The sequence below is a fragment of the Desertivirga xinjiangensis genome, assembly GCF_024436435.1.
In the GTDB taxonomy this organism is placed as follows: domain Bacteria; phylum Bacteroidota; class Bacteroidia; order Sphingobacteriales; family Sphingobacteriaceae; genus Desertivirga; species Desertivirga xinjiangensis.
On record NZ_JAFMZP010000003.1, the window covers coordinates 634,386 to 692,056 of the forward strand.

General features: G+C 40.2%; 46 protein-coding genes (2 of these 46 cut by a window edge). 41 read left to right on the top strand and 5 right to left on the bottom strand.

Going from position 1 to position 57,671, the window contains the following annotated elements:
- The 12 genes from J3P37_RS10910 to J3P37_RS10965 all read left to right on the top strand — a co-directional run.
- A protein-coding gene (locus J3P37_RS10910; protein ID WP_256011145.1) for a M20 metallopeptidase family protein crosses the window boundary here: on the top strand, positions 1-939 show its 3' portion. 246 nt of this gene lie to the left of the window's left edge; only the last 939 of its 1,185 coding nucleotides appear in the window; its start codon lies beyond the left edge, outside the window; its stop codon occupies positions 937-939.
- A gap of 24 nt (positions 940-963) precedes the next feature.
- The gene (locus tag J3P37_RS10915) at positions 964-1,926 is read left to right on the top strand and encodes a hypothetical protein (RefSeq protein WP_256011146.1); all 963 of its coding nucleotides are present in this window, start codon (positions 964-966) and stop codon (positions 1,924-1,926) included.
- A 49-nt stretch (positions 1,927-1,975) separates the two neighbouring features.
- Positions 1,976-3,916: a DNA primase gene (dnaG, locus tag J3P37_RS10920; protein WP_256011147.1), complete on the top strand. Its 1,941-nt coding sequence runs from the start codon at positions 1,976-1,978 to the stop codon at positions 3,914-3,916.
- Positions 3,916-4,272: a YraN family protein gene (locus J3P37_RS10925; protein ID WP_256011148.1), complete on the top strand. Its 357-nt coding sequence runs from the start codon at positions 3,916-3,918 to the stop codon at positions 4,270-4,272. Before dnaG ends, J3P37_RS10925 begins: the two co-directional genes overlap by 1 nt.
- A gap of 102 nt (positions 4,273-4,374) precedes the next feature.
- A complete protein-coding gene (locus J3P37_RS10930) occupies positions 4,375-5,406 on the top strand; it encodes a glutaminyl-peptide cyclotransferase (RefSeq protein WP_256011149.1) in 1,032 nt (343 codons plus the stop codon).
- 316 nt (positions 5,407-5,722) lie between these two features.
- Positions 5,723-7,405 carry a sodium/sugar symporter gene (locus J3P37_RS10935; RefSeq protein ID WP_256011150.1) on the top strand — a complete coding sequence of 561 codons (1,683 nt, stop codon included), beginning with the start codon at positions 5,723-5,725 and terminating at the stop codon, positions 7,403-7,405.
- A 160-nt stretch (positions 7,406-7,565) separates the two neighbouring features.
- Positions 7,566-9,836 carry an NADP-dependent malic enzyme gene (locus J3P37_RS10940; protein ID WP_256011151.1) on the top strand — a complete coding sequence of 757 codons (2,271 nt, stop codon included), beginning with the start codon at positions 7,566-7,568 and terminating at the stop codon, positions 9,834-9,836.
- Between the two features lie 192 nt (positions 9,837-10,028).
- Positions 10,029-10,613: a Holliday junction branch migration protein RuvA gene (ruvA, locus tag J3P37_RS10945; protein ID WP_256011152.1), complete on the top strand. Its 585-nt coding sequence runs from the start codon at positions 10,029-10,031 to the stop codon at positions 10,611-10,613.
- 98 nt (positions 10,614-10,711) lie between these two features.
- Positions 10,712-17,722 (top strand): T9SS outer membrane translocon Sov/SprA, encoded by a 7,011-nt coding sequence (gene sov, locus J3P37_RS10950; protein WP_256011282.1) that lies wholly within the window; start codon positions 10,712-10,714, stop codon positions 17,720-17,722.
- 383 nt (positions 17,723-18,105) lie between these two features.
- Positions 18,106-18,486, top strand: a complete 381-nt coding sequence (gene gcvH / locus J3P37_RS10955; protein ID WP_256011153.1) for a glycine cleavage system protein GcvH — start codon at positions 18,106-18,108, stop codon at positions 18,484-18,486.
- On the top strand, positions 18,486-18,881 hold the full coding sequence (locus J3P37_RS10960) for a VanZ family protein (RefSeq protein ID WP_256011154.1): 396 nt from the start codon (positions 18,486-18,488) through the stop codon (positions 18,879-18,881). Before gcvH ends, J3P37_RS10960 begins: the two co-directional genes overlap by 1 nt.
- Before the next feature lie 537 nt (positions 18,882-19,418).
- Positions 19,419-20,795, top strand: coding sequence for a LutB/LldF family L-lactate oxidation iron-sulfur protein (locus J3P37_RS10965; protein WP_256011155.1), 1,377 nt, complete (start codon positions 19,419-19,421; stop codon positions 20,793-20,795).
- Between the two features lie 143 nt (positions 20,796-20,938).
- Here J3P37_RS10965 and J3P37_RS10970 read toward each other — a convergent pair whose 3' ends face one another.
- On the bottom strand, positions 20,939-22,147 hold the full coding sequence (locus tag J3P37_RS10970; RefSeq protein WP_256011156.1) for a DUF6600 domain-containing protein: 1,209 nt from the start codon (positions 22,145-22,147) through the stop codon (positions 20,939-20,941).
- Positions 22,148-22,441: 294 nt separating this feature from the next.
- On the opposite strand from J3P37_RS10970, the gene rfbD reads away from it, so the two are divergent.
- The 3 genes from rfbD to gmd all read left to right on the top strand — a co-directional run bounded on the left by rfbD (position 22,442) and on the right by gmd (position 25,447).
- The gene (rfbD, locus tag J3P37_RS10975; RefSeq protein WP_256011157.1) at positions 22,442-23,296 is read left to right on the top strand and encodes a dTDP-4-dehydrorhamnose reductase; all 855 of its coding nucleotides are present in this window, start codon (positions 22,442-22,444) and stop codon (positions 23,294-23,296) included.
- A gap of 16 nt (positions 23,297-23,312) precedes the next feature.
- Entirely contained in the window at positions 23,313-24,173 is an 861-nt protein-coding gene (rfbA, locus tag J3P37_RS10980) for a glucose-1-phosphate thymidylyltransferase RfbA (RefSeq protein WP_256011158.1), read from the top strand.
- 137 nt (positions 24,174-24,310) lie between these two features.
- A complete protein-coding gene (gene gmd / locus J3P37_RS10985) occupies positions 24,311-25,447 on the top strand; it encodes a GDP-mannose 4,6-dehydratase (RefSeq protein ID WP_256011159.1) in 1,137 nt (378 codons plus the stop codon).
- A 99-nt stretch (positions 25,448-25,546) separates the two neighbouring features.
- On the opposite strand, the gene J3P37_RS10990 is transcribed toward gmd, so the two are convergent.
- From J3P37_RS10990 to J3P37_RS11005, 4 genes are all read right to left on the bottom strand, one after another.
- Positions 25,547-25,846, bottom strand: a complete 300-nt coding sequence (locus tag J3P37_RS10990; RefSeq protein WP_256011160.1) for a hypothetical protein — start codon at positions 25,844-25,846, stop codon at positions 25,547-25,549.
- An 11-nt stretch (positions 25,847-25,857) separates the two neighbouring features.
- Complete coding sequence (locus J3P37_RS10995) at positions 25,858-26,337, bottom strand: DUF6932 family protein (protein WP_256011161.1); 480 nt, start codon at positions 26,335-26,337, stop codon at positions 25,858-25,860.
- 194 nt (positions 26,338-26,531) lie between these two features.
- On the bottom strand, positions 26,532-27,056 hold the full coding sequence (locus J3P37_RS11000; RefSeq protein WP_256011162.1) for a DinB family protein: 525 nt from the start codon (positions 27,054-27,056) through the stop codon (positions 26,532-26,534).
- A 16-nt stretch (positions 27,057-27,072) separates the two neighbouring features.
- Positions 27,073-27,522, bottom strand: coding sequence for an SRPBCC family protein (locus tag J3P37_RS11005; protein WP_256011163.1), 450 nt, complete (start codon positions 27,520-27,522; stop codon positions 27,073-27,075).
- Positions 27,523-27,840: 318 nt separating this feature from the next.
- Between J3P37_RS11005 and J3P37_RS11010 the strand changes: the two genes are divergently transcribed.
- From J3P37_RS11010 to J3P37_RS11135, 26 genes are all read left to right on the top strand, one after another.
- On the top strand, positions 27,841-31,350 hold the full coding sequence (locus J3P37_RS11010; RefSeq protein WP_256011164.1) for an SNF2-related protein: 3,510 nt from the start codon (positions 27,841-27,843) through the stop codon (positions 31,348-31,350).
- Between the two features lie 300 nt (positions 31,351-31,650).
- Positions 31,651-32,379: a DUF6266 family protein gene (locus J3P37_RS11015; RefSeq protein ID WP_256011165.1), complete on the top strand. Its 729-nt coding sequence runs from the start codon at positions 31,651-31,653 to the stop codon at positions 32,377-32,379.
- Positions 32,380-32,556: 177 nt separating this feature from the next.
- On the top strand, positions 32,557-35,103 hold the full coding sequence (locus J3P37_RS11020) for an SLBB domain-containing protein (protein ID WP_256011166.1): 2,547 nt from the start codon (positions 32,557-32,559) through the stop codon (positions 35,101-35,103).
- Positions 35,103-36,179: a GumC domain-containing protein gene (locus J3P37_RS11025; RefSeq protein ID WP_256011167.1), complete on the top strand. Its 1,077-nt coding sequence runs from the start codon at positions 35,103-35,105 to the stop codon at positions 36,177-36,179. The genes J3P37_RS11020 and J3P37_RS11025 overlap by 1 nt, the downstream gene beginning before the upstream one ends.
- Positions 36,176-36,811 (top strand): PI-PLC domain-containing protein, encoded by a 636-nt coding sequence (locus J3P37_RS11030; RefSeq protein ID WP_256011169.1) that lies wholly within the window; start codon positions 36,176-36,178, stop codon positions 36,809-36,811. The genes J3P37_RS11025 and J3P37_RS11030 overlap by 4 nt, the downstream gene beginning before the upstream one ends.
- Positions 36,808-37,440, top strand: coding sequence for an HAD family hydrolase (locus J3P37_RS11035; RefSeq protein ID WP_256011170.1), 633 nt, complete (start codon positions 36,808-36,810; stop codon positions 37,438-37,440). Before J3P37_RS11030 ends, J3P37_RS11035 begins: the two co-directional genes overlap by 4 nt.
- Positions 37,433-38,176, top strand: coding sequence for a glycosyltransferase family 2 protein (locus J3P37_RS11040; protein WP_256011171.1), 744 nt, complete (start codon positions 37,433-37,435; stop codon positions 38,174-38,176). Before J3P37_RS11035 ends, J3P37_RS11040 begins: the two co-directional genes overlap by 8 nt.
- The gene (locus tag J3P37_RS11045) at positions 38,163-38,486 is read left to right on the top strand and encodes a hypothetical protein (RefSeq protein ID WP_256011173.1); all 324 of its coding nucleotides are present in this window, start codon (positions 38,163-38,165) and stop codon (positions 38,484-38,486) included. Before J3P37_RS11040 ends, J3P37_RS11045 begins: the two co-directional genes overlap by 14 nt.
- 62 nt (positions 38,487-38,548) lie before the next feature.
- On the top strand, positions 38,549-39,256 hold the full coding sequence (locus J3P37_RS11050) for an SGNH/GDSL hydrolase family protein (RefSeq protein WP_256011174.1): 708 nt from the start codon (positions 38,549-38,551) through the stop codon (positions 39,254-39,256).
- Positions 39,257-39,297: 41 nt separating this feature from the next.
- Positions 39,298-40,035 carry a glycosyltransferase family 2 protein gene (locus J3P37_RS11055; protein WP_256011175.1) on the top strand — a complete coding sequence of 246 codons (738 nt, stop codon included), beginning with the start codon at positions 39,298-39,300 and terminating at the stop codon, positions 40,033-40,035.
- A 2-nt stretch (positions 40,036-40,037) separates the two neighbouring features.
- Positions 40,038-41,561 carry an oligosaccharide flippase family protein gene (locus tag J3P37_RS11060; protein WP_256011176.1) on the top strand — a complete coding sequence of 508 codons (1,524 nt, stop codon included), beginning with the start codon at positions 40,038-40,040 and terminating at the stop codon, positions 41,559-41,561.
- 7 nt (positions 41,562-41,568) lie between these two features.
- Entirely contained in the window at positions 41,569-42,537 is a 969-nt protein-coding gene (locus J3P37_RS11065; RefSeq protein WP_256011178.1) for a WavE lipopolysaccharide synthesis family protein, read from the top strand.
- Positions 42,537-43,385: an alpha-1,2-fucosyltransferase gene (locus J3P37_RS11070; protein WP_256011179.1), complete on the top strand. Its 849-nt coding sequence runs from the start codon at positions 42,537-42,539 to the stop codon at positions 43,383-43,385. The genes J3P37_RS11065 and J3P37_RS11070 overlap by 1 nt, the downstream gene beginning before the upstream one ends.
- 3 nt (positions 43,386-43,388) lie before the next feature.
- Positions 43,389-44,345, top strand: a complete 957-nt coding sequence (locus J3P37_RS11075; RefSeq protein WP_256011180.1) for a hypothetical protein — start codon at positions 43,389-43,391, stop codon at positions 44,343-44,345.
- Positions 44,346-44,645: 300 nt separating this feature from the next.
- Positions 44,646-45,938: a hypothetical protein gene (locus J3P37_RS11080; RefSeq protein ID WP_256011182.1), complete on the top strand. Its 1,293-nt coding sequence runs from the start codon at positions 44,646-44,648 to the stop codon at positions 45,936-45,938.
- Between the two features lie 12 nt (positions 45,939-45,950).
- Entirely contained in the window at positions 45,951-47,105 is a 1,155-nt protein-coding gene (locus J3P37_RS11085) for a glycosyltransferase family 4 protein (protein ID WP_256011183.1), read from the top strand.
- 7 nt (positions 47,106-47,112) lie between these two features.
- The gene (locus J3P37_RS11090) at positions 47,113-48,138 is read left to right on the top strand and encodes a glycosyltransferase (protein ID WP_256011185.1); all 1,026 of its coding nucleotides are present in this window, start codon (positions 47,113-47,115) and stop codon (positions 48,136-48,138) included.
- 5 nt (positions 48,139-48,143) lie between these two features.
- The gene (locus J3P37_RS11095) at positions 48,144-49,184 is read left to right on the top strand and encodes a polysaccharide biosynthesis protein (RefSeq protein WP_256011186.1); all 1,041 of its coding nucleotides are present in this window, start codon (positions 48,144-48,146) and stop codon (positions 49,182-49,184) included.
- 10 nt (positions 49,185-49,194) lie between these two features.
- Positions 49,195-49,629 carry a cupin domain-containing protein gene (locus J3P37_RS11100; protein WP_256011187.1) on the top strand — a complete coding sequence of 145 codons (435 nt, stop codon included), beginning with the start codon at positions 49,195-49,197 and terminating at the stop codon, positions 49,627-49,629.
- A gap of 25 nt (positions 49,630-49,654) precedes the next feature.
- A complete protein-coding gene (wecB, locus tag J3P37_RS11105; RefSeq protein WP_256011188.1) occupies positions 49,655-50,767 on the top strand; it encodes a non-hydrolyzing UDP-N-acetylglucosamine 2-epimerase in 1,113 nt (370 codons plus the stop codon).
- Positions 50,768-50,804: 37 nt separating this feature from the next.
- A complete protein-coding gene (locus J3P37_RS11110; protein WP_256011189.1) occupies positions 50,805-51,662 on the top strand; it encodes a dTDP-4-dehydrorhamnose reductase family protein in 858 nt (285 codons plus the stop codon).
- Positions 51,663-51,706: 44 nt separating this feature from the next.
- Positions 51,707-52,924, top strand: a complete 1,218-nt coding sequence (locus J3P37_RS23115; RefSeq protein WP_256011190.1) for a glycosyltransferase family 4 protein — start codon at positions 51,707-51,709, stop codon at positions 52,922-52,924.
- A 57-nt stretch (positions 52,925-52,981) separates the two neighbouring features.
- Positions 52,982-53,878 (top strand): NAD-dependent epimerase/dehydratase family protein, encoded by an 897-nt coding sequence (locus J3P37_RS11120; RefSeq protein WP_256011191.1) that lies wholly within the window; start codon positions 52,982-52,984, stop codon positions 53,876-53,878.
- Positions 53,871-54,857, top strand: coding sequence for an MraY family glycosyltransferase (locus J3P37_RS11125; RefSeq protein WP_256011192.1), 987 nt, complete (start codon positions 53,871-53,873; stop codon positions 54,855-54,857). Before J3P37_RS11120 ends, J3P37_RS11125 begins: the two co-directional genes overlap by 8 nt.
- Before the next feature lie 90 nt (positions 54,858-54,947).
- Complete coding sequence (locus J3P37_RS11130) at positions 54,948-56,930, top strand: polysaccharide biosynthesis protein (RefSeq protein WP_256011193.1); 1,983 nt, start codon at positions 54,948-54,950, stop codon at positions 56,928-56,930.
- Between the two features lie 5 nt (positions 56,931-56,935).
- Positions 56,936-57,671 carry the 5' portion of a gliding motility protein RemB gene (locus J3P37_RS11135; protein WP_256011196.1) on the top strand. 854 nt of this gene lie beyond the right edge of the window, so only the first 736 of its 1,590 coding nucleotides appear in the window; its start codon is at positions 56,936-56,938; the stop codon falls past the right edge of the window.

The following is a 57,671-nucleotide window of genomic DNA, read 5'->3' on the forward strand; positions in this document are numbered from 1 at the left end:
TTACCGATCAGGGAAGCTAACGATGTTCCTTACAAGTCACAAAATGAAGGCGTAATGCATGCCTGTGGACACGACGTCCATACCTCTTCTTTGTTGGGTACCGCCCGTATCCTGCAGCAAATAAGGGCTGATTTTGGCGGCACTATTAAACTGATCTTTCAACCCGCTGAGGAGCGTTTACCGGGAGGTGCTAACCTGATGATCCAGGAAGGTGTGCTTGAAAATCCCAGACCGTCAGCAGTGCTGGGCCAGCACGTCATGCCGTTGATAGATGCGGGTAAAATTGGTATCCGTTCGGGAAAATACATGGCCTCTACCGACGAACTCTATGTAACCGTGAAAGGAAAAGGAGGACATGGGGCTCAGCCGCAGCAGAATATTGATCCTGTAGTCATCGCCGCCCACATCATTGTGGCCCTTCAGCAAATTGTAAGCCGTGTGTCTGATCCGAAGCTTCCAACGGTGCTTTCCTTCGGAAAAGTAATAGCCAATGGAGCTACTAATGTCATTCCGGATGAAGTGTACATTGAAGGAACATTCCGTACGATGGATGAAGTTTGGCGTGCAGAAGCGCATAAGCGGATGAAAAAGATGGCGGAAGGCATGGCGGAAAGTATGGGCGCTAGTTGCGAATTTAAAATCGTGAACGGTTATCCTTTTCTTATCAATGAGCCAGATTTAACTGCACAGATCAGGACTTTTGCCGAAAACTACCTGGGTAAGGAGAATGTAGAGGATCTGGATCTCTGGATGGCAGCCGAAGACTTCGCTTATTATTCACAGGTTACCGATGCCTGTTTCTATCGCCTGGGCACACGAAATGAGTCAAGGGGAATAACATCTTCGGTTCATACTCCAACTTTCGATATTGATGAAAGGGCTTTAGAAATCAGTACCGGCTTAATGGCCTATATCGCCTTAAAGCGTTTAGGCAATTAGTTTTTACGCTTCAGCTGTTTGTTTATGGTAAGAAAGCTCCTTTCTTTTCTCTTTCTTTTTTGGCTGTTATTTACTGTATATGCAGGCACTGCCCAACAGATCAAGCGCTTTAATCCTGATACAGTACTTACCATTGTGTTGGATTCGGCAGTGATTGTTAAGGCGGCCCGGATCAACAACCAAACTTTCATCAATAAGATCTTAAGGGACACCAGCTTTTACGAGGCCTTCAGGAATATGAAGCGCTATAGTTTCACCGCCGAAAACAGGATTTTTACTTACAATAAGAAAAATGCTGTTGAAGGTAAGATCTACCGGAAGATTTTTCATAATAACGAAGGCGAATACAAAATGCAGTTCCTTACCAGGCAGGATAGCGGCTCGCTTTATAAGAAAAACGGAAAGTATCAGCTGTACACCGTAGAGATGTTTGATTATATCTTCATGAATGCATACAATACTGACTTCGCCCCCGCATCCGCCCCATCCGGCGCTAAGAAAGGGAGTAATGAATCCTATAAAGACAAGCTTAAAACCTTGATATTTAGTCCTGGAAAGCCAATTAAGGGAGTCCCCTTTATCTCTGGTAAGACCGAGATCTTCACCCCTAACATGCGCCAGTATTATGATTATTCTTACAGTAGTGCTACATATCTTGACTCGATCCCTGTATATCGTTTTAAAGTAAGTGTCAAACCAGACCTGTCCAACTGGACTAAAGATGGGTTGATGATAAGAGAGCTTACTACTATTTTTGACAAGCGAGATCTAAAGATTCTTGGCAGGTACGTAGACATGAAGTACGATAATCTTGCTTTTGAATTTGATGTGCAGATGAATATAGAAATGGCCCCCTTTGATGGCGGAGAAACCCTGCTGCCTACTAAGATAAGTTATCAGGGCAACTGGGATATTCCTTTTAAGAAAGAAGAGCGCGCAAGTTTTCTTATCTTGCATAAAGGTTACCGCAGAGCGCCCGGTAATTAATCAAGATACCTTTAAAAAGTTGTTGTGTCGTTGAATCTTAGATCAGATTATGATTGCGAAGGAAACAGTAGATAAGATACTTGAAACCGCCAGAATAGAGGAGGTTGTCGGCGATTTTGTGAACCTGAAAAGGCGCGGCACAAGTTTGATCGGTAACTGCCCCTTCCATAATGAAAAAACGCCCTCATTCAATGTCTCCGTAAATAAAGGGATATTTAAATGCTTCGGTTGCGGTGAAGGCGGCGACTCTGCCAGCTTCATAATGAAGCATGAAAAATACTCTTATCCTGAAGCTCTCCGGTATTTAGCGAAGAAATACAATATCGAAATAGAGGAGATCGAGCAATCTCCTGAACAGCAGGAAGCCGATAACCGTCGCGAGAGCTTATACATCGTTTCTGCATATGCCGCAAAGTTCTTCAGTGAAACCATGTGGGAAACCGATCAGGGCAAGACTATCGGCCTGGGTTATTTTAAAGAACGAGGCTTCCGTGATGATATCATTAAAAAGTTTGAGCTCGGCTATTCACCAGATAGCTGGGATGCTCTTACAGACAAAGCTTTAAGAGAAGGGTTTAAAGAAGAGTTTCTCGAAAAAACCGGATTGACCATCCGTAATGACAAGGGCAAATTATACGACCGTTTTCGCGGGCGGGTGATGTTCCCTATCCATAATTTTACCGGCCGGATCATTGGATTTGGAGGGCGCACCCTTGTAACCGACAAAAAAGTCCCAAAATACGTTAACTCGCCCGAGAGTGATATTTATCATAAGTCCAATGTGCTTTATGGCCTTTTCCAGGCTAAAAAGGCTATTCGCGATCTGGATAATTGTTACCTGGTAGAGGGATACGCAGATGTACTCTCCGTACAGCAGGCTGGAATTGAGAACGTAGTTGCTTCGTCGGGGACCTCCCTCACTACAGAACAGATCCGTCTCATCGGCCGTTTTGCAAAGAATGTCACCATTCTCTATGATGGTGATGCTGCTGGGATAAAGGCTTCATTGCGAGGTCTGGATATGATCCTGGAAGAAGGGTTAAACGTAAAGGTAGTTCTTTTTCCCGACGGGCACGATCCGGATTCTTATGTTCAAAAGCTTGGCAGCTCTGAATTCAAGACCTACATAGAAAAAAATCAGCGTGATTTTATCCTTTATAAAACCAATATCCTTCTTAAGGACGCCGGTACCGATCCTATAAAAAAGGCAGGCGTAATTCATGAGGTTGTTGAAAGTATCGCAAAAATCCCGGATAGTATTAAAGCGTCTGTTTTTATCAGGGAGTGCAGCTCTTTACTTCAGATAGAAGAGCGGGTACTTATTGCTGAGCTTAACAGGCTTCGTCTGGGGAAAATGAAGAAAGATGGAGGGAAATCCGAATCGCTTCCACCTCCCGACGCTTATCCGGATGACCTTCCGCCTCCTGATGAAGTCCTTTTTGCTGAAGAAAAATATACGGAGACAGATGACCTGCAGGAAAAGGAGATCATTCGTCTACTGCTTAACTATGGTCATGAATTAGTGAAGTGGGATGGTATCACAGATACTTATATTGCTCCCTATGTAATTTCAAACCTTGCCGATGTCGTCTTTGACAATCCGGTTTGCAAAATCGTGTTGGAAGAGTATAATGCTTACATGGAAAAAGGTGAGCTGCCCACAGCCCAGGATTTTATACAGCATAAGGATCCCCAGGTTTCAGAGATGGCTATCTCCCTGATCTCTTCACCTTACTCATTAAGTGATAACTGGCTTGCCACCCGGAAGATCTATGTTAAACATGAATCTGAGAATATGAGGGCAACCATTCTTGGTGGTATTTTTCATTTAAAAAAGCGTAAAGTGGATAAGATCCTTAAAAGTATCCGGGAAGAGATTCAAAACGAAACCGATGAGGATAACCAGCTTATCCTGATGCAACGATATATGCGCGTTAAAGAGGTTGAAAAGGGGATTTCTGCGTTTATGGGTTCAGTTGTTATAAAATAATGGCACTTCATAATCAGTTAGGCACTAAAGGAGAAACCATTGCCAGAACATACCTTGAAAATAAAGGCTATGAAATCATGGACCAAAACTGGTGTTATGGCAAAACTGAAGTAGATCTGATAGCTTATTGGGATCGAAGAATTATTTTTGTCGAAGTAAAAACCCGTACTTCAACAAATTATGGTCAGCCCGAAGAGTTTGTCACATCAACCAAACAAAAAAATCTTCAAAAGGCGGCAGATGAATATATTTATCTGATGAATTTTAAAGGGGAGATTCGTTTTGATATAATTGCAATAGTTTTCGATCGCAGCGGCAATTATCAGCTTCGGCATGTCGAGGACGCTTTTTGGTAATTGATAGAAATTATTCAAATGGAACCTGCATGAGCGGCTGCTTAAAAACTGAGATATCTAGCTTATACAAGCTTCATTGCCATTAAAAAACAAAATCATTCAATGAAAAAAATCTGGATCTGTATTATAACTGTTATCGCAATAGCGGCATGTAGAAAAGAAAAAAGCTCCTCCGTTTATTTTCTGTCACCGGAAGAGGGCAAAAATGTTGCAGTGGGTACGCCCTTGAATATCAAGCTAGATTTAATTCCCGGCTCTTTTGATTCGGTGACATACCTGATTGATACCACAGAGATTGCATCAAAAACTGATACAAGCAGCGTAAGCTTTTCCACTGATAAGATGGACCTGGGCATAACCATTCTTACAGCCAAAATTTACAAAGATGGCATCGCAAAAGAAATAACAACCAACCTGGTTTTGCTGCCAGCTACGGCACCCCGGGAATATAGTTATTCGGTGATCAATACTTTTCCCCACGATACTTCTTCCTATACCCAGGGCTTAGAGTATCATGATGGTATCTTTTATGAGAGCGACGGTTTAACCGGGGAATCAAGTATGAGAAAAGTTGCTGTAGACGGTAACGTATTGAAACAGCTGGACATGCCCGCCGAGATATTCGCAGAAGGCTTAACAGTTGTGGATGACAAAGTAATCCAACTTACTTATCAGAACAAGTATGGTATTGTGTATGACAAAGCCACATTTAATAAGATCAAAGAATTTCCTTACCAGGAAAGCCGGGAAGGTTGGGGATTATGTTTCGACGGCAAAAATATTATCAAGTCTGATGGAACCAACCGCCTTTATTTCTTAAACAAAGATACCTATATCGAACAGGGGTATATTGAAGTATACGACTCGGAAGGAGCGGTCGACAGCATAAATGAATTGGAGTATATTGACGGGAAGATCTACGCAAATATCTATCAAACCGATAATATCGTTATCATAGACCCGGCAACCGGAGCGGTAGAGGCAGAACTCGACCTTTCATCTCTTTATCCGGATAATGATCGTAATGAGAACGCCGATGTTCTGAATGGCATTGCCTGGGATGCTGCGGGAAAAAGGCTCTTCGTGACCGGAAAGAAATGGGATAAGCTTTTTGAGATAAAAATAAAAGAATAAAAAAAGCGACAATAATGGTCGCTTTTTTACTGTAATCAGAACAATATAATAAATGTTCAACTAACAATTAATTATAAGCGATTCAAAAAATATGATAATTTTATCTCTTCAAACAGGGGCGATAAAAGGGGGGCAAATAAAAAATAAGAGGGCTCAAAATATTACGAGAAATATTCATACTTTAAGCCCCGCAAATTGAAAGTGTTTTTTTTACACTAAGTAGTTCTGAAGGAACTGTAAAAAGGACCCTTTTTCCGGTTAAAACGGATTCGCACAACATTTAAATTAATTAATATTTATATAAACCTTTCTTCAAATGAACAGGCTAGAAACCAAAGATTACGTCGTTTTTTTAGTTTACTTTCTAATCGTATCCATTTACGGTATCTGGATATACCGCCGCAAGCGCACTGAAAGCTCAGGCTCGAAAGACTATTTCCTTGCTGAGGGCTCATTAACATGGTGGGCGATCGGTGCCTCTCTTATTGCATCAAATATCTCGGCCGAACAATTCGTGGGAATGAGTGGTTCCGGATTTAAAATGGGTCTGGCTATTGCCACCTACGAGTTAATGGCAGCATTAACCCTGGTTATAGTCGCCATATTCTTTATACCGGTGTATCTTAAAAATAAGATATTTACCATGCCTCAGTTCCTTCACCAAAGATACAACGGCACGGTAGCCATGATCATGGCTGTTTTCTGGCTTCTTTTATATGTAGTAGTTAACCTTACCTCTATCCTTTTCCTCGGAGCTATTGCAATTAACAGTATCTCCGGTATAAGCTTAGATGCTTGTATGTATGGACTTGCCATCTTTGCGATCATCATCACATTAGGAGGAATGAAAGTTATCGGATTTACAGACGTGATCCAGGTATTCTTCCTGATCCTTGGCGGTTTGGCAACTACCTATCTTGCACTTAACCTGGTATCAGACCATTATGGTACAACAGGCGTATTAAACGGCTTTGCCTTACTTACCGAAAAAGCTCCTTCTCACTTCGATATGATCTTTGATAAGGATAACGAAAATTTCATTGACCTTCCTGGATTAACATTACTGGCTGGTGGTATGTGGATTGTGAACCTGAACTACTGGGGCTGTAATCAATACATTACTCAGCGTGCTCTGGGCGCCGATCTTAAAACTGCCCGCGGTGGTATCTTATTCGCAGCTTTTCTTAAGATTTTAATGCCTGTGATCGTAGTTTTACCTGGTATCGCTGCTTATGTATTGTGGAAAGAAGGCGCCGGAACATTTAAGACTGATATGTTGCTTGGTGATGAAGTAGCGCCAGACAGAGCTTATCCTGTATTATTAGCATTGCTTCCTGCAGGTTTGAAAGGACTTTCCTTTGCCGCATTAACTGCAGCGGTAGTGGCTTCTCTGGCTGGTAAAGCAAATTCCATCGCTACTATTTTCACGCTGGATATCTATAAAAAAGTAATCAATCCCGAGGCGAGTGAAACCAAACTGGTGAACATCGGTAAGATCTCCGTTATTGTATCGATGATCTTAGGTGTGATCATTGCACCACATTTGGGGATCGACAAAAAAGGCGGGTTCCAATATATTCAGGAATACACAGGTTTCGTGTCGCCGGGTATTTTTGCCATGTTTATCCTGGGGTTCTTCTGGAAGAAAACAACATCAAACGCGGCATTATTCGCAACTATCGGAGGATTCCTGCTGTCTTTAGTGCTTAAATTTTTGCCAGGATGGGTAGATCTTTCTTTCCTTTACCCTTTCGGCTTTGCGGTTCCAAACCCTGCTTCCGGCGGAATCTATGAAATTCCATTCCTTGATCGTATGGGCTTTGTATTCATATTCTGCATAATAGGTATGTACATAATAAGTATGATAGAGAATGGAAAAGGAACAAGACCTACCGGCCTTGAAGTAGATACAAAAATGTTCAGAACTACCACTGGTTTTGCGGTTGGTTCATTGATCATTGTGGGAATTCTTGCTGCTATTTACACCATTTACTGGTAGGTATCATTGAAAATTGCCAAAAAGCCCTTCCCGATGCGACGGTGAAGGGCTTTTTTTATGATAATGCCCCATTCATAGAAAAAATCAGATATGCGGGTGAAATCATGTTCATCTTAACCAAAAGATGTTATTTTTACCGGCTGTCAACTCAAATTGATTTATGTCGAAATTGAACAGAAAGCAGGATGCTCTGGATTATCACTCAAAAGGCCGTCCTGGAAAGATTGAGGTCATTCCTACCAAACCCACCCATTCTCAAAGAGATCTAACATTAGCTTACTCCCCAGGTGTTGCTGAACCATGTTTGCAGATTGCAGAAAATGTAGATGATGTTTATAAATACACAGCGAAAGGCAATCTGGTAGCTGTAATCAGTAATGGAACCGCAGTTCTTGGATTGGGCGACATCGGTCCTGAAGCAGGAAAGCCTGTGATGGAAGGAAAGGGCTTACTCTTCAAAATATTTGCAGACATAGATGTATTTGATCTGGAGCTAAACACCAAGAACGTTGATGAATTTGTGCAGATAGTAAAAGCACTCGAACCTACCTTCGGCGGAATTAACCTGGAGGATATAAAAGCTCCCGAGTGTTTTGAAATAGAGCGCCGTTTAAAGGAAGAAATGAATATTCCGGTAATGCACGATGATCAGCATGGAACAGCCATCATCTCCTCGGCGGCCCTCATAAACGCATGCGAATTACAAAAAAAGAAGCTGGACAAAGTTAAAATAGTGGTAAACGGCGCTGGTGCTGCGGCAATTTCCTGCTCACGCCTGTATGTGAGTGTAGGTGCAAAAAAGGAAAATATCGTGATGCTAGACCGGTCTGGCGTTATTCGTAAAGACCGGCATAACCTCGATGCAACTAAAGCGGAGTTTGCCACTGATCGCCAAATAAGTACACTTGAAGAGGCCATTAAAGATGCCGATGTTTTTATAGGGTTGTCTACATCCGACGTGCTTACAGCCGATATGCTAAAAACGATGGCCAAGAATCCTATTGTTTTTGCTATGGCTAACCCAAACCCAGAGGTTGCCTACGACGTTGCAGTGGCTGCCAGGAAAGATATTATCATGGCTACCGGCCGTTCTGACTATCCCAACCAGGTAAATAACGTGCTTGGATTCCCTTATATATTCCGGGGAGCAATGGATGTACGCGCCACTACCATCAACGAGGAAATGAAAATTGCTGCGGTGAAAGCCATCGCAGATATGGCAAAAAAGCCGGTGCCAGAGTCAGTTAACCTTGCCTATAACATTCAGAACCTAAAGTACGGAAAAGATTATATCATTCCGAAGCCGATGGATCCACGTTTAATTACTTCTGTATCACCTGCCGTCGCAAAAGCAGCGATAGAATCTGGGGTAGCCCGTAAGATAATAACAGACTGGGATGCTTATGCAGATGGCCTGGGCCGCAGGCTGAGTAAAGAAGATGCATTACTACGGACCATCAGCAGTAAGGCGAAATCTCTACCCCAAAGGGTCCTGTTTGCAGAAGCAGATAATTACAAGATATTGAAAGCCGCACAGATCGTTAAAGACGAGGGTATTGCTACGCCCATACTCCTTGGCAACAAAGAAGCGGTAAGGAAAATTATTATAGACAATGCCCTTGATCTTGATGGCGTAAAAATTATTGATCCGGCTGAAGAAAAGGAAAAAATTCAGCAATACGCCGAGTTTCTATATAAAAAGAGGCAGCGCCGGGGCATCAATCTTCCTCAGGCCGAAAAGCTTGTAAAAGACCGCAACTATTTTGGCTCCTGTATGGTAGAGTTTGGAGAGGCTGATGTACTGATCTCCGGACTGACTAAGGACTACGCAACTACAGTAAGACCTGCACTTCAAATCATTGGAACTGAGCAGGGAATATCAAGGGTGGCAGGAATGTATATGATGCTAACAAAGAAAGGCCCTGTCTTTTTTGGCGACACAACCATAAACAAAAACCCTACTGTTGAAGAGCTTGTCGATATTACGGTTTTACTTGACCGGTCGGTGCGCAAGTTCAATGTAGACCCGCGGATCGCTATTCTTTCGTATTCCAACTTCGGAACGGTGGAAGGAGAGGTTCCTGAGAAGACACGATTAGCGGTGAGTTTACTTCACGAAAAATTTCCGGAGATTACTGTAGACGGCGAAATGCAGGGGAACTTTGCTATAAATCCTAAGCTCCTTAAAAATAACTTTCCGTTCAGTCGCCTGGTTGGAGAGCCTGCTAATACGCTGGTGTTTCCTAACCTCGAGTCTGGAAACATCGCGTACAAACTTTTGCAGGAACTAGGAGAAGCTGAAGCTGTTGGCCCGATACTGCTCGGACTGAATAAGGCCGTACATATCTTGCAGATGGATAGCTCCGTGCGTGAAATAGTGAATATGACAACTATAGCTGTAGTCGATGCTCAATCCAAACAAGGTTCTTAAAGTAACAACTAGTAACAACTATAGATTAGCTAATGCCCCGTTCTGACGGCGTTTTTTAATATATTTTTTTTGAAACTGGCACAGGTGTAATTCCGTAGCAGAGTGTGACTTAGAGGGTTAGGTTTGCGATGTGATAAACTTCATCTATGAATTACCTTTTATTTTGCATTTTTGCTCTTGATTAAATAAAGAATGTACGAGTATATTGATGGAAAGCTGGTGTTCAAATGCCCGGCTTATGTTATAATAGAAGTTGGGGGAATAGGCTATCATATTAATATTTCGCTTAACACCTATTCAAAGCTACCTGGCCAGGAACGGTGTAAATTATATACCTGGCTGCATGTTAAAGAGGATGCACACACACTTTACGGCTTTATAGACGAGGGGGAAAGACGCTTATTTCTGCATTTAATTTCGGTATCAGGCATAGGAGCGGGAACCGGCCGGATGATCCTGTCGTCCATTACACCGGAAGAAATACAGGTGGCGATTGTAAAGGGAGATGTTCCTCTTATTCAGAAGATCAAGGGAATCGGCCCAAAATCGGCGCAGCGTATTGTTCTTGAGCTCCAGGATAAGCTTAAAAAAGAAGGTTTGGAAACGCTTACATCTCTTCCGCAGTTCAACACGGCCAAAGAAGAGGCCTTATCCGCTCTTGTAATGCTTGGTTTTGCTAAGAATGTGGCAGATAAGGCCATTGAAAATGTTCTGATACGCGAGACCGGAACGTTAACTGTTGAGCAATTAATAAAAAGTGCTTTAAAAAGCTTATAATTACGTTCCAAAATAATGTAATTTTCAAATACATTTGGGTTTTGAGAAAGATTTCTACCTTTTCTTTTCTGGTTTTGTGCATTGGCTGCCTGATTTTCATGCAAAGGCAAGGTATTGCTCAAACAACAGGTACCGCTGCTGATAGCTTGAAGCTTCGATATCCTTTTAGTGATTCAAAAATCCTGGAACTGAATCCCAAACCTGGATTTTATTTACCTAATCCTTCTAATATTCAGCGCAGTGTTGAATTTGATGCCGTTAACAAACGGTATGTTATCCGGGAGAAGATAGGTGAGCGTTTGTACAAAGCACCGCAATATCTTTCCATTGAAGAATATCAACGGTACGAAAATGAACTGATAAAACGTAATTACTGGAAAGAACTCTCTGAAGCGCCAATAAAGGAGGCCCGTACTCCAGGCTTTATACCTAGCGTCAAAATTAACAGTAAGTCGTTCGAACGCATCTTCGGAGGTAATTCTATAGATATCCGGCCCCAGGGTTCGGCAGAGCTAACCCTGGCGGGGCGCTTGAATAAGACTGAAAATCCCCTGTTCAATGAACGTCAAAGGAGGCAGGGAAACTTCGACTTTGATCAGCGCATTCAGATGAATGTAATGGGACAAATCGGTACCAAGCTAAGGATTTCCACGAATTACAATACAGAAGCACAATTTGATTTCGAGAATCAGATGAAGATCGATTACACGGGTAAGCCGGATGAAATTGTTCAGAAGGTTGAGGCTGGTAACGTAAATCTTCCCTTAAGCTCTACCCTAATTACCGGGAGCCAGGCTCTTTTTGGTATCAAAACTCAATTGCAGTTTGGTAAGTTAAATGTAACCAGTGTATTCTCACAGCAGAAATCTCAGCAAAAAGAAATAACTATATCCAATGGTTCTCAGCAAAATGACTTCCGTATTTCGGGTGATAGTTATGAAGCCAATAAACACTACTTTCTTGCTCATTACTTCAGAGACAGATATAATGATGCCCTCCGGAATAGACCTATTATTTCATCTAATTATAACATAACAAAAATTGAAGTCTGGGTAACTAATCGAAATAACAGTACCACAGATTCCCGGGATATTATTGGTTTGATAGACCTGGGTGAGCGCGATTCTATTGTGAATGACAATCTTCTGGTTGGAAATAGCCCTGTTCCGGCAGCAGGTCCTGTCGGTGATCCTGTTTTAGGCCCCCGGCAGTCCAACAACCTCTTGCCTTTACTAGAGGCTAATCCAAACAACAGAAAAACCAATTCTAACGACCTGAATGCCTTTTTTGCTGGTCAGAACGGGAATAATAATTTTTCGAAATTAACCTACGCCCGCCGTTTAACCGACAGGGAATTTACTTTAAATGCCCGTTTAGGATATATTTCATTAAATACTTCATTGAACGCTGATGAAGTGCTGGCTGTTGCTTACCGTTACAATTACAATGGGGAAGAATATCAGGTTGGTGAGTTTTCTACCGATGTTCCTGTCAACAATGAAGATCCAACGGCATTGTATGTGAAACTTTTAAAAAGTGAAACACTTAAAACCAGTTTACCCACCTGGCACCTGATGATGAAGAACATTTATTCATTGGGAGCATATCAGGTAAGCCGTAACGGTTTCAATTTAAATGTATTTCGCTTAGACGAATCAAGCGGTGTAGAAAAGCCGATTGTTACTGAAGGGGCCAATACCAGCGGAAAACTTTGGCTTCAGATCACTGGATTGGACACGCTTAACCAGGTGGGCGATCGCCGGTCGGACGGGGCGTTCGACTTTGTAGAAGGGGTAACCATCGACGCACTGAATGGCCGGGTAACCTTCCCTGTCCTTGAACCCTTTGGTCGTAATCTTGAAAACCAGTTTGTGGAGCCTGATTTGCGCAACAAGTACGTCTTCAAAGAACTATATAATTACACTAAAGCGGATGCTCAGCAGCTTTTTACGAATAAAAACCGCTATATAATTAAGGGTACTTTCCAGTCGGAGGTGAGCTCTGAGTTTCAACTGAATGCTATAAACATACCTCCCGGTTCTGTACAGGTAATTGCAGGGACTTTACCATTGCAGGAAGGCGTAGATTTTACGGTGGATTACAATAGTGGGAGGGTAAAGATCCTTAACCAGGCATTATTAAATTCCGGCCAGCAGATACGCATTAAGCAGGAGAGCAATGAACTTTTCGGATTGCAGCAGCGGTCTTTATTTGGATCGAGGTTCGATTACCGGGTTAACCATAAGTTGAACCTGGGAGCTACTATTATGAACCTCACAGAGAAGCCACTGACTGCCAAAGTGAATATTGGTGAGGAAGCTATCTCGAATACGATCTGGGGCTTAGATGCCAATTACAGTTCTGACTCACGCTGGCTAACCCGGATGGTGGATAAAATCCCGCTTATCAACACCAAAGAAGTTTCCACTATTACTTTCTCCGGCGAATATGCTAACATGATCCCGGGACATCCGAAAGCTCTGAATTTTGCGGGCAGTAAAAATGGAACCAGTTACCTGGATGATTTTGAAGGTAGCCGTTCTATCATTGATATAAAGAATTTTGCTGGCTGGCAGATTTCAGGGACACCGCTTAATACATCACTTAACGGGAACAGGTTTTCTGAAGCCACGTTAGTAAATGATCTTGAATATGGCGGGAACAGGGCTCGTTTAGCTTTTTACAATATTGACCCTATATTTTTTAATACCAACGCACTTACTCCGGATAACATCCGCCGGAACCCGAATGCCCGCTCAAATCACTATACCCGGGAGATCTTAGAGCAGGAAGTTTTTCCGTTTAAACAGTCGGCAACAGGTCAGCAATTAACACTTCCTACTTTTGATCTTGCTTATTATCCAAGCTTACGTGGTCCTTACAACTATACCGCTACTGGTTTAAACCCTGACGGAACATTAAATAATCCCAAAAGCCGCTGGGGAGGTATATTCCGGCGCCTGGAAACCAATGATTTCGAAGCTCTGAATATAGAGTTTATCGAAATGTGGGTGATGGATCCCTTTATTTATAAACCTAATCATGAGGGAGGAGATCTTTATTTCAATCTTGGTAATATTTCTGAGGATATTCTTAAAGATGGTAAGAAGTCGCTGGAAAACGGTTTGCCTGCCGATGGGGATATAAGTAAAGTGAACACTACCGTATGGGGAAGAGTGCCAAAACTGCAGCCGGTGATCCAGGCCTTTGACAATAACCCTTCTGCGAGGCAGTTTCAAGATGTTGGTTTGGACGGATTGACCAGTAACGACGAGCGTCAGTTCTTTGCCGATAGAGTAAACCAGATCAAAGGTCAGCTCAATGCACAGGCCGCTGCAGCGTTTGATGCGGATCCATCGTCAGATGATTTTCAATATTACCGAGGCGGAAATCTGGATGCACAGGACGCTGGTATATTAAAACGTTACGAACGTTATAACGGTACTGAAGGAAACTCGAAAACTACCGAGCAATCACAATCAGAAACGGGCATTGATAATACAGCCTCTACATCCCTGCCGGATGGAGAAGACGTAAATCGCGATAACACTTCCACTTCTACCGACGAGTATTTCGAGTATAAAGTTTCCATCCGGCCTGGCAGTATGGTGGTTGGACAAAATTATATTACAGATAAAGTGACCTCTACGGTTAAAATGCCTAACGGTTCGTCTCAACAGGTGTCCTGGTACCAGTTTAAAATCCCTATTGCTCAGGGTCAAAAGGTAGGTGATATCCAGGATTTTAAATCAATTCGATTTATACGGGCTTACTTGACCGACTTTGCAGATACCACAATTTTAAGGATGGGCAGATTGCAGCTGGTTCGTGGCGAATGGCGAAGATATAATGCCGAAAATAATTCGGCCAAGGTTCTTGCTGAGCCGGGCTTACCTCCGGTAGTGGATCCTAACGAAACACTTGATGTAACTACAGTTAACATCGAGGAGAATGGAAAACGTACCCCAATTCCTTATGTGGTACCTCCTGGTGTAGAACGCGAACGCGATTACGGAAACTTCCGGGGCGAAACTCAGCAGAACGAGCAGGCACTTGCCGTGAACGTGAAAGACCTGCGTGATGGTTATGCGCGTGCTGCTTTCCGTACCACGTACAACGATTTCCGCTCGTATAAAAAGATGGAGATGTTTATCCATGCCGAAGGCGAGAACCTCAGGGATAACGAAGTAAATGCCTTTGTCAGGATCGGTTCGGATAACCAGGAAAATTATTATGAGTATGAACGGCCGTTGAAGGTAACACTTCCGGGCACCCGCGATCCTTATGCCATCTGGCCTGAAGCGAACAGTATTGAAATTGAGCTGGCCAAATTCCAGGAAGCGAAAGCCGCCCGTAATAATGAACAATGGCCGACTAATGTGCCATATATCTACACCGATGGGGTAAGCCGGATCACTGTAATGGGACAACCTGATATGAGCAAGGTTCGGGTATATATGCTTGGCGTTCGCAACCCTTTGCGAAACGATGCTAATCCTGGCGATGACGATGGCCTCGCAAAGTCAGCCCAGGTTTGGTTCAATGAGCTGCGGCTTACTGATTTCGATGAAAGAGGTGGCTGGGCCGCCACCGCCCGCCTGAATGCAAAACTTGCCGACTTTGGAGACGTAACAATATCCGGAAGCAGAAGCACGATAGGTTTCGGTTCGATAGATAAACGGGTGAGTGAGCGGAACAGAAGTGATAATAACTTCTTCGACCTGGCGACGAGCTTTGAATTAGGTAAGTTCTTCCCGGAAAGTGTCGGACTTAAAATACCTTTATTCTTCAACCTATCATCGCAGTTAAGTACTCCTCAGTATGATCCACGCTTCCAGGATATAGAACTTGAAAATGCGTTGAAGGGACTCAACAGAAGCGAGCGCAAGGCTATCGGGCGTATTGTTAACGACTATACTTCCAGAAGAGGCTTAAGCTTTACAAATGTCAGAAAGATTAAAACTAACCCCGACAGCAAAAGTCGTTTGTGGGATATAGAAAACTGGAGTGTGTCGTACGCCTTCACCAAATACTATCACCGCGATTATATCAATGAACTGGCATTACAGAAAACATACCGGGGCGGCTTAGCTTATAATTTTGCAGGTCAGCCTAAAACATATTCGCCTTTCGAGAAGCTGATCAAATCAAACACACTGGCTTTATTGCGTGATTTTAATTTCAGTTTGTTGCCATCCTCTCTGAATTTCAGGGTTGATCTTGACAGGCAGTATTCAGAAAATATACTTCGTGATATTGGTGATGATCAAAGCAGCATCCCCTTAGGCTTGCGGACAAACTTCAATAAAAATTTTCTGATGAACCGCATTTATGGAGTTACCTGGAATTTGACCCGTTCACTGCAGATGGATTTCAACGCCACAAATTATTCGGTTATTGATGAGCCTTACGGAAGGATTGACGGCCGCGCCAGAGATTCTATATGGTCAAACCTGAAACGTTTAGGCCGCACTACTGACTACAATCATACACTGAACCTAAATTACACAGTGCCTGTCAACAAGATCCCCGGTTTACGCTGGACGAGTTTGGTGGCCCGTTACGGAACAAACTTTAACTGGAGAACAGAACCTTTGGTAACCTTGCGTGATCCGGAGATCGACTTTGGGAATGCCATCCAAAACTCAAGGACCATTCAGGTTAACCCGACATTAAACTTCGTATCCTTGTATAATAAGGTAGGATTCATCAGGAAATCAAATACTGCAGACGCTGCTGCTGCCAGGAAATTCCTGGTTAACGTATTAACCTCTGTAAAAAATATTACAGGAGCTTATACCAGGACAGAAGGAACTTTCCTTCCGGGATATAAGCCTACGACTAATATCCTGGGATATAATTTCGATTCGGACGCTCCGGGATGGGACTTCCTGTTCGGTAGTCAGCACGACATCAGGAACCGGGCTGTGAGAAATAACTGGATCACGAAAGATGAGTTGCAAAACCAGCTGTATGTAACTACTAACAGAGAGGATATCAATCTGAGAGGTACTATAGAACCATTTAAAGATCTAAGGATTGAACTGACCGCATTAAAGAGCCAGAGCTTCAATTACTCAACTACCTTTAAGTACCAGGAGGCTACTGAAAATAATGCCGCTGGCTTTGTTAATCAAAGCCCGATCACTTCTGGTGATTTTAGCATATCATTTTTCTCACTGAAAACGGCATTTGCAAAGGATGAAGTAAATGGAACTTCCAAATTGTTCCGCCAGTTCGAACAGAACCGCCAGGTGATCTCCCGCAGATTGGGGGGCTTAAATCCTAATCCAGGAGGTCAGTCCCCCGGGTATTCGGATGGTTACGGCGCAGCTTCTCAGGATGTACTGGTAGCTTCATTTATGGCAGCTTACACTGGGAAGGATGCAGAAAAAGTAAGCTTGAGCCGTTTTCCTAAAATCCCGGTTCCAAACTGGCGGATCACTTATAACGGGCTTACCAAATATAAGTTTTTTAGTGACTTATTTGCTTCCTTCGATCTTAGCCATACCTATCGTTCCACCTATAGTGTAAACGGTTTTAACTCGCTGGCACGTTATGCTGAATTAAACGGGTTCTCTTCTCAGGTGGATGCTAATGGCAACTTCCTGCCTTTCTACCAGTTTTCGCAGGTAACCCTGGCAGAGCAGTTCGTTCCCTTACTCGGCGTAGACTTCAGGCTGAAAAATAACATGAGCATCAACTTCGAGTACCGTAAATCAAGGGCCCTTAGCTTAAGCTTATCTAATAGTCAGCTGGCACAGCAACGAGATGATGGTATCATATTTGGTTTCGGTTACCGTACAAATAACTTACGTCTGCCATTTGGCCTTGGCGGTGGTCGGAAGTTAAACAATGATGTCAATTTTAGAATGGATTTTGCCATCAACGACCGTAAGACGACCATCTTCAGGGCTGATGTTGATGATGCAGAGGTTTCATCCGGAGCTAAGAATATAACTGTACGGCCTACCATTGACTATGTGTTGAATCAGCGCTTTAACCTGCGCCTGTACTATGATGGAAATATAACTAAGCCTTATACTTCACAAACATTTAATACCTCATTCAGCAACTTTGGCGTCAGTTTAAGGTTTACCTTGCAGTAGATGGCCGTTTGGCTAAGCACACGCGGCACGCGTGCGCTCAATGTCGTTAAGTGAAGCTTTTGTCTGTCCTTAGGCGTTCCGGAGGAGCTCTAAGGATTCACTAATACAAGGAGTCTCGGACTCCGTTAAAGCGCTATACAAAACGCCTGAAGAGTCGGAGACTCTTTTTTATGGGATAATCCTTAGTCCCTGGCGCGCTTAAGCCCCGACTACAGACTAAGGACAGCGCCGGCATAGAAGACCAGCCTAAGCGAACTATGCATAGGAGGCGTGCCTCAGCAAGAGGTCCTGAAACAAGTTCGCTTGAAAACTTTAACAGACTTTAACCTGTACTAATTTGTATTTGTACACTTATAAAGTATTTTTGAAAAAAATTAATAAAAATGAATTTTCCAGCTGAATTAAAATACACCAAAGACCATGAGTGGATCCGTATCGAGGGAAGCGAAGCTATTGTTGGCATAACCGACTTCGCTCAGCGCGAATTAGGCGATATCGTTTATATCGATATTAATACTCAGGGGCAGGAAGTAGCTCAAAATGAAATCTTTGGTACGGTTGAGGCTGTCAAAACAGTGTCAGATTTATTTATCCCGGTAACAGGAACTATCCTTGAGATTAATCCGCTGCTAGATAGCCAGCCTGAATTGGTAAATCAGGATCCTTATGGAGATGGCTGGTTAGTAAAGATCACCCTAAGTTCTGAAACAGAAGCTGCAGACCTCCTTTCTGCTGAGGACTACAAATCACTAATAGGCGTTTAATGATAAACACGATAAAGCACCAGTACCTTGCGATCCTATGGGCAATACTGGTGCTCATTCTATGCGACATGCCCACCGATACTCTCGAAAACGGTGTTCCGGTATTCGAGGGCATGGACAAACTGGTTCATACAGGTTTTTTCTTCGTACTAACTGTGCTGTTGTTTTATGGAAAAATACGGCAACAAAAAAGCTATTATTTCCGTATTACAACCATTGTGAAAATCCTTTTGGTTACTGCTTTCCTGGGTGCAGGAATTGAAATACTACAGTGGAAAGTTTTCACTTACCGCTCTGCCGAGTGGTGGGATCTTTTCTGTGACATGGTAGGAGTAGGGATGGGTATTTTCAGTTACATATTTTTGCACAGAAACGGCCATGAAAAATTTATTTAAAATCGCATTACTAGCTCTTACAATCACATCTATTACTTCCTGCAGCATCTTCAAAAAAGACTGCAACTGCCCGCATTTCAAGCAACAAAGTTTATAGCGTCCATAATCGGGACCTCTTGATGACGAAGAAAGCGATTTGATGCGCCTTTCTTATCACGGCCGTCATGCCGAATTTATTTCGGCACCTCTTGAACTATGTATAGCGCGCCCTGCTTAGCCAAGAAGTCCTGAAACAAGTTCAGGATGACGAAGAAAGCTAATTAAGAAAGCTCCGGTGCTCTATGCATAACACCTGAAAAATTCTTATTACAAAGAAAGCGATTTGATGCGCCTTTCTTATCACGGCCGTCATGCCGAATTTATTTCGGCACCTCTTGAACTATGTATAGCGCGCCCCGCTTAGGCAAGAGGTCCTGAAACAAGTTCAGGATGACGCAGAAAGCTAATCAGGAATGCTTTAGAGTTAGTCATCCCTAAAACAATAATCCATTTTCAAATATTACCATACGGTCCACTAAAATTCAATAACTTCGCTGTATGACAAATTTTGCTGAGGATTTTCTTAAAACATCTGAGACAAAAGCCTTTGATCAGGATCACCGTCGCATCATAAATTTCAACATGGGTCGGTATCATACCGCAGTAGAACGCGGTTTATCCAGACTAGCCAATCTGGAGGCTTCTAAAAGAAAGGCCCATACCATAAAATGGCGTGTGATGGAAAATCTGGACAAATTCCTTCCCGAATTTGAGGCGAACATTCAAAAACGGGGCGGCAAAGTCATCTGGGCCAACGATGCAGAAGAAGCGCAACGCGAGATTCTAAGTATCCTCCGGAAGGCCAACGCAAAAACTGTCATTAAATCGAAATCTATGTCCACTGAAGAAATTCATTTAAATGAATTTCTGGAAGAAAACCATATTGAGTCACTCGAAAGTGATTTAGGCGAATACATAGTGCAGCTATTGGGACAGAAGCCCTATCACATAGTTACTCCGGCCATGCACCTGAGTAAAGAGGATATCGCCAAACTGTTCCATGAAAAATTCGGTACCCCTCCGGATGCTACACCCGAACAACTGACTTTAAAAGCCCGGGAGCTACTCAGGGAAAAATACACTACAGCTGATGTCGGTATTACCGGTGCAAACTTTCTTATTGCCGACACCGGAAGTGTAGCTCTTACCGAAAATGAAGGCAATGCCCGCTTAACCACTACGTTCCCGAAGATTCATATTACTATCGCCGGAATTGAAAAGATCATCCCCTCTATAAATGATCTCGATTTATTCTGGCCACTGCTCTCTACTCACGGCACCGGCCAAAACCTTACGGTGTATAACAGCATTTTAAGCGGTCCCCGCCAGGCAGATGAAACCGACGGCCCGGAAGAGATGTACGTTATCTTGCTGGATAACGGACGTACGAACCTGTTAGCACAAAAAGAGCAACGCCAAGGCTTGTATTGTATCCGCTGCGGAGCATGTTTAAATGCCTGCCCGGTTTACAAAAATGTAGGCGGGCATACTTATGAAACAACTTACAGCGGGCCTATTGGTTCGGTGATCACTCCCCACATGAGGGGTATGGAGGAGTTCAAACACCTTAGCTACGCTTCCAGCTTATGCGGAAAGTGCTCCGAAGTGTGTCCGGTCAAAATCGACATACACAAAATGCTGTTGCTTAACCGCAGAGATGCTGTAAATAGTGGAGAAGTGAGTAAGCTTGAGAAAGTAGGTTGGGCTGGATGGCGCAAAGGAATGCTCAAACGAAGTTTTATGGACATGGTTGGCGGCAGAATGAAGAACTTCCTGATGCGAAGCTTTTTCAAAGGCGCCTGGGGTAAGCATCGCGAATTGCCTGAAGTGGCGCCTAAATCTTTCAGTAAGCAATGGAAGCAAGAAAATAAATAAAAGGAGGCAAAATGCCTCCTTTTTTATTTATTCGTCTATTCGTCATCCTGAACTTGTTTCAGGACCTCTTGTTCTATACATAGCTCAAGAGGTGCCGAATCCTGAAGTTAATTCAGGATCGGCATGACATGGAGCTTAGGAAACTATATTCCCCGGCTTGGTCTCGCTGATCTGGATGAGCCTTGATCAGATCCCTGCCTTCCGGACTGGCCCTGCGATTGAGAGCTTCTTCCGGGACTTTGACTTCCCTGGCTCGAACGCTCGCTTATCCCCGGATTATTTCTTTGAGGCCTAGCATCTCTCGAAGTCCTTGGAGAGTCTTGCCGCTGAGAAGGAGAAGGGCTCGTTGCCGGCGAAGTCCCACGATCGCTATTTTGTTCCCTGTTTCGTGTATAATCAGGTCGCTGATTGTTGGCACTCCGGTAAACGGCCCGTCTTTCATTATCATACCTGTCATTACCAGGCCTGTCCCCTGATGGTCTTTCATTGTTTCCCGGGTAAGATTTTTGCGGTGTGCTTCCTGATCTGCCATCGTTATCATCCCTGTGCTGGTTTCGGCCAGATGCATTGTACTGATCCCTATCCCTCGAAGAACCAGAATTACTACTGCCCCTTCCAGGCCGGCTGTTAACTTCCGGACGGTAGATGCGCAATGAACCATTGCTTGCCTCCGCACGCGACGGCCTGCCACTGTTGTCGATCCTATGAACCGTTACGCGGCTGCGGGTTACCCGTTCAATTTCATCCCGGCGCGGACCAGAAACATACCGTCGGTTGTTGTTTACATAAATATTGTTGATAACGGTGGTGCGGTTGTAAATATTAACCACTCTTGGCTGCGGCAGGCAATAGTTGTAGATATTCCTGCTCGTAACGTACCGTTTAGGAACAAATACCCAGCGAGCTAAAGGAATGTTGATGTTAATATTGATATCAACGCCAGGACCCAGCGGAGCCCATCCATAATAATCATTGTCTGATCTCCAGCTTACCCAGGCAGGTCCCCACTCGTCCCCAGGTATCCAGATCCAACCATAATAATCATCAAATGTCCATCGTCCGTAGTGGAAAGGCGCCCAGCCCCATTCATAATCCGACACCCAGGTGTTTCCATATTCGGTAACTACCCATTGCCCGCGGGTAGCGTAGGGCTGAAAGCCCTGCTCAACCCGGGGAATCCACACCTGGCCGTAATTGCCATAGGTCATCCAGCGGCCATAAGGCGCAAGGTCCTGGTAAAACGAATAGGATGAACCATACATCCGGGCTTGTGCCATCACGGTAGTGGCACCTGCCAGGCTCGCTGCTACTACAAGTAACAGGCCCAGCGCTAATTTTCTAAATACTCTCATATCTGTGTGTGTTTTGGGTCGCCCCTTTATTCTTTGAATAACGAAATTGCTTAAAGTTTATTTGCTAGTAAGAATCTATTTGCTTGAACTTCAATGGATAAGGCGGTATGCGTTGCCTTGCTGCAGCTGATTTGCAGAAAAAACGTCAATCTTACCCAGCCTCATCCTTGCAAATCGAAAATTAAATGTTACAATTACAAGGATGAAGATAACAAGGAAAGGGTAGAACTTAAAAAGATTATATTCCAGAAAAATTCTATTTTAGCCCCAAATATCTAAAAATTAACACTCTCGATGAGTACGACTCTTGTTTTTGGCGCCACAGGCCAGTTAGGATCATGTCTGAAGTTCGTTTCCGAACAAAATAAAATCGACAATAGTATATTTCTTTCTGAAGAAGAAGCAGATATTTTGAATCCTGAGGTGATAAAGAATGCGTTCGAAAAATATAAGCCGGCATATTGCATCAATTGTGCGGCTTATACCGCCGTTGATAAAGCCGAGGACGATGTTGACATTGCCAGGAAAGTAAATAAAGACGGGGCGGCAAACCTTGCCAGGCTCTGTGCGGAATATGAAACCACCCTCATCCATGTCTCCACCGACTTTGTGTTCGCAGGAAACGTACCCAAGCTATTATCAGAAACCGATGAGGCAGAGCCCATCAACGTATACGGACTAACAAAACTCGAAGGAGAGCTGGTTATCCCATCATTCACGGAGAAATACTATATCCTTCGCACCAGCTGGTTATATTCTGAATACGGAAATAACTTCGTCAAGACCATGCTGAAGCTTGGAAATGAACGCGAGCAGTTAAGCATCATTGCCGATCAGATTGGCACGCCTACCTATGCAATTGATCTGGCCACTACCATCCTTCACATTATCCAAAATGACGAGCAGCAATACGGAATTTATCATTACAGTAATGAAGGAGTAACATCCTGGTACGATTTTGCCAAAGCCATTTTCGACATAGGCAAGGTGCAGGTGAAGGCTCTTCCAATAAAAAGTACTGAATACGTGACCAGGGCAACCCGCCCGGCTTTTTCGGTGATGGATAAATCGAAGATCAAATCGACCTTCGGAATAGGCATTTCGTATTGGAGGGATAGTTTAGAAGTATGTATAAGCAGATTAGGTTAACAGGTAAATAAAATATATGAAAGGAATTATACTTGCCGGTGGTTCGGGTACCCGTTTACACCCGCTTACTTTAGCAACTAGTAAACAAATGATGCCGGTTTATGATAAGCCGATGATCTATTATCCTTTGTCAATTCTGATGCTCGCCGGGATAAAAGAGGTGCTTATAATTTCAACCCCTCACGACCTTCCTAACTTTGAAAAATTGCTGGGAGATGGCTCACAGATAGGCTGTAAGTTTTCTTATGCCGTTCAGGAAGAACCTAATGGTCTGGCACAGGCATTCGTGATAGGAGAGGAATTTGTAGGAAGCGACAGTGTAGCTCTTATTCTCGGCGATAATATTTTCTACGGCGACGGCTTGTCGCATCTTTTACAAGAACTAAAGGAACCGGAAGGCGGCGTAGTATTCGCATACCAGGTTTCAGATCCTGAACGCTATGGTGTGGTAGAATTCGACGGCGGCAACAAGGTAATTTCCATCGAAGAAAAACCAGTGAACCCGAAATCCAACTATGCAGTTCCGGGACTATACTTTTATGATAACTCAGTAGTAGAAATTGCAAAGAACATCAAACCCTCTCCGCGCGGAGAATACGAGATCACTGATGTAAATAAAGAATACCTTCGTCAGGGAAGGCTCAAAGTAGGTGTTTTGAGTCGCGGTACAGCCTGGCTGGATACCGGGACATTCAATTCATTGATGCAGGCTGGTCAGTTTGTGCAGGTAATTGAAGAACGCCAGGGACTAAAGATTGGCTGTATTGAAGAGGTGGCTTTCCGTATGGGATTCATCACTGCCGAAGAATTAAAAGCAGTAGCCTCGCCTTTGGTAAAAAGTGGGTACGGCCAGTATCTTCTTAAACTCGTTCAATAAGGTTGAATGTTTGCTTTTTAAAATACTTAAAACAAAATAGAGATTTTGTAATTTGAATACATAGTTAAAATAATTTTTATATTTTTATAATTCATTTACTGAAATAAATTCAATTAAACTCCAAATTCAATAAAATAATGAAAGTAGCTCTAATTACCGGCATAACGGGTCAGGACGGTGCATACCTGGCTGAGTTCCTGTTAAAAAAAGGATACCAGGTACACGGACTTAAAAGACGTTCGTCTTTATTTAATACAGATCGTATAGACCACCTATACCAGGACCCGCATGATACCAACATTAAGCTACAGCTTCATTATGGTGATTTAACTGATTCAACGAACCTTATCCGTATCATACAGGAAATTCAGCCTGACGAGATCTTCAACCTGGCTGCAATGAGCCACGTTAAAGTGAGCTTTGATACTCCCGAGTACACAGCTAACGCTGATGGTATCGGAACATTACGTATCCTTGAGGCGGTTCGCTTATTAGGTTTGACTAAAAAAACACGTGTATATCAGGCTTCTACATCAGAGCTTTACGGTTTAGTTCAGGCGGTTCCGCAAAGCGAAACAACACCTTTTTACCCAAGATCACCATATGCCGTAGCCAAAATGTACGGATATTGGATCACGGTAAACTACCGCGAAGCATATGGCATGTACGCTTGCAACGGTATTTTATTCAATCACGAAAGTCCTATCAGAGGGGAAACTTTTGTTACCCGTAAAATCACCCGTGCTGCTTCCAAAATCGCTTTAGGCTTGCAAAACTGCCTGCATTTAGGAAACCTTTCGGCACAGCGGGACTGGGGACATGCCAAAGATTATGTAGAAGCTATGTGGTTGATCCTTCAGCAAGATACGCCGGAAGATTATGTAATTGCTACAGGAATCACCACTACCGTTCGTGACTTTGTTAGAATGAGCTTCGCAGAACTTGGTATCGAAGTTGAATTCAGCGGAAAAGACGAAAACGAAAAAGGTGTGATCGTTGATGTCGATCAGGTAAAAGCACTGGATCTGGGTTTAAACCTGGAAGCGTTGAAGGTTGGTCAGACCGTAGTAAAGGTAGACCCAAGATACTTCCGTCCAACAGAAGTGGATTTATTGTTAGGAGATCCTACCAAAGCAAAAACAAAGCTGAACTGGCAGCCTAAGTACGATTTACCTCTATTGGTAAAAGATATGATGCAATCAGATCTTAACCTGGTTAAGAAAGACGAGTACTTAAAGCAAGGTGGTTACAATATCCTTAACTACTTCGAGTAAGATAACTGTTATTGGAAGACGCAAAAGCCTGTAAGATAGCTATCTTACAGGCTTTTGTGTCTTTATTGAGCTTAATAGCGCTAACAAGCACCATTTACATTAAAGAAACGCCTCTTCAATTCGCTTAAAGCTGATCTCATCACTTGCAGAATTATAAGCGCTAATTTCCCTCTTATAAAACTTATCGATAAATAACTTTAATAGATAAATAACTTTTGAACTATTATCTGAATTTTGTAGTAATTCTTTGACTAATAAATTTGTTAGCTTCAACTTTTGAGACTTATATTGACTAATCATGAGGCTAGAATCTGAGTCTGAGTGAATCTCAATCATTTTTTCAACCTTTTGAATTTCTTCAACTAAGTCTAGAATTCTATATAGTGCATTGTCCTTCATTGTGCTAAGTGTTAATGATGAATCTCCAAAAAACCCTTCGAAAGTTTATTCCCCTTCCGATTTCGTCTCGTTTTAGTAAATCTGTCTAACCAATATGAAATATCGCTCACCGTTTTAAATCTTTCTTTATGTTCCTCTGGATAGACCTCAATAATATAAGCATCTAGCAGATAATTTCTTTCGGAGTTGGGATATTTAAATTTATTAATTTTATCTCCAACTCTCGCTAGTTCATTATGTTCTAAAAAAGTGACTAGATCGATGTCGCCGGGATCTTGCGTCCTAGTTACAAAGGAACCATCAATCCATTGAGTAAAGCCTTTCAAGTCGCATTCAAGCTTCAATTCTGAATTATACTCCATTAGTTTTTTAAAAAGAGTGCTTCTTTTATCACTGGGGATATTAATAACAAATTCAGATTGTAATTCCTCTAAATTCGACTCAATTTTAGCGTCAGGAACCAACAACCCAGCTTGATTAAATATTAGCATCTTGTCAAGTATTTCTTAAAAACGTGCAAAGTACCAGGCAGTATTTCAAATCAAAGCTACTAATTTACTAATTATTAGCCGAAGAGCTAGTGAACGCGACCCCCCTTTTTTAAGTATGCAGTTCGGCCGCCACTTGGCTGAAGTTCCGAAGTTCCAACAACTGGATCGGCAAATGTCCCGATCTTCTTAACCGCTCAATAGCCTATGCTGTCATCCACATCATATTTAACGCCCGGGTAATTCAATATCTTTCGCATGAGGCCTAATTGTCCAAATAGGTAACTTTCGCGGTCGATGCACATGCCAATCATGTTAAGTTTATTCTCTTCAACATAGGGAACATTCATCCCAAATGGATATGCCTGCATAAGCTCCGCCTCCTCGATTTGTAAGAGCTTTTGATATAAAATAGGGGAGATCTTATGCCATTCCTTCTTCAGCTCGTCCAGAGAAGGGTATGTAGCATTCGGATCGAGGGCTTTGGCGTCCTTAAACAAGTCTTCATTCGGGTCCTTCTCCGGAATATCTAGTATGTTTGCCAGCCAATACCGGCTGTTTACCAGATTACCTGCCATCCAGGTAAAGTGGTTAGTTTTGTTTTCAATGCGCTTTTGAGCATCCGCTTCCTGAACTTCATCCAGCATATTGTTGAACATCTGGGTATGCATTCGGTAACCGGGAATAATGACTGCGAGCGATCTGGCTACGGGATTTTCCATGATTTTCTATTTTAGGTTACTGTTCAGAAATTTTCTTTACCACCATCAGGCCTTTGTTAAAGCCCTCACTCATCATATCTGCCCATTTTTCATCCGTTTGTACTGAAGCTATCAGGGAGGTCGTCCCGTTATTTTCTGAGAGATGATACTCCTCCAGTGAACCTGCCCAGCTCTTTACTTTTTCACTGGTAGTATCTTCTTTTCCATCGATAATCTCACCAAGGTGCTCAAAGACTACGTCATAAGGCTCATTTAAGGTTTTAATGGTACTCACCATGCCATGACCTTTCGTATCCGTGAATAGCGTTTTCCCGCCTTCCTTCCAGTCGCTTTGCATCACAGAACCGCTGTCAGGGTCAGGATTGAAGAAAGCCGTCCATTGAGGGTAATTCGCTTCATTCCAAAGCGCATCCCATACTTTTTGCACCGGTGCATTGATCTCTTTTCTGAATTCTAGTGTTTTCATAATGTACATCTTTAGGTAATCTGGTTAAACAAATTTAACCTTTTTACAGAGTCGGGATGAGGGTTATCTTGACAAGTTGCAGGGTGATTTGCGACATGCTACGCTGAGACCATGAACTTCAAAGCCCGTAATTGTTTTTTGCAGGTTGTCGCTTTCATAACTAAATACTTTTATGTTTCCGGTTAACGGAACCCATTATAGGCGTCTTTGGGCAGCCCTAAAGAAAAAATTTCCCAACTCCTCCATCCCGGATGAAATACAACAAACTGTATTATTTACTTTTGCTCATCCTAAAAGATCAAATACAATTCTGAGACAATGTCAAAAGCTTTCGGTAAAACATGGTGGGGCGAACAATGGCTGAACTCTTTAAACAATATTGATTACAGTAACCGCTTGCCTCGTGGCAGCAGCTACGCCCGCGGAGGAGCAGTTACCAAAATTGACATTAAAGAAAATGAGATAAATGCAAAGGTGCAGGGAAGCCGTCCGAAACCTTACAATGTAGATATCATTTTACCTCCGTTTTCTGATCGTCAGTTAAGCTCTTTTATAGATGCGCTGGCAGAGCGGCCTGTTATCATCTCCAGATTGCTCAACCGGGAACTCGACCCTGAGGTACTTGATGTCGCCGAAAACAGCAGCCTTAAGGTTTTTCCGGGACAATGGACTGACCTTACAATGAATTGCTCGTGCCCCGACTGGGCAGTGCCCTGTAAACATCTTGCAGCCGTTATTTATAAGGTAAGCGCCGAAATAGACAACAACCCGTTTTTAGTGTTCAGTCTGCATAAAGTGGATTTACTTGCGGAGCTGAATAAACGTGGGATCTTTGTAAAAAGTGATTCCCTGAAAATACCAGCCTTAACGGATCTTTATTTCGAAAGAGAACAGAAAATAACAACGGAAGCATCCTTCAATCCTGAGAAAGCTTATGCCAGGCTTTCTTATTCCGATCTGCCTTCCTTGCACCAGCCATTGAATGCCCTTCTGTCGGATTACCCCGCTTTTTACCAGGGTAGTGGAAATTTTAAGGAAAAATATACCAGTGCTCTGAGCCGCATTGTAAAAAAAGCGGAAAGGATAATACAAGGAAAAATAGATCTGCAGTCCGTATTGGATAAGACGCTAAACGAACAGCAGCAAGTTACCACACACAGTCTGAGCAAGGTAGTGGTTGATGAAAAGCAGCAGGCTAAGGTACTGGTCAGCGAAACCACATTTTCTTTGTCCGATTTCCTTGTGCAGCTGGAGCAAATTCCTTTTTCAAAGGCATTCGACTACCAACCCTCTACTACGGCATTGCACACCGTATTTTACACCGCTCTGCACCTGGTGGCTAAAGGTGCAATTGTGCCGCAGGTTGTGCAACAATCCGATAAAACTTTCGGTGTAAGATGGCTGCCGGCTATGTTAAGCAAAGAAGTCCGCCAGTTAATGGAAAAACTTCAGGATATTTTGCCGCCCGGCATTTTTTTCTGTCAGGAAAAAACGACTGCCAGAGAAGTAAACTGTAATCAGTCTGTTAACCTTCTGGCCTTATTCCTCACCGAACTGATAGCTATTTTTGCAGAAAGGAACTTTGACGACCTGTTCCTCAATTTATTTTTTAGGAAGCATGCCTACCATTTTGGCAAACCGGGCGAAGCCGCCCTGAACGGGGGCATGGCCGCGTGGATCCAGAAATATTATCTTACACAAGGCAATTACAAACCCCAGGTTGTAGTAGAAGAGCGTGCGGACAGTAGCTTTCTTATAAGCCTTAATATCTATCACAAAGACGAGACACTGAGCAAGCCGAACCCTCTCGGGGACATTCTGACACTTAAAAAGTTTGATCAGCAGCGCTATGAAATCCTGCAGTCAACAACGCAGCTAAGCAGCTTCATTTCCGGACTGGACCGTTATATCAATTCAAAAGGAGAGGAACTCATTGTGATGGATGAGAATGCCTTTACGCCATTCCTGTTCCAGAGGATCCCGGCAATACAATTGCTGGATATAGACATCCTCCTGCCAAAATCATTACAACAGATACTAAAGCCGAAGCTGAGTTTAAAACTCAAAAAGAAAGCCGGAAGATCCTTCCTTCGGCTCGATCAGCTGCTGGAATTCGACTGGCAGATAGCAATAGGCGATACCTTAATGGACGAAAAGGAGTTTAAAAAACTGCTTCATAGATCAGATAGTCTTATTAAGTATAAGAGCAATTACATTTATGTGAATAAGGAGGAACTGGAAAAGTTGCATAAGCACTTCAGTAGTAAGAAGGAGCTTTCGGCTTTCGAAATTCTTCGGACCGCCCTAAGCGGAGAGTATTTCGGTGCTCCCGTCAGCCTGACGAAGGAAGTAAGGGACTTGATAGATGAACTGAACAGCAGCAAAGAAATCCCCCTGCCCCAGGGTATCCATGCACAGCTTCGCCCTTATCAGAAACGTGGATATTCCTTTATGTACCGCAACGCAAAAATTGGTTTCGGTTCCGTTATTGCTGATGACATGGGACTGGGGAAAACCTTGCAGGTGATCACCACACTATTAAAATATAAAGAAGAGGGCTTGCTGAAAGACAAAAAAGCCCTGATTGTAGTGCCCACTGGTTTGCTAACCAACTGGCTGGCTGAAATTGAAAAATTCGCACCGTCATTGAGCGTACATGTTTTTTACGGCGCTAACAGAAAGCTGGAAGAAAAAACCGACATCGTGCTTACATCCTATGGTGTAGCAAGGACTGAAGCTCCTATGTTAAAAAAGCTTCCCTGGCATTCGTTGATCATTGATGAAGCCCAGAATATCAAAAACCAGGATACCGCACAGGCTAAGGCGATCAAAGGTATAGCTGCCGATAATTTTATCGCTATGAGCGGCACACCCGTTGAAAATCGTCTTAGTGAGTTTTGGAGCATATTTGATTACAGCAACAGGGGACTATTGGGCAACTCGAAGGAATTTAAAGACCTGTATGCTACTCCCATTGAAATCTATAACGATAAGACAGTAGCCGAAAAGTTAAAGAAAGTAACCGCGCCCTTTATGATGCGTCGTCTCAAAACGGACAAGTCTATCATCAGCGACCTGCCTGATAAGATCGAAATGGATTGCTTTTCTGTTTTAGCAAAAGAGCAGGCAGGTTTATATGAAAAAACGTTAGAGGAAGCCATGAAGGAAATTGAGGGCATAGATACTTCGGATAAAAAAAGGTTATTTGTGCGGCAAGGCCTGGTATTGCAGATGATACTGGCACTGAAACAGATATGTAACCATCCTGCCCAGTTTTTAAAGAACAATGTTTTAGATCCTTCATTAAGCGGCAAGCTTAATTTATTGTTTGATAAATTAGATAGCATCAGAGAAAACAATGAAAAGGTGTTGATCTTTACCCAGTTTGCTGAGATGGGCAGGATCCTGCAGGATGTTATCGCCGAACGTTATAATGAAAGTCCATTGTACTACCACGGAGGATGTTCTTTAAAACAACGTAAAGAAATGGTGGAAAATTTCCAAACCAACCATGCCGACCGGATATTCATCCTATCGCTGAAGGCGGCAGGAACAGGATTGAATCTAACCGCAGCCAGTCATGTAATCCACTATGATCTATGGTGGAATCCTGCCGTGGAGGCTCAGGCAACCGACAGAGCTTATCGTATCGGTCAAAAAAGCAATGTGATGGTTCACCGGTTCATTACTAAGAATACTTTCGAAGAGCGGATCAATGACATGATTCAGTCAAAAAAGGCGCTGGCCGATATGTCCGTAGCTGCAGGCGAGAACTGGATCGGTAATCTGAGTAATAAAGAGCTCAAAGAACTACTTGTAATGAGTTGAACTGAGGAATAGAGTATGGATTCGATAAGAATATGGGTATAGGCACAGAAATTATCCCGGACATTATTCGAAGCTCAGATATCATCTGCCAAAGTTTGTCCAAAGTATTATCATGAAGCTGCAAATTAACCCCAGCCCAAACCCAGCTCAACCCCACTTTAACCGCACCTTGACCGCTCGAACAGGGGTTAATCTGAAATTAATCTCCATTTTATTCACCATTTATCTGATGTAGATTATTTAATCCTTTACATCTTTTTCATAGATTTATCTAATTGAAACTTAAATAATTAAATCACTATGGCAAGATATAAAAACGGAATTAACGGCCCTTTTCGAGGAAAAGCCGGATCAGTTGTGGGATGTAAATGGAAAGAAATCGACTATATACGCGGGCTACCAAAACGTTCCAGCAAACCTCCAACAAAAAAAAAGGCAACTGCCCAGCAAGTCTTTGCTTTTGTGCAAAAATGGCTTAAACCAATTAACGGCCTGGTAAACGTTGGTTTCGCAGATGTTCATCCAAATCGAACCGGCCTAATGTCTGCACATTCTTATAACCAGCTCAATGCGCTTGCAGGCGGATATCCAAACATGGAGATTGACTATTCAAAGGCACGTTTCAGTATGGGAAGTTTGCGTCCGGCTTCAAGTGCTTCAATGCAGTTGATAAATGATCATACCCTTTTAATCGAGTGGGATACATCATGGGATTCAACATGCAGTTATGATGATTCCCTAATGTATTTTATCTATTTTCCCGATCTCGGCCAAGTTATGCTTCCTGGGGAGAGCCGAAGTGCACAAAGAAAAGATGGCAGACTCATAGTGAATCTTGAAAAGGAATTCATCAACTCCCGACTGGAAGTGCAAATAGCATTTAAGTCTGTGTTGACCAGTGCAGTTTCTACGAGCCAATATTTAGGGGGGATTCGTTTCGATGCGGAAGTGCCCGAAATTCCAACTGTGAAGGAACCGAGAGAGTTCTGCGCAACAGTAAGCCTCACAGGAATATTAAGGGTTAAATAGCCGTTCTTATAAGGTGTCTGCACCTGCCTTTAGCTAAGGTGCAGACACGCCGGCTTTTCTTTTATATTAATTCTATAAAAAAAAACAGATTCTATTAATTTTTCTATTTTTGGGAGATTTTAATAAAAAATTACATCTATCTGGGAAAAGCTAAGGAGTATTATCCTGCTTATTAATATGATGAACCTTAAATCTTTCAAGAATTTGAATATAAACAAATTAGTGAGGCTGGTGATATTGTTGGTAGCCGTCGCTATTTATACTCCTCTTCAGGCTCAAAATACACAAAACTTAAGTAGTGTCCGGGTAGACGAACTCTCCGATGCGCAGATACGCCAGTTCATTCAACAGGTTGAAGCAAGCGGATTAAGCGAAGCACAATTGGAGCAGGTAGCTTCTGCCAGGGGCATGGCTCCATCCGAGATCGCCAAACTTCGCGAAAGGGCTAATAAATTAAAAGAACAGCAGGGAGGCTCTTCAAACTCACAAAACCCAGGTTCCTCGTCAGGTCGTTCTTCGGGAAGCCAGAAGCAGACCTCAGAACCGGGCAGACAGCTCAATTTTCAGCCAGATTCTCTGGCTCAAGATCCTGCAAAGGCAGAACAAGCTCTTGATGCCTTTAAGCCAAAAATCTTCGGAGAGGATCTGTTCAAAAACTCCCAGATCACTTTTGAACCAAATCTTCGTATTGCTACTCCGCCGAACTATCAGTTAGGACCCGACGATGAGTTAAATATTGATATTTACGGTTATTCAGAGGCAAATTATAAACTAAAAGTATCTCCTGAAGGTGTAATTAATATCCCTTATGTAGGAAATGTGCAGGTAAGTGGGTTAAGTATGGATCAGGCTACGCAGCGCATCAAGTCGCGTCTGGCAACTATCTACTCCAACATCAATACGGGCAATACGAAAGTTGCCGTCTCCCTGGGAAATATAAGAGGTATAAAAGTAACGTTGTTAGGAGAAGTGAGACGTCCCGGGACCTACACCTTACCATCGTTAGCTACCGTTTTTAATGCATTGTACTCATCAGGTGGACCTTCAGAAAACGGATCATTCAGAACAATTGAGGTTATCCGGAATAACCGGGTAGTTGCTACACTCGACGTGTATGATTTTTTGCTGAGAGGTTTCCAAAGAAACAATATTCGTTTGCAGGATCAGGACGTGATCCGTATTCCCACATACAAAAAACGTGTGCAGTTTTCAGGGGAGGTGAAACGCCCTTACATTTTTGAAGCGTTAGATAAAGACAGATTGCGGGATATCATTGACTTCGCCGGAGGATTTACCACCGAAGCATATAGCGCACGAATAAAAGTCATTCAGAACACCGCTAAGGAGCGCCGAATCACTGATGTATTTAGTGAGAATTTTGCTAGTTATATACCTCAGAACGGCGATAAGTACTTTGCCGAGCCAATATTGGAGCGTTTTGAAAACAGGATTGCTATTGAGGGCGCAGTCTTTCGCCCAGGCCAATATCAGCTGGAGCAAGGCTTAACACTTTCACAGTTGATCAAAAAAGCTGAAGGGGTTACAGAGGATGCATTTCTTCCTCGAGGATACATAACACGTTTGAAGGCGGATAACACATCTGAACTTATTTCATTCGATCTTGGAAAAGTGCTATCTGGGACTGCAGCAGACATCACGCTTCAACGAGAGGATGTGGTGACAATTTCTTCGATCTTCGATCTGCGGGATGAGTATAAAGTGCGGATTGACGGGGAGGTCCGTTCTCCGGGAGAGTATGATTATGCCGAGAATTTAAGTTTGGAGGATCTTATCCAACAGGCCGGTGGGTTTAAAGAAGGCGCAAGTGCTAAACGTATCGAGATTTCGAGAAGGGTTAAGAACAGTGAAGCCGGTGCGGCTAATTCAGTAACTGCTCAGGTATTCCAGGTGGATGTTGATCAAAACTTGAGAATAAGAGGACCGCGTTTCGTGTTGCAGCCCTTTGATATTGTGGCGGTGCGTAATGCTGCGGGGTACGAGGTGCAACGGCAGGTGCGTGTGGAGGGGGAGGTTCTATATCCTGGTGCTTATACCATTACTCGCAGGGATGAACGGGTTTCTGATCTGGTGAAACGTGCGGGAGGATTTACTGATCTGGCTTATTTGGATGGAGCGTCTTTGAAGAGAGGGGATGCGGCTGAGAAAGGATCTGGTAAGAATAGGATTAGCAGCAGCGGAACTGAGCAGGATAAGATTGACAGGTTGAAAAGACTGCAGAGTACCGTAAATGATTCTGTGGATCGAGTGGATGAAAATCTTTTGAAAAATGCGTTGGTGGGAATTAATCTAGGGCGTATCATGGATAACCCTGGCGCGAAGTATGATTTGACTTTGGAGGATGGGGATGTGTTAATTGTACCGAAGCAACTACAGACTGTGAAAGTAAATGGTGAGGTGCTTGCTCCGGTGACGGTTGTGTTTTCTAATTCAAAAGGTTTTAAGGATTACATTTCAAGTGCGGGAGGGTTCTCTCAAAAAGCTCTGAAGAAACGAGCTTATATCTTATATCCGAACGGGAGTATACAATCAACAAAACGTTTCTTGGTATTTAATAACTATCCGATTGTTAAATCTGGAGCTGAGATTTTTGTGCCTACAAAGGCTGAACGAAGGAAATTAACGCCTGGAGAGACCATCGGGCTTGCTTCGTCAATAGCTTCGTTAGCTGCAATTGCATTTGGAATTTTAAATAGTGTATTTTAATGACAGAAAATCCTTCTTTTGAAGATGAAATATCTTTGAAAAATATTCTATTGGGTCTAAGACGTTGGATTCAGTTCCTAATGTCTAGGTTTGTAACGCTCCTTATAGTAGGATTGGTTGGTTCGCTGATAGGGTTTGTGTACGCCTATACAAAAAAGATAAAGTACGTTGCAGAATTTAGCTTCGCGTTAGAAGACGAGAAATCTTCGGGTGGAATTGGCGCGTATGCAGCGCTGGCTGGGCAGTTTGGATTGTCTATGGGCGGAAGCGGTGGAGGTGCCTTTACCGGAGATAACTTGTTAGAGTTAATGCGTTCTAGAAAGATGGTTGAAAAGGCATTGCTTACTAGTTTTGAAATTAATGGACAGCTAACGACGCTTGCTGAATACTATATAACATTTAATGAGTTAAGAGAAGGATGGGGAAAAAAAAAGCCTGAGCTATTAAATATTCATTTCCATCCGAATGCAAATCGCAAGACTTTTAATTTGAGCCAGGATAGTTTATTAGGGGTGTTTTATAAGGCGTTAATCAAAGATGGTCTTGAGGTTGGCAAGGTCGATAAGAAACTCAGTATTATACTTGTTAAAGTTAGATCTGAAAATGAATTGTTTTCCAAATATTTCACTGAAGCTTTGGTTAATAACGTCGCCGATTTTTATATTCAAACTAAAACAAAAAAATCTGTTCAGAATTTGACAATTCTGCAACATCAGACTGATTCAATAAGAATGCAATTGAATGCAGCGATTTCTGGGGTTGCAGCTTCTGTGGATGTGAATCCTAATCAAAACTTGGCTAAACAGGTTTTGCGCGTACCATCTCAGCGGCGAGCTGTCGACGTACAAGCTAATACGGCAATTTTGTCCGAACTTGTTAAGAATTTGGAAATTTCTAAAGTATCGCTACGACGTGAGACCCCATTAATTCAGGTTATTGATACACCTATCCTGCCACTTGAGAAGGAAAAAACAAGCAAATTGAAAAGTATGATATTAGGAGGATTTATCTCTTCGATAATAGCTGTCACATTTCTAATTTTACAACGGATTTATAGAGATATCTTAAACAAATGATAGTTATTTCTCATAGAGGTTACTGGAAAGAGCCTAATGAAAAAAATACATTTAAAGCATTTGAAAGAAGCTTTAGCTTAGGTTATGGCACAGAAACGGATATTAGAGATTACATGGGCCAATTGGTAGTATCCCATGATATGCCAACGTCGGAAAGTATTTCAGTTGATGATCTTTTTTCTGCATATAAGAAATATAATATTGAAAAGACAGCGCCATTAGCATTAAATATTAAAGCCGACGGGCTTCAACTCCCATTAATGACTAAACTTGAGGAGTATAAGATTAACAACTATTTTTTGTTCGACATGTCAATCCCGGATTTAAAAGTAACGGTTGAGGTAGGTTTGAAATCATACAGTAGATTGAGTGAGTTTGAAACAGATTTGCCGTTCTATGGCTCTATCAAAGGCATTTGGCTTGATTCTTTTGTTCACACTTGGTATACAAAAGGAATCCTTACTGAGCATCTAAAGAATAGCAAGCAAATTTGCATCGTATCAGCAGAGCTGCATAGACGCGATCATTTACAACAATGGAATGAACTTTTGAATATTGGAATCCAAGAGATGGAAAATGTTATACTATGTACAGATCTTCCAGAACAGGCTTCATTATACTTTAATGTATGACCCAAATTAAAGCGATTATATTCGATATGGATGGGGTGCTTATAGATGCCAGAGAATGGCACTATGAAGCTCTCAACAGAGCATTAGGCCTTTTTGGCGAAGAGATAAGCCGCTATGACCATCTTATAACGTTTGACGGATTACCTACTAAGGACAAACTTAATATGCTTACGCTAGAAAGAAAGTTTCCGATAGGGTTACACAACTTTGTCAACTTGATGAAGCAAGAGTATACAATGGAAATAATCTTTGCAAAATGTAAACCGACATTTCATCATCAATATGCGCTGTCAAAGTTGAAAAATGAAGGTTATAAAATGGCGGTATGCTCAAATTCGATTAAAAATACTATTCAAGTAATGATGGAAAAATCTGGGCTACTTGGCTACCTGGATTTCTTTATCTCTAATCAGGATGTAGTGAAGGGGAAGCCTGATCCTGAAATGTATAATCTGGCTATTAGAAGATTGGGCCTTTTGCCTTCCGAATGTTTAATAGTTGAGGATAACGAAAATGGGGTACGAGCAGCCCTAGCAAGTAAAGCAAATTTATTGCGAGTAGAGCAAGTTAGTGATGTGAACTACTTTAATATCATTAATAGAATAAAGGAAATAGAGTCTAATGATTAACATAGTAATACCCTTAGCGGCGAGCAAGCTTGATGACGACAATGAGAATTTTCTTTATCCTTTACCTTTAGTAGACATCCAAGGTCGCGCTCTAATTGAATATTTGCTAGAAAATTTAAACAAGATTGACGACGAAAAAAGATTCATTTTTGTATTAAAACAATCAGATTGCAAACGGTTTCATTTAGATAATACGCTAAGACAACTTGTTAATAGCTCGACCTTTATTAGGATCAACGGGCAAACTAAAGGTGCGGTATGTAGTATCCTCTTGTCTATTGACAATATTGAAAAGAGTGATGAACTAATCATTGTTAACTCGGATCAAGTAATAGATGTTGATTACAATATCGTTTTGAACAAATTCCGGACAGTAAATGCGGACGGTGGTCTTATAACCTTCCCTTCCGTTCATCCCAGGTGGTCTTTCGTGAGATTAGATAATCATGTGGTCGTAGAAACGGCCGAAAAAAATCCGATCAGCAATAAAGCAATAGCGGGATTTTATTATTTTAAGAAGGCTATAGACTTTATAGAAGGGGCCTTCGATGTGATAAAATTTGATGATAACGTATTGGGCAACTATTATACATCAAGTGTATATAATCAAATGATCCTTAACGGTAAAAAGATAGAGACATTTGAAATTCCAAAAGATGCTTATCACTCTTTTTACTCTCCACAAAAGATTAAAGAGTTCGAAGAGTTTTTAAAATTGACGCATGGAAAAGTTTGACCTAAATAAAATGAAAGGAGGCTGGTTTATCGGAAATTTCGAACCAACTCTGTTCAATACTACAGATGTTGAGGTGGCAGTAAAGAAGTATAGCAAGGGCGCGTACGAGTCTCGACATTTCCACAAAGTAGCTACTGAGTTTACTGTGATAGTAAATGGGGTTGTAAGAATGTCGGGTGTAGAATATTCTTCAGGAAGTATACTTAAAATACAGCCTTTTGAGGCTACTGATTTTGAAGCTTTAACAGATGTGACAACTGTTGTAGTAAAACTTCCTGGAGCAAATAATGACAAGTATACTGATTTATGATTTTAAAGTTAATTAGATTCAAATCTAATTCTCTTTTAAGCCTAATCTATAGACTGCGTTTTATGTATATAACGAGAAATGATTGGGTAATGGGGAGGGTAGCTTGCTTAGGTTCTAGAAGTTTTGAAAATACTAAATCAAACTATAAAATGTATAATTTACAAAAAGGCAGAATTGACTTTTTGTTAGACTCGTTTGAGAAGGGTAAAAACCAAACAAAGCCTTCGTTAGATTTACTCAAATTTATTGTTAGGGATGACATCAAGAAAATTGCTTTACAGCAGTTTTACTCTTTCTTCAATGCTGGAAACGCGCCTAAATATCTAATCATGGATTCTTCTTCAGAAATGGCGGATTATAAGTTTGTCTCTGCGAAGAATAAAGAATGCTTTTTCTTCGCATATTTTTCAGATGTTAAGAGAAATAGCGGCACAGATCTGTTGTCCTCAGGTTTGCTAAATATTGATGCCAGTTTAATGGGTTTATATTTACGTTTTTTCGCTGCTATAAGATCTAAGTATCCTGATATACCCATAATTTATATTCATTATCCGTCCAAGTTTGAAAAGAGGCAAAGTTTATTAAAAAGGCATCACAATTTAAGAAAGTTGATTAGGCAAGTCTCTCATAAATTAGATAACTTTCACATTATAGATATTCCGGACGACAAGGTTGAAATGCAAGATAGCAGCGATTCTCTTTATCATTTTACCGCTAGTGTTTATTCCTATATTAGCAAGGAAATATCAGTTTTAATAAAAGACGAATAACATAGCAAAGCATTGCATCAAGTTAATTAACAGAATAAGTAATGATGAAGCCAACCATAAATATAGTTATTCCAATGGCAGGAAACGGCAGCCGATTTGCGTCGGCAGGCTATGAAAAGCCCAAGCCGTTCATTGAAGTTAATGGAAAAACGATGATAGAAAGGGTAATTGAAAATTTGCAGTACCCTGGTGCTAAGTTTTTTTTGATAGGGCGTAAGGACCATATAGAAAGAGAGAAAGATATTGTGGAGAGGATTACTTCCAGGTATAGTGCTACCTTTATTGGTATAGAGAACACTACTGAGGGAACAGCATGTACTGTTTTATTTGCCAAAAGATTTATTGATAATGAAATCCCTTTATTGATCGCCAATTCTGACCAACTTGTTGATATAAATATAGCTGATTTTGTTGATTATAGTATTCGAAATCAATATGATGGTTCAATATTATGTTTTAAAGATTCCGAAAGGAACCCCAAGTGGTCTTTCGCAGAAATCGATTCTGATGGATTGGTACTCAGAGTGAAAGAAAAAGAAGTAATATCTCCCTACGCAACAGTTGGTATATATTTATTTGGTAATGGAAGCTCGTTTGTTAATTACGCAATTGATATGATAATTAGAAATGAGCGGGTTAATAATGAGTTTTACACCTGTCCTGTATATAATTATGCTATCTCTGAAGGCTCAAAGATAGGTATTTACTTAATTGACTTCAATCAAATGAACGGTTTAGGAACACCAGAAGATTTGAATAAATATTTAAGCAAGAACTAGCCATGTCCCGCAGCAAAAATGCGATTGGCGGCTTGTTCGCGGATATTGGAGGATTAATCATTACTCAAATTCTGACCTTCTTAGCGGTCCCTATATACTTAAGTCATTTAAGCAATATATCTTATGGGTACTGGCTTACAATAGGGTCAATAGTAATGTGGATTTCACTGTCTGATTTCGGAATCGGGATGGCTCTCAGCAGGCTTTTAATTAAAGTTCAATCAGATTCGTCCAGGACCGACTTTAATGAAGAAGTCAGCAAATTAGTTGCAACTTCATTGGTGATTTTCGCTTCAAGTGCATTCTTATTCCTTTTGTTAGGAGTGCTTTTATACCCGTTTTGTTTAATTTGGTTTGATATCTCTGACCTTGATACAAGTACTTTTCAGTTAACTTTTTACGTAACTTTAATTGCTGGGGCTTTGTCGTTGCCAACTTCGGTATTTTCAGGGATACTCGAGTCGAGCCAAAAGTTGGCCTTAAATAGGAATTTGACTAGTATTGGTTCTATAGTAAATATAATCATATCTATTTGGCTTGTTGTCTACTTTAAAAATATTATAGGTTTAGCTTATGCATTATTAGTCTCCGTTATTGTAAGAGCTTTGATCTCCGGTTTTTTTTCGTTACAACTAGTTAAGCTAAGTAGAAAACACTTTCGATACGAAAAGAACTATGCAACGTCACTGTTGACTTTTGGTGGCTATTTTCAGATAGCTCGCATTGCAAATACTGTCGCAACTAATTCCGACAATATTTTTATTTCCTCTTTTCTTAGTTCAAGCTTTGTACCGATATATAGTTTCACGTCAAAGATGGCGCAAGTGTTTAGTATAACACTAGCAAGTAAAATTCCAAATGTATTATTTGCGGGTATTTCACAAATAATAGATTTAAATGAGGATGAGAGACTACAACGTTTGTTTCAATTACTTTTAAAATTATTGATACGATTAGCCATAATTACAGCCTGTTATAATTTCTTTTTTAATGAAATCTTCGTAATGCTTTGGGTTGGGAAAGGAAACTATGCTGGAGATGGTGTAAATTATGTAATGTGTTACTGGATAATTTATGAATTTATCGTACGCGGAACAACGGCTTTAGTTTATGCTTTTGGGGAATTAAAGGGATATGCTAGTATCTCGGTTTTTGAAATTATAGGAAATATAGTATTGAGCATAATCTTAGTTAAAACCATCGGATTGATTGGCGTAGCAATAGCAACAGCAATAAGCCGGACTTTTACTACAGGAGTTTACTTATTAGTGTTCTTTAGGAGAAAACGGCTAGTAAATTGGGATAGTTGTAAACTCTTAGCTGATGTTAGTTTCCGGTCATTGCCTAGTTGCATTGTCTTTTTTTGCTATAAAATTTCTGTAGATAATTTGGGATGGCTGGATTTAATATTCGTAGGACTATTGAGTGTTGTGATTAATTTTATTTCATTTGATATTGTAACCGTCATAAAAAACAGGCACCTCTCCTTGAGAGAAATTTTTTATGCTACCTTATTTAAGGTTTAAAACTGTTATGAAAGATGTTATGAAGAAATGGCCTTTTTACAGAAAAGCAATTAAGCTAATAATAGTATTATTAGAGAGGTTTGGTCCATATTATTTGTCTGTGAATACAAGAATTAAGGTCTTTAATTCGGACGCTCTTGATAAATATATGTGTTATTCAGAAATATTAGATGACTTTTCAATACTAGTGCAAGGACCAATTGTGGTGAAAGACAATTTCACGTTAGAGACACTTAAATTATATAAGTATATCTATCCTCAAATTAATATCGTTTTATCTACATGGCGGGAGCAGCCTAGTGAAGTAGTGGAACAGATTAAGAAGTTAGGTGTAATTGTTATAGAGAATGAAAAACCAGAATTTCCTGGGCTTTCGAATGTTAACTTTCAACTTACGTCCACTTCAAATGGGATTGACTATTTAGTTAAAAATACGAACACCAAATATTTGCTGAAGACCAGGACGGATCAAAGATGTAATAAATCGATAGACTTTCTGTCATACATGCGATTCCTGCAACAAAGGTTTCCTGTTAACTCGAACTTAAATGAGCGCTTGATCATTTGCAGCGTAAATTCTTTCAAAAGGAGATTATATGGCGTTACCGATATGTTTATGTTTGGGCACATCCAGGATATGAAAAATTATTGGTGTATTCCTTTGGATGAAAAGAGAAAAGTTGAGGGTGTTCTGCCCTCTGAGCTATATATGAAATCTGAAGTGGCCGAAGGCTATTTAATTAACCGCTTTTTTGATTATTTAAATTATCGTCCCCTGTGGACAGAAGAGGATAGCAACCAGTTTTTATCTAGTTATTTTAATATCATTGACAAAGAACAGATTGATTTATATTGGTTTAAATACGACAGATATTTTGAAAGTATAATGGACTTCGATTTAAAAAGGTATAGAGATTGGGAAAGAATGGAGTTTTCAAACCTTCACTTAATTAACAAGGAGTATAATAACAACTAATGAGAAATTCTCCAAAAGTAGTTGCAAGGTTGTTTGGCGGTGTCGGTAATCAGCTTTTTATTTATGCTTTTGCCCGGGCATTATCACTGAAAAGTAATATGCCTTTATTTCTAGATAGCTATAGTGGGTTTATAAGGGATTCCTACAAGAGAACATTCCAGCTGAATAATTTCACTTTAAAAGCTGATAAGGCCAATTTAAAAGACTGTCTCTTTTTTTTTATTAATAAGCGGTTTTCTTTAGTTACAAGTGTTTTTTACAAAAAACCAACTTTGATAAAGGAAAAAGATCAGACACTTTTAGACAAGTCAATTATGTGTTTGGATACAGCCAGGCCTGCTTATATAGAAGGTTATTGGCAGTCTTATAAATATTTTAGCGACTATGAGACGCAAATACGCTCTGATTTAAATTTCGGAACGACTTTTTCAGAGGCTAACACAGCCATTCAAAAGAAAATCATTAGTGTAGAAAGCATCGCAATTCATATAAGAAGAATTCAATACGAACAGACACTTGATCTTAGTTACTATTATAATTCACTGGACTATTTGCTAAAAAAAGTGGCCAATCCTCATTTATTCATTTTTTCTGATGATCCAGAATGGTGTAAAGTACATTTCACCGTAACTATACCAGTAACTTATATTGACAAGAACAAAGACGATGAAATTGCAGATCTTTGGTTGATGTCTCATTGCAGGTATTTTATAATAGCAAATAGCTCTTTTAGCTGGTGGGGCGCTTGGCTATCTCGATTCCCCCAAAAAGTTGTAATAGCCCCTAAAAATAGAGAGCTTGGTGTGAAAGGAGAATATTATCCTTCAAACTGGGTTCAAATGATTTAATCAATGGACAATCTAAGAATCTTTGATAATCCTCAGCGCTTGTCGCTACCTGGGTTTCAGAAACAGGAGACATATGTTGATAAGATGTACGTTTATCCACCGGGAAATCTCACCGTAGATGAATGGTATGTTGACTTTCGGACTCGTTTTTTCGATGCATTAGAGAACGGTAAAAAATTCCCTGTGTTTAGATCGAGTCACGGTGAATTTTTGTTTGTCTTAGGGAAAATGGAAGCTCCTCAAGGATTTAAACGGAAGTGCCGGTTCTTTTTGAGCAGGGTTTATAGAACCCTTATGTTCCAATCAGTTTTCTATAGTAGTGGCGTGCCTGGTCATGGTTACGAAACTTACAAGCAGTGGCGGCTGCCTGCTCTGCGCAAGAATTTTGCGAAATATCTTAAATGGATTGGTGATAATGGGATTTTGTGTATGTACTTCTCAGATCGCGACGCTTACCCAATTTCCTACCAAAAGAGTTATTTAGCGTGGCTGAATAAAAACGGGATATACCTAACTCAAGAAAATTACGGACACATCTATTTTATATATGCGTTATTGAATGGACCTGATAGGAAAAAAATTTTTTCAAATAGAAAGCTCTTGGTCATATCCTCTGACCAGCCTGCAAGGACAAAATCTTTAATAGATAATTTGTCAAAGCTTAATACTAAAACGGTTGACTTTATTAGTATTTCGCCGGGTAAATCAATGGAAGACAAAATTACACTCAATAGGACAGATTACGATTTATGTATAATTGGTGGTGGAGTAGGTGCTGCGAATATTATTAATCAGTTACAGGTGCTAAATTGCCCTGTTTTAGATGCTGGCTTTATAATTGATTTCCTAGCATATCCGGATAAGGTTTCACCAAGAATCTATTCTGTTAACGATGACTATTGGGAAAAGGTTTATCCTGATAATGATCCCGAATGGGGAATTCAGTTTAAAGATAAATAGAATTGCACTATCTTTACGATGTTCATAGTTACTTTAAGGAGTTGATATCATCTATTGGCTTAACTTATCAAATATCGTATGGTTCGAATTCTAGCTGGCGCTTGCGATTGTCTCGAAGATTAGTCGATGTTTAATCCGAATTACTTTAATATGTTTGGCCGGACATCACGAACCAAATATTTAGGAGACAAAAGTTCATGCAGATATTAACACCTTTTTGGATTATTAATAGTGAGAAGAGAAATGAGCATTTATTGATGCTAATTTTTTACTGATCGTTAGGAGAATGAAAATAGTTATATGACTCTATCTAGTAAAAAGCGATACTTCCCGGTACTTCTCTTATTGACTTGGCTTATATTTACTGTTTTTTTCTTTATTACCGGACCTTTTAAATATCCGCTCGAAAATCAAGAAACATTATATATTTATTTGACTTTAATACATTTAAGTCTTTTTTTGGGGTATAGAAGAGGGCTTAAATCTAAAGGAAGAGAAACCCTGAATTTCTTCACTTCGATTCAGGTTTTAAAAAGGATGATAACAGTATTTTTCTTGTATACAATTGTTAAAGTTTTTCTTGGTGGTGGAGCTAATATCTTGAGTATAGGTAGCGCGATTGGCGATCCAGCTGCAAGCTATCTATCTAGTCACTCGAATGAGAATGTTTCTATCTTTGGATATATAGATATGTTATTTGCTCCCTTGCAAACCTTAGGAGTGGCGGGTGGTGTATATATGTGGAATAAGTTAAGTAGACTCTATAGGGCTTTACTTATTCTATGCATTATTATAGCTATTGGAAATTCTGTGGCTGCTTCAATACGAAGTGGAATTGTTGGAATGGTTTTAACCGTAACCTCCTCTCTCATTTTAAGAATAGTTACTGGTGATTTGTATTTAAATTTAAAAAAGAAAATTATAATTTTCCTTTCTGTTGCGGGATTTCTTTCCCTATTTTTCATGTATACTGCGCACCTGTCTGAAAATAGAAATACTACAATTATCCTAAACCCTCTTACCCTTGAAAGCCCTGAAGATAACAATGTTTACTTTAGGCTCTTCCCTGAAGATTGGCGATTAACGATTATTGCAACAAATTTTTACATTGGACATTCCTATTACCGGCTCAATCAAGCGATGAACCTTTCCTTTAATGGAATAGGATTAGGCTTTGCGAACTCCTATTTTATGATAAAAAATGTTACGAAGATTACCGGGTGGAATGGATTGGAAAGTATCTCATACGGTCTACGATTGGATAAAGAGATTGGATACGGTGATTTTGGAGTATTCTGGTCAACTTTCTATACCTGGGTAGCCGCTGATTTTACTTGGCCGGGAACTGTTGTCCTAATATTTTTCATCGGCTATGTATTTTCTCTTTCATATAAAGACACTCTAAAAAAACCCAACTTGTTAGCTATTGCAACTTTTTCTAACTCATTTATATTGATTTATAGTTTTCCTTCCGTAAATCCCTTCCAGGATGGAGCGGGAATTACCAATCTGTTTGGCTTGTTCATTCTATGGGCTACTTTTAGATTTAATAGAGAACGAGATACGGGAAAAGCACAGATTTGTGAAAGTTAATAGCAAAAATTGATGAAGTCTATTGATAACGCTTATGTAATTTGGTTAGGATCAGTTTTTAATGATTCGAGCGTTGAATTGGAAGATGCTATTAGTCCCGCCGGTAATAAATGGCAGTTAAGATTCATCAGATCATTAATTAATGACCGAAATATTGAGGTTTTTTCTTTTGGTCATAAGCCTAAAAGAGCTTTTCCCTGTGGACCTCTTTTTGTTTCGGGAGACATATCCTGTACGCCGAATGATTTAAAGCAGTCATTGGCTTGGTATTTTAACATTCCATATATCAGAAATATTTTTACCAATCTGTTGGTGGTATCTTCCATTATCAAACTATTAATTAAACAGAAGAAGAGACCTCATGCTGTAATTACTTATAATATTTACAGTTATAATTTCCTTGCTGCATTAGTATGCAGATTTCTTTTTTTTATAAAGTGGATAGCAGTAGTCGCCGATCCTATAAATGACCGTACTGATAAATATAACCCATTGTTGAAGCTTTCCAATGGAACTGTTTATCTTTCAAAACATCTCTACAATCAATCAAAAGCGATTAACAAACTTCACATTGAGGGTGGAGTTGAGGTTTTCGATTCCGAGGATAAAAATTCCGGCGACTATACAGGAACTAAATATATTTTGTATACGGGAAGGGTTACTAAACATAATGGAATTGATCTTTTATTAGATGCTTTCAAACTTGTGCCGGATCCAAGTTTACATCTAATAGTGACAGGGAAATGTGAAGATGTTGTTGCAAGGAGATTTTTAAGTCGGGGAGAGCGTGTGGTTTATAAAGGAGTGGTAAGTGAAGTTGAACTGCAGCAACTTTATCGCAACGCAACGATATGTGTCAACCCTCGATTAATCGGTGACAAAACCAATACGTCAATATTTCCCTCTAAATTATTAGAATATCTTTCTTACTATAAGCCGATCGTTAGTACTTACACACCAGGTATTAGTGAAGAATATACGGAGGTTATTAAATTTGTTTATGAGGACTCGCCTGAGAAGTTGGCTTCTTTAATAGGCGAAGTTGTTAACTGGGACGAAGAGATGGTAGTGCAAAATACAGCTCGTGTCAAGAGGTTTGTAAGTAATTTTAAAACCTGGGAGAGGATGACAGCGAATTTTTGGAGATGGCTGCTAACAATAAAATAGTATACAAATGTTGTTAATCGACGCGACCTATATTAACCAAAGTGGAGGTAAGGTTCTTTTAGAGTATTTTGTTGAAGCAATTAAATCGCAAGGGAAAGAGTTCCATATCTTATTAGATGGACGTCTAACGATCTCCTCTAACAACGAGAAATTGTTTGATAGCTATTCTATAACTAGTAATGAAAAGGATCGCGCTAGATTTTATAAAGCTCTACCTGTTGGAATTACTACAATATTTTGTTTTGCAAATGTGCCACCGCCAACCTCTATCCAGGGCTTGAAAGTTTATATCCTTTTTCACAATACGTTGATCTTATCTCCTGTTAAAGAAAAAAATGCGTATTCTTTAAAGCAAAAACTACTTTTCCTTTTGCGCAGGTATTATATCTTATTGAGGAATAGAAAATCTTACAAATGGATAGTTCAGACTCCATCTATGCAAAAAAAGCTTGCGAAAGGTTTAAGTATTTCACCTCAGAATATTTTTATTTATCCGTTTTTTTTAGATAATTTCTCACAGTATCGTACCAGTAAAAAGATAAACCAGCTGATGTTCCTTTATGTAGCAGATGGAGTAAAACAAAAAAACCATGATGTTTTATTTGAGGCCTGGATTATCTTATTAAAAAAGTACAAATATCAAGCCGAGCTGCATTTAACCATCCCTGAGAATTACACCGCGTTGATAGATAAAATCAAGACCCTTAATGAAGGCGGATTGAAAATCATAAATCACGGATACTGCGACAAAGAAAAGCTTTATTCATTATATTCATCAGCGAATTGTTTAATCTTTCCTTCATTAGCTGAAAGCTTTGGATTACCTTTGATTGAAGCGGCAAATGCAGGTTGTAATATTATTGCTGCAGATCTGCCATATGTATATGACGTTATAAGGCCGTCAGCCACATTTAATCCGTATAAAGCAGAGGATCTCGCCAGCAAGTTAGTAATTGTCTTAAACGAAGGGATTTCAATGCCAACTGAGGTTGTTGTAAAAAACGAGATTGATAATTTAATTAATGTCTTTTAATTGATATGTTGAAAAATAAAGTGCTTTTAATAACTGGCGGTACAGGATCGTTTGGCAACGCTGTTCTAGACAGATTTATAAATACAGATCATTTTAAAGAGATTCGTATTTTCTCTCGAGACGAAAAAAAACAACATGATATGCGTGTAGCTCTCAACCATCCCAAACTAAAGTTTTATATTGGAGATGTTAGAGACTACGCAAGTGTTGAATATGCAATGCGTGGAGTAGATTACGTATTCCATGCTGCAGCATTAAAACAGGTTCCATCATGCGAGTTTTTTCCTCTTGAAGCCACAAAGACGAATGTATTTGGCACACAGAATGTAATTGAGGCCGCTGTTAACAACAAAGTTACTAAAGTAATTTGTCTTAGTACAGATAAGGCAGCATATCCAATAAATGCCATGGGCATTTCAAAGGCTTTAATGGAAAAAGTTGCTATTGCAGCTTCTCGAAATATAGATGATGATGTTACCACAATTTGCTTAACACGTTACGGGAACGTCATGGGGTCCAGAGGCTCTGTTATTCCTTTGTTTTTAAAGCAAATACAAAACAAGGAAGTTATTACAATAACAGATCCTAACATGACGCGTTTTCTAATGTCTTTAGAAGAAGCTGTTGATCTAGTTCTATTTGCTTTTGAAAATGGAAAACAAGGGGATCTATTCGTCAATAAGGCGCCTGCGGGAACTATTGGAGATTTAGCGCAAGCTTTAAAAGAGCTTTGTCAATCAAATACCGAAGTTAAAATAATTGGGACCAGACATGGGGAAAAGTTATATGAAACTTTATGCACGCGGGAGGAAATGTTAAAAGCTGAAGATATGGGAGAGTTCTACAGGATTCCAGCTGATAATCGTGATTTAAATTACAATCAGTATTTTTCTGAGGGAGAACAAGATATTTCCAAAGTTGAAGACTATCATTCTCATAACACAAAAAGAGAAGATGTTGTGGGAATGAAGAGTCTTCTGTCTAAATTGCCATTAATCCGAAAGGAAGTATTTCATGAAACGGATGTTCTAACACAACACTTTTAACGAGACTTTAATGTTATCCAATCTTAAAGCCCAAATCATTATCGGGGAAAAGCATTCAGACTTCAGGGGATCGCTCCGCTATTTTAACGATTTTGACCTGAGCGCGGTAAAGCGGTTATATATTTTAGAGCACCCTGATACTCAAGTTGTCAGGGCATGGCAGGGGCATCGGTATGAAAAGAAATGGTTTAATGTAGTGGCTGGAGGTTTTGAAGTGGTTTTAATTAGGATTGACAACTGGTTGTCGCCATCTGAAAATATCCCACCGGAAGAATATAGTTTAACATCATCTGAGAATCACATACTTCACGTTCCTGGAGGGTATGCCACTGGCTTTAGAGCATCAGAGCCAAATTCTAAAATGCTGGTTTTTTCGAACTTTTCTGTCGAAGAATCTCAGGAAGATGACTATCGGTTCGATGCAAAAAAATGGTTTAAATGGTAGTAATATATAGAGTGTCAGTATTAGTATGGAAAAACTAAAGGTAGCGACAATTGTAGGTACGCGACCCGAGATTATCAGGTTAGCAGAATGCATTAAGAAGTGTGACATCTTTTATAATCACATTCTGATTCATACAGGTCAGAATTATGATTATGAATTAAATGAGATTTTCTTTGAAGACTTAGATTTAAGAAAACCTGATTATTTTTTAAATGTTGCCGGGAGCCATCTTGGAGAAACTATTGGGAATGTAATTGCTAAGTCGTACGAAGTTTTGTCAACGGAAATGCCAGCCGCTATATTAGTATTGGGAGATACTAATAGCGTATTAAGCACCATTGCGGCAAAACGCCTCAAGATACCTATTTTCCATATGGAAGCAGGCAATCGGTGTTTTGACCAAAATGTACCGGAAGAAATTAATAGAAAAATTTCAGATCATATTAGTGATGTTAATTTATGTTATACGGAACATAGCAGGAGATATTTACTCAGCGAAGGATTTCGCAAAGATCATATTTTTGTAACAGGATCTCCTCTAAAGGAAGTCTTAATGAAGTATTCAAGCCAAATTGAGTCCGCAACTGCTCTCGCCAGACTTGGTCTAAAATCAAACGAGTTCATCGTGGTGAGTGCCCACAGGGAAGAAAACATCGATTTAAAGGATAACTTTACAATACTAGCGTCAAGTTTAAACGCCGTCGCTGAAAAGTACAAAATGCCCATTGTATTTTCAACTCATCCAAGAACTCTTAAGAGAATTAAAGAGAGAAACATACAATTTAATCCTTTGATTAAGAACGTGCCTCCTCTAGGTTTTTTTGATTATGTAAGCTTGCAAAAGAACTCGTTTATTGTTTTATCAGACAGTGGGACTATAAGTGAGGAGTCAGCAATGATGAAGTTTCCTGCAGTGAGCATAAGAACGAGTACTGAACGACCTGAAGCTGTAGACTCCGGGTCAATTGTTTTAGGAGGGATTACAACTAATCAGATTTTACAGGCAATAGAGATTGTAAAACAGACCAGGAGTGTGGACGTGCCGTGGGAATATATGGTCGAAAATACCTCTGATAGAGTTATAAGGGCCATTCAAAGCTATACATCCATCGTAAACAGAGTTACATGGAATAAGTAATTTATTCAGGAAATCCCGTTATCGTTACAACCTATTTATGAAGAAGATTTTAATAATTGGCTCGAAAGGAATGGCTGGTCATGTTATTTATAAAACCCTTATGGAAAACTCAAGTTTTGAGGTTGTTGATATAGCAAGAGGGGAGAGATTTCATAAGCCAAGATATCAATTGGATGTTTCAGATTTTTCCGCTTTGAAAAAACTGCTGGAAGCTGAAATGCCTTCTGTCGTTATTAATTGTATCGGTGTTCTAAATAAAGATGCGGAAGATCACCCTGATAAAGCGATACTTTTAAACAGTTATTTGCCACATTTTTTAGCACGATCAGGGAACGAGCTTGGATTTAAACTTATTCATATAAGTACGGATTGCGTTTTTAGTGGACAAGTTGGGAACTACTCCGAATTAAGTAGTAAGGATGGCCAAGGGTACTATGCACAAACAAAGGCTTTAGGCGAGGTGACTTATTCCAATCACCTAACACTTAGAACTTCTATAATTGGTCCTGAATTAAAATCAAGCGGTATCGGTCTATTCCACTGGTTTATGAAGCAAAAAGGAAATATAAAAGGATACAGGAAGGCTTATTGGACAGGGGTGACGACAATTGAGCTGGCAAAGGCCATAGAAGAGGCTATAAACCAGAATATACATGGTTTACATCATTTAGTGAATGATAAAAAGATAAATAAATTCGAATTAACCTCTCTCATGAAAAGAGTCTTTAAAAAGGATGATGTTATAATTGAGCCTTTTGATGAGTATAAAGTAGACAAGTCTCTGATCAAGACAAATAAAGATTTTACTTACCAAGTTCCTTCTTATGAGGTGATGCTAAGAGAAATGAAAAGTTGGATTGACGAACATTCTGAATTTTACAAGTATTCTTCGTAATATGATAACAAATTTCCTGAGGTTTAAATTTGTAAATTAGAAGCGTGAAAATTCTTATTGTTACACAATACTTTTGGCCTGAAAATTTTAGAATTAATGATCTTGCACTCGCTTTGACGGAGAGGGGGCATGAGATAGTAGTTTTGACTGGCCAACCTAATTATCCGCAGGGAAAATTCTATCCTGGATACTCTTTTTTTTCAAGGAGGATAGAATTTTTGGAAAAAATTAAGATATATAGATCTCCTATGATTCCCAGGGGCAGGTCGGGCTCCACGAGGTTATTTCTTAATTATTTATCATTTGCATTTTTTAACTCGTTAAGAGGTTTTTTGGTAAAGGAGACATTTGATAGGATATTAGTTTATGAACCTTCACCTATAACTGTCGGAATACCTGCTATTTTCATGAAATGGCTTAAAAAAGCTCCCATCTTTTTTTGGGTGCAGGACTTGTGGCCTCAAAGTGTGATTGCTGCGGGGGGGGTAACAAATAAATGGATCGTAGATGTTTTGGACGGAGTTACCAGGTGGATTTATAAAAAAAGTGACAAAATTTTAGTCCAATCGGAAGCGTTTAGGGAAGTTATTGAAAAACAAGGTGTAAGTTCAAATAAAATTGTCTTTTATCCAAACTCTGTGGAGAGCTTATTTAATGTTCTTCCTCCTAAAATAGACACACTAAATAAACTACCAGCGGGATTCAAAATTTTGTTTGCTGGTAATATTGGAGAATCGCAAGATTTCGAAACGATAATTGAGGCTGCCCGACTTGTATCGTTAAAAACAAACGTAGTACAATGGGTAATACTTGGTGACGGTAGGAAATTTAGTTATGTTCAACAAAGGATAAAAGAATTAGGCTTACAAGATCAATTTCATTTATTGGGAGCCTTCTCTTTGGAAATGATGCCAGATTTTTATGCCTGTGCAGATTGCCTGTTGGTAAGCCTAAAACGAGAGCCAATTTTTAGCCTAACCATTCCTTCCAAAATTCAATCTTATTTGGCTTCAGGAAAACCAATATTAGCGTCGTTAGACGGAGAAGGAGCTAGAGTAGTTCAAGAGGCGAAGGCTGGTCTGACAGTCGAAGCCGAGAATCCTATTGGTTTGGCAGCTAAGGTGTTAGAGTTTTATGAGTTGTCAGAGTTTGAGAGGGTGCAAATGGGTGCAAATGCCAGAAACTATTTCGAGAAAAATTTTGAACGAGAATTTTTAGTGACTCAATTGGAAAAAATATTTAGAGGAGAATTTACAGATTGATATATTTATGCAAAGTCCATTAGGACGGAAAATTGTGTGTAAACTTATGACGAGATTATGATCCACATAAGCGGGATGAGTGGCTTCGTTGGCGACAACCTAGACCGTTATCTTAGGGCGCGAAATATTTATGCCAAGAGAATATCGCGTGGAGAGTTAGGATGTATTACTTCAAGCCAAATTTCAGGCAGTGTGATTCATCTTGCAGGCAAAGCCCATGATTTAAAAAAAACGTCTGCTCCTGAACAGTATTATGCGGTTAATACCGATCTTACGAAATCAATATATTCCGCCTTCCTAGAGTCAACCGCTACGAAGTTTATATTTATAAGCTCGGTTAAAGCAGTTGCAGACTCAATAGAAGGTAAACTGAAAGAGGATAATTTCCCTTTTCCTAAAACAGACTACGGTAAATCAAAGCTGTTAGCCGAGCAGTACATCCAAAGTCAAGACTTACCAGAAGGGAAATCTTTTTATATTCTGCGTCCTTGTATGATACATGGTCCGAATAACAAAGGCAATTTAAATTTACTCTATAATTTTATCTCGAAGGGTTTCCCTTATCCATTAGTCGCTTTTGAAAATAGACGGTCTTTTTTATGTGTCGAAAATCTGTGTTTTGTAATAAGGGAAATTCTTGAAAGAGATGATATTCCATCGGGTGTGTATAATGTTGCTGATGATGATCCTCTTTCAACCACTGAAGTGGTACAGCTATTATCTCATTCTTTAGAAAAGAAACCCAGATTGTTAAATCTATCCCCCGGTCTGATAAGAACGATGGCTAGAATAGGTGATTTTCTCCGACTTCCTTTAAATTCGGAAAAATTGCAGAAGCTAACAGAAAACTATATGGTAGATAACTCGAAAATTAAAACAGTTTTAAAAAAGGAATTACCTTTGTCCGCTAGGGAAGGAATTTTAAAAACAGCCCTGTCTTTTAAAAATGCCTGATTATATTATTTATTCTATAATATTCATTTCTTTAACCATTCTAGAACTTTCTTATTTCTATATAGCCGAAAAATTTAACATAATTGACAGACCTAATCACAGAAGTTCTCATACTAAACTCACTATCCGCGGAGGAGGAATTATTTTTCCCATAGCGGTTTTAATATGGTTTTTTGTTTCCGGTTTTGCCTATCCATTATTTGTAACTGGTTTGGTTTTAATTTCTGGAATTAGCTTTAGAGACGATATTGATGATTTGCATAGTGGCATCCGGACCGTCTTCCAATTTCTAGCAGTTGGGCTCCTTTTGGCAGAAGTGCATCCCATTATCAATTGGTATTATTACATAATACTGTTTATTGCTATCGTAGGAACAAAAAACGCATATAACTTTATGGATGGAATTAATGGAATCACAGGTTTATATAGTCTAGTCACATTAACAAGTCTCGGCTATGTTAATCAGAGTGTGACAGGATTTACTTCGATGTCACTGATTACAATGGTCATCCTCGCACTACTTGTTTTTAACTTCTTCAATTTCCGTCGACAGGCCAAATGTTTTGCCGGTGATGTAGGAAGTGTAAGCATAGCTTTCACTATAATCTTTTTCTTGATCCAGTTGATAGTTGAAACTGGGAGCTTTATTTATGTCTCGTTCCTCCTTGTTTACGGTATAGATACAGTGACCACTATTTTCTTCCGGCTTGTTCGTAAGGAAAATATCTTAGAAGCACATCGCACCCATTTCTATCAATTCCTTGCAAATGAAAAGAAATGGCCACACTTGAAAGTGTCCGCCTTATACAGTTTGATTCAATTAGTTTTTAATATCATTGTAATTGCCTTGAGGGACCAGAAGAATATAAACGATATTTCGATTTTGCTGACTTTCGGGCTTGTTATCATGTTGCTCTTCATCTTTGTAAGGTTTTCAGTAGAAGGACGGCAGCGTCTCTTAGGGGCAACTTTGGGTTAATATACAGATTTTATAAGATCTTATAATATGTTTCAGAATTGAATATCAATCCTATGTTACTATATTTGCTTATGAAACACTGCTACCTCTATGTTTAACCAAGTAAATATCGTTCCTCGCTGGATAATTTTTAGCCTGGATCTTGTCTTTTGCCTGTTTTCCCTAAGCTTTGCTTACTTTGTCCGTTTTAATTTTAACGTTAACTTAATAAACCTGGCTGAGCTGAGCCGTAACCTTATCATTTTTGCCCTGATAAGTTGTGCTGTGTTCCTTGCAATTCGGACTTACTCAGGGATCATACGATATACAAGTGCTCAAGACTCGTTTAGAATACTCTTTTCAATTATTGCCAGCAATTCTCTTTTTTTAATAACCAACTTTTTTCAATTGGCTTTGGGGCAGGATCTGGTAATAAGCAATGTGGTTCTGGTTATTAATGGCCTCTGCAGTTTTTTACTGCTTATCACTTATAGGGTTCTAGTCAAATACTTTTTTATATATATAAAGAATCTAAAGTTAAACAGGAAACCTGTAATAATTTATGGTGCTGGAGAAACGGGGTTGGCGGTAAAGAGGACATTGGATCACGACAGGAATTTAAACATGAATGTGGTAGCTTTTCTGGATGATAACGTTCGAAAATCTGGGAAGGCGATCGATGGAGTGAAAATCTATCCCTCTAGCGAATTAAAGTTTCTAACGGCTGGTGGCAAAGTTTCTGATATCTTATTAACAGCTGACATAAAAGCTGATAAGAAGAATGAAGTGGTAGATTATTGCCTTGAACATGGTATTAAAGTCCTTACCCTACCTCCAGCATTGAGCTGGATTAATGGGCACATCAATACTCAGCAAATTCACAACATAGACATTGAGGAGCTGTTAGAAAGGGAGCCAATCCAAATAAGTAATGATTCTATTTGCGAGCAAATACGGGGTAAAAGGGTGTTAGTTACAGGTGCAGCTGGTTCTATTGGAAGTGAGATTGTGAGACAGTTAGCAAAATTTTCACCTGGCATGATCATTTTGAACGATCAAGCGGAAACACCGTTGCACGAGCTGCAACTAGAGTTACAAGATGAAAATTTAGGCGATATTGCCAAAGCATTTATTGGTGACGTGAGAGATAAAAACAGGATGGAGGCTATGTTCAGCAACTTCAAACCCAACTATGTTTATCATGCGGCAGCATACAAACACGTACCTATGATGGAGCACAATCCAGCGGAAGCTATACGAACCAATGTAATAGGGACAAAAGTGATTGCTGATTTATCTGTAAAATATGCTGTAGATAAATTTGTGATGATCTCGACAGATAAGGCGGTAAACCCGACAAATGTGATGGGAGCTTCAAAGCGAATTGCCGAGATCTATGTGCAATCTTTATTTAATTCTTTTAAGCAAAGTGGAATTGTTTACAGCAATGGCCTTTCGCATTTGAATAGTAAAACTACCTTCAAAAAGACTCAGTTTATCACCACCCGATTTGGAAATGTATTGGGATCGAATGGTTCGGTAATTCCAAGGTTTAAAGAGCAGATAGAGAGGGGTGGTCCAATTACGGTTACTCATCCGGATATTACCCGTTATTTTATGACGATACCGGAAGCTTGTCGCTTGGTTTTAGAAGCTGGCTCGATGGGTGAGGGTGGAGAAATTTTTATCTTTGATATGGGTAAATCAGTGAAAATTGTGGAATTAGCAAAAAAAATGATCCGTCTTTCCGGACTGATTCCTAATCAGGATATTGCTATTGAATACTCAGGTTTACGGCCTGGTGAAAAGTTGTATGAGGAGTTACTAAACGATCAAGAAAATACCCTGCCAACCCATCATCACAAGATAATGGTGGCTAAAACACGTGAATATAGTTTTGATGATGTTCACAAAAATATCAATGAATTGATCGCTTTAAGCTGCGAATCGCAAGATTGGCCGGTAGTTGCGAAAATGAAAGAAATTGTACCGGAATTTAGAAGCAATAATTCCATCTATGGAGATCTGGATATCTCACGAGATATCAACCTTGTTGAAGTTTTCGAACAATTCACTCCCGGGAAAAATATCTAATATTGATGAGATTATCCTTCTTGCTTCTAATCTTACTCGCTACCAATTGTGTTTATTCTCAATCAAAAGCGTATTTGTATGATAATCAACTATACCAGAAAATCAATTCTAAAGCCTACAATGTAGATTCAAACTTTCATACGTCTATTTATCCGGTTATGCCTAATGACGGGCGATTTAAACTGCTGGATTCGCTGTCGCGACTTACAACTGATTCCACCCACCAGTCATGGGTGCATCGAAAGCTATTCAGCGAACATTTAATACAAATCGAGAAGGGCGACTATAATGTTTATATTGATTTCTTACCGGATTTCCAGGTTGGAAAAGACTTCTCTGGAAAAACCAACACATGGCTTAATACTCGGGGATTTCAGATTCAGGGAAACATAGGCAAAAAATTTAGCTTTTATACCAGCGCATATGAAAATCAAAGCCGTTTTCCTAACTATTTAACATCTTTTATTAACCGTTCAGGAGTTGTCCCGGGACAAGTGAACGATAAATTTGGGCCAACACGTGGTACTAAGGATTGGGCCTATGCTACCGCGCTCCTAAATTACACTCCAAATAAATATTTTTCTTTTACGCTGGGTCAAGATAAGAATTTCATAGGAGACGGATATCGCTCTATGCTACTATCAGACGTTGCCACTAATTATCCGTTTTTCAAGATTGAGACGACATTGGGTAACGTCAAATATGTTAATATCTGGGCACAAATGCAGGATTTGACGGTTT

Excerpts from the sequence above, each read along its gene's own strand:
- J3P37_RS10915 (WP_256011146.1), top strand. The coding sequence starts at position 964 with ATGGTAAGAAAGCTCCTTTCTTTTCTCTTTCTTTTTTGGCTGTTATTT.
- dnaG (WP_256011147.1), top strand. The coding sequence starts at position 1,976 with ATGATTGCGAAGGAAACAGTAGATAAGATACTTGAAACCGCCAGAATA.
- J3P37_RS10925 (WP_256011148.1), top strand. The coding sequence starts at position 3,916 with ATGGCACTTCATAATCAGTTAGGCACTAAAGGAGAAACCATTGCCAGA.
- J3P37_RS10930 (WP_256011149.1), top strand. The coding sequence starts at position 4,375 with ATGAAAAAAATCTGGATCTGTATTATAACTGTTATCGCAATAGCGGCA.
- J3P37_RS10935 (WP_256011150.1), top strand. The coding sequence starts at position 5,723 with ATGAACAGGCTAGAAACCAAAGATTACGTCGTTTTTTTAGTTTACTTT.
- J3P37_RS10940 (WP_256011151.1), top strand. The coding sequence starts at position 7,566 with ATGTCGAAATTGAACAGAAAGCAGGATGCTCTGGATTATCACTCAAAA.
- ruvA (WP_256011152.1), top strand. The coding sequence starts at position 10,029 with ATGTACGAGTATATTGATGGAAAGCTGGTGTTCAAATGCCCGGCTTAT.
- sov (WP_256011282.1), top strand. The coding sequence starts at position 10,712 with ATGCAAAGGCAAGGTATTGCTCAAACAACAGGTACCGCTGCTGATAGC.
- gcvH (WP_256011153.1), top strand. The coding sequence starts at position 18,106 with ATGAATTTTCCAGCTGAATTAAAATACACCAAAGACCATGAGTGGATC.
- J3P37_RS10960 (WP_256011154.1), top strand. The coding sequence starts at position 18,486 with ATGATAAACACGATAAAGCACCAGTACCTTGCGATCCTATGGGCAATA.
- J3P37_RS10965 (WP_256011155.1), top strand. The coding sequence starts at position 19,419 with ATGACAAATTTTGCTGAGGATTTTCTTAAAACATCTGAGACAAAAGCC.
- J3P37_RS10970 (WP_256011156.1), bottom strand. The coding sequence starts at position 22,147 with ATGAGAGTATTTAGAAAATTAGCGCTGGGCCTGTTACTTGTAGTAGCA.
- rfbD (WP_256011157.1), top strand. The coding sequence starts at position 22,442 with ATGAGTACGACTCTTGTTTTTGGCGCCACAGGCCAGTTAGGATCATGT.
- rfbA (WP_256011158.1), top strand. The coding sequence starts at position 23,313 with ATGAAAGGAATTATACTTGCCGGTGGTTCGGGTACCCGTTTACACCCG.
- gmd (WP_256011159.1), top strand. The coding sequence starts at position 24,311 with ATGAAAGTAGCTCTAATTACCGGCATAACGGGTCAGGACGGTGCATAC.
- J3P37_RS10990 (WP_256011160.1), bottom strand. The coding sequence starts at position 25,846 with ATGAAGGACAATGCACTATATAGAATTCTAGACTTAGTTGAAGAAATT.
- J3P37_RS10995 (WP_256011161.1), bottom strand. The coding sequence starts at position 26,337 with ATGCTAATATTTAATCAAGCTGGGTTGTTGGTTCCTGACGCTAAAATT.
- J3P37_RS11000 (WP_256011162.1), bottom strand. The coding sequence starts at position 27,056 with ATGGAAAATCCCGTAGCCAGATCGCTCGCAGTCATTATTCCCGGTTAC.
- J3P37_RS11005 (WP_256011163.1), bottom strand. The coding sequence starts at position 27,522 with ATGAAAACACTAGAATTCAGAAAAGAGATCAATGCACCGGTGCAAAAA.
- J3P37_RS11010 (WP_256011164.1), top strand. The coding sequence starts at position 27,841 with ATGTCAAAAGCTTTCGGTAAAACATGGTGGGGCGAACAATGGCTGAAC.
- J3P37_RS11015 (WP_256011165.1), top strand. The coding sequence starts at position 31,651 with ATGGCAAGATATAAAAACGGAATTAACGGCCCTTTTCGAGGAAAAGCC.
- J3P37_RS11020 (WP_256011166.1), top strand. The coding sequence starts at position 32,557 with ATGATGAACCTTAAATCTTTCAAGAATTTGAATATAAACAAATTAGTG.
- J3P37_RS11025 (WP_256011167.1), top strand. The coding sequence starts at position 35,103 with ATGACAGAAAATCCTTCTTTTGAAGATGAAATATCTTTGAAAAATATT.
- J3P37_RS11030 (WP_256011169.1), top strand. The coding sequence starts at position 36,176 with ATGATAGTTATTTCTCATAGAGGTTACTGGAAAGAGCCTAATGAAAAA.
- J3P37_RS11035 (WP_256011170.1), top strand. The coding sequence starts at position 36,808 with ATGACCCAAATTAAAGCGATTATATTCGATATGGATGGGGTGCTTATA.
- J3P37_RS11040 (WP_256011171.1), top strand. The coding sequence starts at position 37,433 with ATGATTAACATAGTAATACCCTTAGCGGCGAGCAAGCTTGATGACGAC.
- J3P37_RS11045 (WP_256011173.1), top strand. The coding sequence starts at position 38,163 with ATGGAAAAGTTTGACCTAAATAAAATGAAAGGAGGCTGGTTTATCGGA.
- J3P37_RS11050 (WP_256011174.1), top strand. The coding sequence starts at position 38,549 with ATGTATATAACGAGAAATGATTGGGTAATGGGGAGGGTAGCTTGCTTA.
- J3P37_RS11055 (WP_256011175.1), top strand. The coding sequence starts at position 39,298 with ATGATGAAGCCAACCATAAATATAGTTATTCCAATGGCAGGAAACGGC.
- J3P37_RS11060 (WP_256011176.1), top strand. The coding sequence starts at position 40,038 with ATGTCCCGCAGCAAAAATGCGATTGGCGGCTTGTTCGCGGATATTGGA.
- J3P37_RS11065 (WP_256011178.1), top strand. The coding sequence starts at position 41,569 with ATGAAAGATGTTATGAAGAAATGGCCTTTTTACAGAAAAGCAATTAAG.
- J3P37_RS11070 (WP_256011179.1), top strand. The coding sequence starts at position 42,537 with ATGAGAAATTCTCCAAAAGTAGTTGCAAGGTTGTTTGGCGGTGTCGGT.
- J3P37_RS11075 (WP_256011180.1), top strand. The coding sequence starts at position 43,389 with ATGGACAATCTAAGAATCTTTGATAATCCTCAGCGCTTGTCGCTACCT.
- J3P37_RS11080 (WP_256011182.1), top strand. The coding sequence starts at position 44,646 with ATGACTCTATCTAGTAAAAAGCGATACTTCCCGGTACTTCTCTTATTG.
- J3P37_RS11085 (WP_256011183.1), top strand. The coding sequence starts at position 45,951 with ATGAAGTCTATTGATAACGCTTATGTAATTTGGTTAGGATCAGTTTTT.
- J3P37_RS11090 (WP_256011185.1), top strand. The coding sequence starts at position 47,113 with ATGTTGTTAATCGACGCGACCTATATTAACCAAAGTGGAGGTAAGGTT.
- J3P37_RS11095 (WP_256011186.1), top strand. The coding sequence starts at position 48,144 with ATGTTGAAAAATAAAGTGCTTTTAATAACTGGCGGTACAGGATCGTTT.
- J3P37_RS11100 (WP_256011187.1), top strand. The coding sequence starts at position 49,195 with ATGTTATCCAATCTTAAAGCCCAAATCATTATCGGGGAAAAGCATTCA.
- wecB (WP_256011188.1), top strand. The coding sequence starts at position 49,655 with ATGGAAAAACTAAAGGTAGCGACAATTGTAGGTACGCGACCCGAGATT.
- J3P37_RS11110 (WP_256011189.1), top strand. The coding sequence starts at position 50,805 with ATGAAGAAGATTTTAATAATTGGCTCGAAAGGAATGGCTGGTCATGTT.
- J3P37_RS11120 (WP_256011191.1), top strand. The coding sequence starts at position 52,982 with ATGATCCACATAAGCGGGATGAGTGGCTTCGTTGGCGACAACCTAGAC.
- J3P37_RS11125 (WP_256011192.1), top strand. The coding sequence starts at position 53,871 with ATGCCTGATTATATTATTTATTCTATAATATTCATTTCTTTAACCATT.
- J3P37_RS11130 (WP_256011193.1), top strand. The coding sequence starts at position 54,948 with ATGTTTAACCAAGTAAATATCGTTCCTCGCTGGATAATTTTTAGCCTG.